This is a genomic window from Pseudokineococcus sp. 5B2Z-1 (genome assembly GCF_037482305.1).
Lineage (GTDB): Bacteria > Actinomycetota > Actinomycetes > Actinomycetales > Quadrisphaeraceae > Pseudokineococcus.
The window spans coordinates 290,276-346,274 of record NZ_JBBHZG010000004.1; the positions used below are offsets into that span (position 1 = coordinate 290,276).

A 55,999-nucleotide genomic window follows, 5' to 3' on the forward strand; every position below is an offset into this window, starting at 1 on the left:
GTTCATATTGAGTGGCGAGGCGTTGGTGCCGCTCTGGTGGGCCTTCCCGCTGTACGGGCTGGTCTTGGCTGTGTGCCTGACGCAGGCGCTTCGCGGGCGAGGTGCCTGGTGGCTGACGGCAGGGCTGGCGATCGCTACGACCGGAAGCTGGCTGGACTCCCAGGTATTCGATCTTGATCGAACAGCGGGGCCCGCTCTGATCCCACTCGTTCTGCTGGTGCTGCTGGTGGTGGGCGCAGTCAAGCGCCGGCGTCGTCGATTGGCCTAGCGCTCAGCGACACCACAAGTGTGACGCGCCCGTGGACAATCGGATGTGGGACGGCCGCGGGGGGAGCGGCGGCTGGTGCTCGAGCGGCCGTCGGGTCGCCGGCATGTGGTCGTCTAGTGAGACGCGGTGCGCGGGCCACACGCCCCGGGAGGGCACCAGCTCGTGCCGTAGGCCGGTCGAGTGCAGCAGTGCGCTTCTGCTTCCGTACTCGGCTCGGTGGGCGACGATGAGTGAAGGCCCCGCGGGACAGGCACCCATGGAGATTGGAGTGGTCATGCGAGTTCTGCTCGACGATAAGACGCGTGTGTCTTGTCGCCAGATGTACCTGGGGACTGGCGACGAGCTCAAGTACGTCTGGGAGGAGGCATTCGAGGGCCAGGCCAACGGCATTCTGGGCGCAGCCAGGCTCGGACAACTCACAGTCAGCAGCGGCGTCCACTCAGGTTTCGTCGGTGTACGCGTCACCCTCAGCGACTCGGCTCCGCCAATCGATCCTTCTTGGGAGGACGTCGTCGAGGTGTCCCTGACGGCTTCCAGTGAGTACTGGGGCATCGTCGAAGGCATTGTCGAGTCCGGGCACGGCTTCGAGGGCGCTGAGGGCGAGTACCGAGTCCGCATGTCCGTCAAGGGCATGGACGCTGGCGCAGCGGTGGATGTAGTGAGCGACGACGACCCGCTTGTCGAACATCACCTGTTCGAATTTTGGCCGGCCCCCTGGGCTGCGGACGAGATCGTCCGGCGAGGCAGCGACTACGCCGCCCGGAGGCACCAAGACGTGAGCTAGCGGCCGGAGCGCCCGCGAATGGCGGAGGCTCCCATCGCAGCCCGGGACACCTCGACCAATCGGCGCCTCATCACCTGCTGGACGTCGATCGTCAGCGGGACGCTGACCGGCCAGCGATGGTCAGTGGGCGTCTGACTACAGCCCCAGGCTGCGGTCGACGGCGTCCTTGTCCCAGACCTCGATGGGGGAGAGGTGCTCGCGGGTGAAGGCGGCCGAGTCGGCGTCGTAGCCGTAGATGACGTCGTCGGAGTCGGAGGTGCTTGGCTCCCCGGTGCTGCCGATGTCCCAGGCGATGCGGCATGGACCGTCGTGTTCTGGCGGGGCGCCGCAGAGCAGCTCGCCCAGGATGTCGTGCAGGCGGTCGACCTGGTCCTGGGTCGCCAGAACGTCCATGACGATGCGGAAGGGCTTGCGCTCGTCGTTCGGTGAGCGGCCCGATCGACCGAGGTCGCCGGCAGAGTCAGTAGGCACCTCCCCAGCATCCCGCTCCGGGTCAGGAAGGGCGGAAGAACACACCCGAGCCGCCCCAGTAGACGATCCGATCCGGTGATGGTCGTGGCGACCGCCGTGCAGGGCCGGGGAAGTCCTTACGGTCGCGACCATGGCTCCGACTCAGGACGCGAACGAGATTCTGCAAGGCCTCGTCGGAGCGTCGCTGGAACAGGTCTGCTTCGGTCAGGACGGCGTCCAGCTCCACCTCAGCGGGCAGGGCCACATCGGTCTCACTGACCCCGTGCGCGAGGGCGGACCCGAGGCGCCGGCGGTCCCGCTGCTCGTGATCGTCAGCCGACTGGCCCCCCTGACCCTGGACCAGGTGAGCATCTCGGCGGCCGACGTCGACCCGGCGGGCACCCTGACGCTGACCTTCGGTGCCCTCACGCTGACGTGCAGCAGTGACGATGCCTACGAGTCGTGGACAGCCACCAGCGACCGAGGCGGCCCGGTGATCTGTCTGCCGGGAGGGGAGCTCGCCGTTTTCGAGTAGCGACGCGACCAGCGACGGGCGGTCCCTGCTGCCACCCCGAGCCCCGGTGCTCCCGGTTGAGAATCGACAGCGGGACGCCGTCCGGCCAGCGATCGACAGCGGGACGCTGTCCGGCCAGCGATCGGTTGAGGAATGCTGGTCGCCGGGCTGCGCCTCGTCCTGCGCTCTACCGGGTGCTTCTTCCTCGTGCGCCCGCCGCGGCGATACGTCCCGGCCGAGAGTCCTCTCGAGCCGACCGTGCGAAGACGAAGGACCCGACGATGCAGCCGCCCTACCGCGACTACCTGTCTGGCGACGACAAGCCACCGCTGCCCGACGACTGGGACCAGCCACCGCGACCAGGTCACGGCGTCGTCCACGTCAGCTTCGACGAGAGCCTGGATGAGTGGTCAGCGGTCTGGTACGACCGCCGATACACCGAGGCCTCCGGCACCCTGGTCGAGGTGCTGGCGTGGGCTCGTGCCCAACCTGCTGCAGAGCACGTCGTCTACGTCCCGAGCATGGAGCGCGACGTCTCCTTGGACAGCCAGGAGGCGCGCTCGTACCTCGGCTAGGGGTGAGGGGAGTCGTGCGGTTCCTGATGCGCCGGCGGCTGCTCGACCGCATGTGCGCCGTCGGGAGGGGCCACGCATCAGCGACGTGTCCGGTCAACCATCCTTCGCGGCATGCTCAGGTGCGCCGGGAGGACGTCGCCTACTCCAGCAAGTTGAGTTCCTGCGGGTCGGGGAAGTCGTGGAAGGCCGACGCGTCTGGTGCGAGCTCGAGGTAGCTGAGTCGGTCCTCGTCGACGAAGAGGAGAAGCGTCGCGCCCGAGGCGCCGGCCTGAAGTACGACACGGCCATCGCCCGCGTCGGGTCTCCAACCGGCGGTGTCGGTCAGCTCGATGGACGGGCACGTCCCGCAGGTGCACCGTCGTCCGGCGCGCGTGGTCGGTACCTGCGCCAGCCAGCGGGCGCGGTCGTCGGTGGTCAGGACCACGCCGTCGTCACCGGCCCACGCGCCGCGGGTGATCAGCGCGACGAGGACGGCCTCCTCCCGATGTGTCAGCGGGCGTGGCGCGACCTCGGGCGGCCCTGTTCCCGGTTGCTCCTGCTGGGGGGTCATCGGAGCGAGGGGTCGACGGCAGCCAGGCCCTGCGGGGGGTGGCGGTAGTCCGCGGGCAGCGTCTGCCACGGGGTCCAACCGTCGTCGTCCAGTCGGCTGCGGAACCACGCGGCGGTCTCGGCGTGAAGCTGGTCGGGCAGCGCCTGCGGTGGCAGCCGGGTCGGGTCCCAGGACGCCTCGGTGCGTCGGCGGTGGAAGCCGGCGTCACGGATCCGCTCGGCGGCGTGCTGGGGAGAACGGGCCCACATCAGGTAGCGGCCGGTCCAGCTCGAGGCGCCGGCGTCCTCGGTGTCCACGCCATAGACGCCCTCGGCCGCGGGTTCCCCGCGGCGCGACCGCCGCTGAGCGCGGGTCAGCGGTGACTGCTTGCTCACGGCCGGATCATCGCTCCAGTCGGCGCTGCATGTGCCGGGGCGCCGGGGAGAGCACCCGTCCGGTGTCGCGGAGCTCGGCGACTGTCGGACAGTCGGCTCACCGCCTCCCCGGGGCCAACTTCTGCTCCGGATGAGGATCGGATGCGGGACGGCTAGACGTCGCCGGCGCCCGAGGTTCTCGAGCTGGCCGAAGCTCACCGCCAGGGGGTCGGTTGCTGGGACGGCTTCGACAGCGAGGCCCGGCCGTCGCCTCCTCATGCAGCGGACCCGTTGGTGCAGCCGTCCCGTCGACGAGTGCTCGCCGGGCCGTGAGCCCGCCAAGCAACGCCGATCGACGTCGCCCGAAAAAATCTTGAGGATCCTTGGGGGGTAGCGGCGGGGCGGGCACCTACGAAGGAGCGTCCGGTAGTTGGGGGGCGACGGCGCAGCCGGCGGCACCCTGGTAGCGAACACTCCATCGTGGAGGGAGAGCAGCTGGTGAGCAGCGCTGGGTCAGGTGGGCCGAGTGGCCCTGGGCTTGAGGCTGCGCACCTACAACCCGATCTGGGTGACGACTACGACTGGACCGATACCGCAGGCGAACGTCGACGCGCCGCCGCGATCGACCGGCTGGCCGGTGACCGCGATCTGGTCGGCGCCCTGCGCCGGCACGGGTTCGAGGGGCATGAGTACGTCAGCACGGCCCGTGAGCTCGCACGGTACGGAGTGGCTGTCCTGACCGCCTGGACCATGCGAGGGACGATCTTCGACAAGTGCGTCCGGGTCGGCCGAGGCGTGCAGCGCCCTCCTCCCGGTGTCGTAATCGACCACGACGAAGCGCAGTCTCTGGCGGGCGAGGTGGTAGCGGTGGCCCTGCGTCACTTCCGTGAAGAGGTGCTGCTGCCCGGACTCTGGGACCCGTCCCGAGGCGCGTCACTGACGACCTACTTCGTGGGCCAGTGCGTGCTCCGCTTCCCCAACCTCTACCGGCAGTGGCTGGCGCAGCAGCCTCCTGTGCCCGCGGTTGACGACACGGTGCTGAATGAGCGGTCGACCGGCGAGTCGGTCGAGGACGACGTCATCACCGAACGGATGACCGCGCAGGCGCTGCAGCTCGTCCGCAGCCCTGACGCCCGCCGCGCGCTGGTGATGACGAGCATGGGCTACCCCCAGTCCGACATCGCCAAGAAGCTGGCCACGACCGAGAAGGCGGTCGAGCGGATGATCGCCTACGCCCGGGGACAGGTACGGAAGGGAAGACGGTCGGCATGAGCAACATCGAGCGGGCAATCGAGCGGTCCTCGTTGGGCACCTCCCAGGCCAAGGCCCAACGTCGACGCGTCTCGGCGGACAGCGCCGCGCGGATCGTCGCAGCCTCGCAAGCGCCGACCAGCGCGCGGAAAGTCACTTGGGGGGTGACGGCCCGCCCGGCACCTACACGTAAGCGTGGAAGGTCAACAACGACCTGACGCCCGCTGGGGCCCGAATGGCCTCGGGCCCCAGCGGCAGACGACCTGTCAGGTCGGGCGGAACGTCCCGACCATAGTGTTCGAGCAGCCGCTCGGCGCGGGCAGGTCACGAACACCGTGGAGGTGCTCCATGGCCAAGACCGTCAACCGCTCTGCCTCGTCCGGTCGCTTCGTCAGCAAGGCGGCGACCGCCCGCTGGCCCGGCAAGACCACCACCGAGCGGGTCGGCCGCGGAACCGGCAACAGCCGGCCCGTCGTCCGCTCGGCGTCGACCGGGCGCTTCGTGCCCCCGGCGACGGGGCGCCGCGACCCCGGCGGGACCATCACCCAGCAGGTGTGATCCCCACCGGGGCGTGATGCTCCACAGCAGTGCCCGGAGCACTCGGTGGTCCGGGCACTGCTCGTAGGGAGACCCCTCGTCGATCCCCTGCAGACGCCGACGTGGACGCGCCGAGCCGCTCGAGGCGTCCGGCTCGGGAGAGTTCGCGCATCAAGATGAGGAGATGCATCAGCCCGAGGACCTGGACGCGGTGCGTGCCTCCTACGACCGGGTCGCGAACACCTACGCCCGGATGGTCCCTGCCTTACTGGGCAAGGACCCCTGGCAGCGAGCCGCGTTGAACGCCTTCGCCGAGGAGGTCGGCGGACTCGGGCCCGTCCTGGACGTCGGATGCGGCCCCGGCCACGTCAGCGCACACCTGGCCGCCCGTGGTCTGGAGGTCCGGGGCGTCGACCTGTCACCGCAGATGGTCGAGCACGCCCGCCGCGCCCACCCGCACCTGGACTTCCGAGTCGCCAGCGCCACCGCCCTCGACCTGACCCCGGCCTCCCTCGGCGGGGTGCTGGGGTGGTGGTCGCTGTTCAACCTGCCCCGCGACGTGCTGCCCGACGTCCTGGCCGGCTTCGCGCAGGCGCTGGTGCCCGGCGGCCGGGTGCTCATCGCCACGCACGTCGGCGAGGAGGACGTCCTGCGGCGCGAGGCCTACGGCGGGATCCCGGTGACCTGGACCACGCACCGATGGCTGCCCGACCAGCTGACCGACCTGCTCGAGGGGGCCGGGCTCGAGGTCACCGCCGAGGTGCGCTTCCCCGCCACGGACCAGCAAAGCCCAGCAGTCGTCCTGGCCGCTTGTCGCCCCGGCGGCACGACAGCGCGGCAGCAGTAGGGGACCGAGGCCGTCCCGGCCAGCGATCGTCACCGGACGCCTGTCGGGCGGTGACGGCGGCTGCCTCTGCCTCATGCTGAGGCATGACTCGCTACGAGCACGGCACCTTGCTGGTGACCATCACGGATGGCCGCCCCGGCAAGATCGACTTCCTGACCACCGGCGGCGACGAGGCCGTCAGCCCGGAGAGCGCCGGCCTCAGGCATCAGATGAACGCTCTGGACCTCTTGTCGGCGGCTGGCTGGGACCTGCTCGGACCGCCAGCCGTCACCTCCTCCCAGGGCGGCCTCATGAAGGAGTACCTGCTGCGGCGTCCGAAGAGCTAGGAGGCGAGGGCGCGCAATCTGCCGTGCCGCGTCGTCGTCCTCTAAGAGGATCAACTGCCGGGCGGCCCCGACTCACTCTGGTTGAGCAACCACCCAGTAGGGCCCGGCGGCGGGACAGGCGTCGGGGTATGCCCAGTCGCCGGCGAGGACTCCCGGGGCACCTCCACGGAGGTCGACAGCGGTGCCCTGCGTGATCTCACGCGCGGTGCTGTCGTTGGTGGCGAAGACCGGAACGTACGGCTCTTCGCCGTCGATGTCGTCGCCTTGGACGACGAGGCAGCCGCCGAGGTCTTCGACGACACCGGTGAGCAGGGCGCCGTCGCCCCCGGTGCCCGTGGGCTCGTAGTAGGCCACGGCGAGGCCGTCCTCTCGTGGCTCCGGCGTTGAGACCCCGCAGCTGCTCACGGCCGCCGCGACGACCACCAGGACGGAGAAGCCGGCCAGGTGCGCCGTGTACGCCGCTCCGGAGGAGGGGCCATGAGCACTCATGGCGCTAGGACGCCTGGCCCGCCATGGCGGTTCCCACCGGCAGACGGCAGACGGCAGGCCGAAAGGCACGGCAGGACGGCGCGCTGCTCCGGATGACGATCCCCAGTGACACAAGAACACGACCGGGAGCCCGGACCGCGCTTGGAGCCGCTTGGTGCTCCAGCCGACGGTCGGCTTCCGGGATGCCTGCGGCAGGCGTGGGGTCACCGGCGTCACTGGTTGACGACGCGCGCGCGTCAGGACGTCCTGACCCGGGCCGAGATCGACACCCTGGCGCGGGTCAGGACGTCGTGGCGGCCTGGTGCAGTCGGGCGGTGGTGCCGGCGGTGAGGCCGATCAGCTCTTCGGCCCTGTTCAGGTGTCCGAGCCTGATGAGGCCCTGGGCTCGGGGAGCTGGGCGGATGAAGATGGCCAGGTTGCCCCAGGGGGCGTAGTAGGCGATGTCGCCGACGTCCGGGGTGCTGGCGTCGGGCTCGCCGTCGGTGTCCAGGCGTCGGGGCAGGGCGCTGACCTTCTCGGTCTCGCCGAAGTCGCCCAAGGACAGGTCCATCGGCAGCAGCGAGGCCAGATCGAGGGCGCTGGGAGTGTCGTGCAACGTCCCACGCAGGGCCAGGTCGCCGGTCGTGAGGGTGATGTCCATCTGGTCCTCCCGGAGGGGGTGCTGCTGGCCTGCCTTCCGCGCCCGTGCGCTGTCGACCGGCCGGGTGCGGACGGCGCCCGTGCGGGGGCGCCGTCCGCATCGTGGTCAGGGCCGGACGGCGACCTTGAGGGCCTTGCGGTCGTCCATGGCCTTGTAGGCGGAGGGGATGTCGTCGAGGTCGACGGTCCGGTCGAAGACGCGCCCGGGCTCGAGGGCGCCGGACAGGACGTCGGGCAGGACGTCCTCGAGGTAGGCGCGCACGGGGGCGGGGCCGCCGTTGAGGGTGATGTTGCGGGCGAACAGGGACCCGAAGCCGACGGGCGCCTCCTCGTACTGGGGGACGCCGACGCGGGCGATCGTCCCGCCGACGCGCACGGCGCCGACGGCCATGTCGTAGGCCGGGCGATGGCCGACGGCCTCCAGGACGGCGTGGGCGCCCTGACCACCGGTGAGCTCGCGCAGCTGGGCCACGCCGTCGTCACCGCGGTCGGCGATGACGTCGGTGGCGCCCCACTCGCGGCCGAGGTCGGTGCGGGAGGTGTGGCGGCCCATGAGGATGATCCGCTCGGCGCCGAGCCGCTTGGAGGCCAGCACCGCGGACAGGCCGACGGCTCCGTCGCCGATGACGGCGACGGTGGTGCCGGGCCCGACGCGGCCCATCACGGCGGCGTGGTGGCCGGTGAGGAAGACGTCGGAGCAGGCCAGCAGGTGCGGCAGCAGCGGGGAGTCCTCGACGGTGCCGCCGAGGTCGGCCTTCACGAGGGTGCCGTCGGCGAAGGGGACCCGGACGGCCTCGGCCTGGGCGCCGCCGACGCCGGGCATGCCGGTGCCGAAGAAGGCGACGTGCTCGCAGGCGGTGTTCCAGCCCTCGCGGCACTGGGCGCACGTGCCGTCGGAGGCGGCGAAGGGGGAGACGACGACGTCACCCTTGCGCACCGACGTGACGTCCGAGCCGGTCTCCTCGACGATCCCGACGAACTCGTGGCCCATCGCGGTGCCCTGGTCGGAGGCGGGCATCGAGTGGTAGGGGTGCAGGTCGGACCCGCACACGCAGGCGAGGACGACGCGCACGACGGCGTCGGTCGGGTCCTGCAGGGCGGCGTCGGGGACGTCCTCGACGCGGACGTCGCCGGCGCCGTACATGAGTGCTGCTCGCATGGTGGTGTGGCTCCTTCCGGCTCGAGCAGGGCTCGAGCGAGGCTTTCGGGCTCTCGGTGCGGTGGGCTCAGGCGCGGGCGCGCTCGTCGGCGGCCGCGTAGTCGGTGTCGGAGACGGGGTCCAGCCAGGTGACGGGGCCGTCGTCGCCGGCTTCCTGGATGGCGACGTGGGCGGCGAAGGCGTCGGAGGCGGCGCCGTGCCAGTGCTCCTCGTCGGGGGAGCAGACGACGGTGTCGCCGGCGCGGGCCCGCACGACCTTCCCGTCGCGGGTGCCGACGAGGGCGACGCCCTCGGTGACGTGCAGCACCTGGCCGAGGGGGTGGGAGTGCCAGTAGGTGCGGGCGCCGGGGGTGAAGCGGACGAGGGCGGTGCCGAGCCGGGAGGGGCTCTCGCCGGCGGCGAGCATCGTCAGGTACACCGCGCCGGTGAAGGTCTCGGTCGGCGCTGCGGTGGAGGAGAGGGGGTTGAGCTGCATGGGTCTGCTCCTTGAGCACGAGGTGGGCCGCGGGCGCCCTGCGGGCCTGCAGCCCCGGCGGCGCTCCACGACGTGGCGCGAGACCATGGAAGTCCGGTGCCTCCACCCCGTCCAGGCAGGAGGGGTGCCCTGCTGAGGGGTGTACTCGCAGGGCGTCCCTCGTCGGGCGCCGGCGACCTACCGTCGTCTGTCGTGGACAACCGCGCCGAGGTCAGGGAGTTCCTCACCACCCGCCGGGCGAAGATCAGCCCCGCCCGGGCGGGGCTGCCGGCTGTCGGCGCCCGCCGCGTGCCGGGCCTGCGGCGGGCCGAGGTCGCCGTTCTCGCCGGCGTCAGCGCCGAGTACTACGCCAAGATCGAGCGCGGCGCCCTCGCCGGGGTCTCCCCCTCGGTGCTGGAGTCGTTGGCCCGGGCGCTGCAGCTGGACGACGCCGAGCGGGAGCACCTGGTCGCTCTGGCCCGAGCCGCCGACGGGCCACGCGTGCGCCCGACCCGGTCCCGGGGCGCAGCGCCGGTCCGCGGCTGGCGGCCGCCGGTCCACCTGCAGCGGGTCCTCGACGCCGTCACCGGTGGCCCGGCGATCGTCCGCAACGGTCGGATGGACCTCCTGGCCACCAACCTCCTCGGCCGGGCGATGCACGCACCACTGCACGACAGCGGCGTCGCGTGCACCGGCGGCCCGCCGAGCTTCCCGCGGTACACCTTCCTCGACGAGGCCTCCCGCGCCTTCTACCCCGACTGGGAGGCGGCCGCCCGCACCTGCGTGGCGATCCTGCGCACCGAAGCCGGCCGCGACCCCCACGACAAGGCCCTGCACGACCTCGTCGGGGAGCTGTCGACCCGCAGCGCCGACTTCGCCGCCCTGTGGTCGGCCCACGACGTCCGCCTGCACGGCACCGGCACGAAGACCTTCCACCACCCGGCCGTCGGAGACCTCGAGCTGACCTACGAGGGCATGGAGCTGCTGTCGGCGCCCGGGCTGACCTTCACCGTCTACACCGCCGAGCCGGCCTCGCCCACCGCCCAGGCCCTGTCCCTGCTCGCCGCCTGGGCCGCCACCGAACTCACCGGCGACGACGTCAAGGCCGCAACCTGACTCACAAGGGGCACATCGATGGGCGGTGCCCCGTGCCACATGACGATCGACAGCGGGACGCTGGCCGGCCAGCGATCGGCTGCGGGACGTCGGCCGACCGCGATGTCGACGGGCGCTGGGTTGAGGCCGTGCTCGCTACTGCTCCTCGGCGTCCTGAGGCAGTTCGTCGAGCAGCCGCACCAGCTGGTTGTCGACGATGTCCTTGATCATCGCGGGGTCGACGCGGAAGTACTCGTGCACGACGACGTTGCGGAGCCCTGCGATGGACGCCCACGGGACGCCCGGGTGCTGCTGCTTGAGGTCGGTGGGCAGTGCCTTCACCGCTTCTCCGATCACCGCGAGGTTCCTGAGGATGGCGTCGTAGGCCATCGAGGAGTGCTCGTCGGAGTCGAGGTGGTCGCGGTAGGCGAGGCAGCGTGTGACCGCTGAGCGGATGTCGTCCAGGCGCTCAGCGTCCGCCCGGCTCATACGGCCACCGCGTCAGCGATGACGGTGGCGGAGACCTCGGCCCGGAGCAGCGGGCGTGCCACCACGTCCACGCGCACTCCCAGCAGATCGCTGAGCTCTTCGGAGAGCCCCGAGAGCCGGAGGAGCTCGTTGCCCGCACCGGGGGCCAGATCGACGAGGAGGTCGAGGTCGCTGTCGTCGCCGGCATCGCCACGAGCTACCGAGCCGAAGAGGCGTGGGTTCTCCGCGCCGTATCTCTCGAGCAGGCCATCGACATCGCCGCGTCGGGACGCCAAGGCAGCACGGAGCCGACGCGAGGCGGGCGTCGGCTGCTGCACTCCGTCAGGCTAGCCACGGACCGGGTTGCGTGAAGCGCGGTGAGACCGCGGACGTGCCGTATGTCGATCGTGAAGCGGGACGGACTCGCCTAAGGACGCCGCCGGCGGTCCGCCACCACGACTACGCCCCCGACGGCCGCGAGCGCGACCGCCAGCGGCAGCAGCACGAGGCACGGCCCGGGCAGGATCAACAGCGCCAAGCTCACCAGAAGGAGCACCAAGCCACCCAGAAGAAGAAGCTGTGCCGTCCGGAGCATCTTCGAACCACCCTTCGTTTCGAAGACGATCGGCGGCGCCAGCCAGCTGTTGAGGGTCTCCGGGGTGCCTTGGGTCGATCGACGGGCCTTCCGTGAGGGCCACCATGCATCCCACAGAGGATCGTCACGCGGAGCGTGCCCGTAGCCGATGGCGGTCTCAGGGGGTCGTACCAGCACCCCGGGGACCGCTGATCGCTGACCGGACACCGCGCCGCGACCGCTGGCGGCGCACGAGCTCGCTCTTCCGGTCAGCCGGAGATGTGGACAGGCAGTGCGCTGGAGCCGGCCCGCAGGGTCGCCGGCCCGGGTCGTGCCCCGGGAGGGACGTGACCGGTCCAGCTGATGGCGTAGCGGTCTTCTCGGGAGGAGGCGTCCTGAGTGCCGAGGGTCCAGGACCTGTCGCCCTGCTCCAGCACGAGGTCCACGTCGCGCATCGGCGCCTCGGTGCTGGCGGGCGCGGAGCAGCCGGCGCCCTGGCCGGTGTCGTCGCAGCCGGTGCGGAACCAGACGCCCGAGACGGTGACGTCTGCTCCTGGAGCGGGCAGGACACCGCTGTCTGGGGCGCGGGCGTCGTCGACGGTCGCGCCGACGGCGAAGAGCGGCCCGGCGCAGCTGGCCCGAGCTGCAGGGACGGGCACCAGACCGAGCAGCGCGCAGCTGAGCCCCACGGTGACCAGCACGGTCATCCCTCGGCGCCTGCGCATGCCCTCACGCTGCCCTTCCGCGCTGGCCAGGGCAAGGCTCGCTCCTCAACCGCTGGACGTCCCGCTTCGCCCCTGCCGTCGCTCGACGACGTCCCTGACGCCCATCGCCGGCCGGCCAGCGTCCCGCTGTCCATCCCCTGCGGTGAAGGGGTGCAGCTCGGCGCTGGCCGCGGCGGTCGGGTCAGCCGGGAGACCGGGTGCCGTCCGGGTCGCAGCCCGTCGTCGTGCTGGCCTCTGTGGTCTCGCAGGCGCCGTCGACGAGCAGGCGTCCTCGAAGGGGGCTGCCCAGCTCGACCTCGTAGGGGACGGCGTCGTTGCTGGGACAGTCGGCAGCCTCGGGTGGGCCAGGAGTGACGGTGAAGGTGATGGTGACGACGTCGTCCGTCTCCTCGATGCGCGGGGGGTCGACCTCGCCGGTCACCCCGCTGTTGCACCCCAGGCGGGTGACGAGGGCGGTGAAGGAGGCCGCGTTGCCCTCGAGGGCCTGCCCGGGGGCGACGACCCAGGTCGCCACGGCCTCTCCGTCGTCAGCGCATCCTGACGAGGTCAGCAGGAGAGCGGCTGCGGCTGCACCAGCGCCGCGGCCGCTTCGTCGCCTCTCGTGCATGCCGGCACGGTGGCACGTCCGATGGCTCCTGGCCGTCGATCGCGAGCACTTCTGACGACCTCGCGGCGCGACCGGATGAGGTTCGTGCGCGCGACTAGCTCGCTGAAGTGGGCCGCCCGCAGGCGCTCGGACTCCTCGGGGTCCGTCCGGACCGCGCGCGGGGTTTCGTCGTCGTGGGCGGAGCAGCCCTCGTCATGGGCACGGAGCGCGTCCGTCGACGCGTCGTCCGGCACGGCGCCTGCCCCAGCGGCGCCGTCGCCCTCGTCCTGTCGGCCGCGGCCCCCTGAGGTCCCGGAGCAGCGGGCCGGCGGCTGCTGCCGACGTCGTCCGCCGACCGCCGCCGTGCCCCTGTCCTCCGCCGACAGCTGCCGGTGCTCAGGCCCAGCGCACGACGTCCTCGGCCGCGAGGCGCGGCATCCGCGGGCGGTAGGAGCCCTCGTCCGGGTGCCCCAGCGTGACGACGAGCACGGCGTGCCAGTGCTCCTCGTCCGGGCCGGTGAAGAAGTCGGCGTCGACGCCGTCGGCGTCGAAGCCGGCCATGGGCCCGGCCGCCAGCCCGACCGCGCGGGCGGCGAGGAGCACGTAGCCGGCCTGCATGGCGGCGGAGAAGCCGCCCATGCCCTCCCGCATCGCGGGGTCGGCCTCGAGGGCGTCCTGCAGCTGGGCCATGGGCGGCATGACCTCGGGGATCCGGGTGTGGAAGCGCCGGTCGACCGCCAGGACGGCGACGGCCGGCGCGCCCTCGACGCGCTCGCGGTTGCCGCCCGCCATGCGCTCGGCCAGGCGGGCGCGTCCCTCCTCGGTGCGGACGAAGAGCACGCGCAGCGGCTGGGTGTTGGCCGAGGTCGGCGCCCAGCGGGCCAGCTCCCACAGCTCGGCGAGCTCGGCGTCGGAGACGGGCTCGTCGGTGAAGCGGTTGGCGGTGCGCGCCTGCGTGAAGAGGCTCGCCCGGCCCGCGTCCTCGAGGGGGAGGAGCGGACGGCGCCCGCCCTGGCGCGGGACGCCGGGCTGGTCCGTCGTGGGGCGGCCGGGCTGGGTGTCGGTGCTCATGGGTCCTCACCTGTCGTCGGGGTGGTCGTCGGGAGGGCGAGGGCCCCGTCGTCCACGCCGGCGGCCGAGAGGTCGCCGGACGTGCAGACGCCGGCGGGGTCGTCGGCATTCCCGGTGGCGGTTCGTCCGTCGGGCGGCGGCGAGCCCCGCGATCTCCAGGTCGCCCCCGCACCGGCCGATCGGGGGGTGTGACGTCGCCGCCCGCCGACCCGGCCCCGGTCGCCGCGCCCTCCCGCCGAGGTGCGCGGGACGCCGCGGCGCTCGCCGGGTGGTGCGCGCTCGTGGCGTTCGCCGTCGCCGCCGGCCGCTCCACGCGGGTCGAGGGCACCGAGCTGTCGCTCGTGGGACCGGTGGCGGCCGTCACCTTCCTCGCGTGCCTGGCCGCCCGGCGCCGCGGGACGGCCGTGCTCGGCGGCGTCGTCCTCCTCGTGGGCGGGGTCTCCGCCGCCACGAACCTCGTCCTGGGGGCCGCCCCGGCGCTGGCCCTGGCCTTCGGCGCCGCCCACGCCGTCCACGGCCTCGTCGCCGCCCTCGTGCACGAGGCTCTGCGGCGCGGTCGGCACGGTGGCGCCCCTCCGCCGCTCGCGGACCGGCGGGCGCTCCACGAGCCGGCCGACCTCACCGCCCTCGTGGCCAGCGCCCTGGCCGGCTCGGCGGCCAGCGCCCTCGTCGGGCCGGTGTACCTGGCGGCGGCGGGCGGCGCCCCGCTCCTCGCGACGGCGGGCGAGTGGGTCCTGCGCAACGTGGCCAGCACGGTCGTCCTCGCGGGCGCCGTCCTGGCCCTCGGGGACCGCCGTCGCGCGCGGCGCGCGGGTCCGCGACGGGCGGCGGGCCGGGCCGGGGACCGGGGCGGGGGCCGTCCGGGAGCACCGCTGCCGCGGGCCGGACGCGCGGAGCTGGTGCTCCTCCAGGTCGGGGCCTGGTCGGTGTACGCCCTCGTCTACGTCGTCCTGGCCGAGGTGCCCGTCTCCTACGCGACGCTGCCCCTCTCGCTCCTGCTGGCGCTGCGCAGCTCACCGGCCCACGCGGCGGGCCACTCCGTCGTCGCGGGCGTCGTCGTCGTGCTCGGCACGCTCGCCGGCCACGGCCCCTTCGCGATGCTCGAGCCCGGGCTGCGCGTCGTCGTCGCCCAGGGCTTCGTCGTCGTGGCGGCGAGCGCCGCGATGGCGCTGGCCCTCTACCGGTGCCAGCGCGACGAGCTCCTCGAGGGGATCGCGCGGGCGCAGGCGGCCGCCGACGACCGCGCCGACCTGCTCCGCCGGGGTTTCGAGGACGCTCCCGCGGGCATGGCCCTCGTCGACCTGGCGCCTCCCTCCGCCCCCTCGACGCCCGGCGCGCCGGGCCCCACGCTCCGCGTCGCCAACGCGGCCTTCGGTGCCTTCCTCGGCGTCCCCCCGGGCGCCCTGGCGGGCACGCCCGTCGACCGCCTCCCCGCCGAGCACGAGGGGCCGGGCGCGTGCGCCCTGGACGCCGTCGCCGCGGACGCCGAGCGCGCCACCTGCGAGCACGTCACGGACCGCGGGCGCCGGGGCCGCCTCGACGTGACGCGCATCACCCCGCGCCACAGCCGCCCCTACCTCCTCGTCAGCGTCGAGGACGTCACGGCCCAGCGGCGCCTCGAGGCCGCCCTGCGCCACCGCGCCGACCACGACGAGCTCACCGGCCTGCCCGGGCGCGACGTCCTCACGGCGCGGCTGCGGCGCGCGCTCGAGCGCGGGGGGAGCGCGGACGTCGGCGTGCTCTTCGTCGACCTCGACGGCTTCAAGGCCGTCAACGACACGGCGGGCCACGCCGCCGGCGACGAGCTGCTGCGCGTCGTCGCCACGCGGCTGGCCGCCGCGGTGCGCCCGGACGACGTCGTCGCCCGGTTCGGCGGCGACGAGTTCGCCGTGCTGTGCCACGACGTCGGCTCCCCGGCGGCGCTCGTGGCCGTCGGCGCTCGCGTGGTCCGCGCCCTGGAGGAGCCCGTCGTCCTCGCCGACGGAGCCCACGCTGTCGGCGCGAGCGTCGGCGCCTGCGCCGCGTCGGGCGCCGTGCCGGGCCTCGGGGCGGAGGAGGTGCTGCGGCGGGCCGACGCGGCCATGTACGCGGCCAAGCGCGCGGGCCGGGGCCGGGTGCGCCTGGACGGGGCGGGCGACCTGCCGCCGCCCCGCCGGTCGGCCGAGGGCGCCGTGGCCCACCGGGCGTGAACGCGCGACGCCCCCGCCCCGGAGCGGGGCGGGGGCGTCGTCGGCCCTGGCCGTCGTGGGACGGCCGTCGGGGCTACCGGCCGTGCCGCCCGTGCGCCTGGACGCCCCGGTCGAGGTCGGCGGCGAAGGACGCCACCCACGACATCGGCGCGTTCCAGTTGATGGTGATCTCGTTGGTCGACCACGACCCGATGTCGTCGAGGTAGCACAGCTGGGCCGGGCAGGCCCCGAGCACCGGGGCGGCCACCGGGTCGCCGGAGGACGCCGCTGTCGAGTTCGGGCCCCCCGACAGCGTCCCCGCCGGCGGGTGCGGCAGCGACGGGTCCAGCTGGGCGGCGTACCACCGGCTGTGCTGGTTGCGGCTGTCCCGCTCGCCGTAGCCGGTGACGTAGCTGCGGTCGAGGGCGTTGCGGCCGAAGAGGTAGTCCAGGCCGCCGAGGAACGTGTCGGCGTAGCGCACGTCCCCGGTGAGGTCGTAGGCGGTGCCGACGACCTGCAGCGAGTTCGTGACGGCGCTGTTCGAGCCCCACGCGTACTCGCCGTCCTCGGGGGCGTAGGTCTGCCCGAAGGGCTGGCCCGCGGCGGCCTCGACGTAGCCGTCCGCTCCGGCCACCACGCTGGCGCGCACGCGCTCGCGGTCGGGCAGGTCGCTCGGCACGGTGGCGAGGTCGAGCCGGCCCAGCGCCGCCACGTCGCCCCAGGAGAAGGCCCCGTCGCCGAAGACGTCGCCGGTGTGGTGCGGCGAGGCGAGGACGTCGGCCTCGTAGGCGTCGTCGCCGGTGGTGAGGAACAGCTCGGCGGCGGCCCAGTAGAACTCGTCGCTGACGTCGTCGTCGTCGTACGGCCCGCTGCCCGGGTTCGGGTCGACGGCCGGGTCCGGCGCGGGGGCGTAGAGGTCGGGCTCGGCCTGCGCCGCGGCGTAGGCGGTGCGGGCCGCGGCCAGCAGCTCGTCGGCGAAGGCCGCGTCGTAGGGGCGCCACAGCCGGGCGCCCTGGGCCGCCGCCGCCGCGAGGTTCAGCGACGCCGCGGTGGACGGGCGGTAGAGGTGGCGCGGCTGCGGGTCGTCCGCGGGCAGGAGCGGCAGGCCGGTCCAGTCCGCGTCGGCGACCTTGTGGTACGCCATCCCAGCGTACTGCTCGCCGGCGGGCACCTGCATGCGGAGCATCCACTCGAGCTCCCAGCGGACCTCGTCGAGCAGGTCCGGGACCCCGTTGCCCGCCTCCGGGATGCGCAGGGCGCCGTCGCCGAGGACGCCGCGGTCCGCGGTGCGCGCGCTGCCGCGGCGCTCCTGCTCCTGGAGGAGCTGGGCGACGGCGATGCCGCCGTTGACGACGTACTTGCCGTGGTCGCCCGCGTCGTACCAGCCGCCGGTGACGTCGTGCGTCCCCGCGCAGGTCCAGGGCTCCTCGCCCTGGTCGACGTAGAGCTGCTGGGCGTCGTCCTCGAGCGGCAGGCACGGCACCGCGGCGTCGCCCTGGTTCGGCGCGACGCCGACGTGCCCGGCCTCGCGGCCGTACCCGGGCACGAGCTCGTCGGAGATGGCGATGCCGCTCCGGTTGGTGTGGAAGAAGGTCTTCGCGTCGGTGCGCAGCGGCTCGTAGAGGTCGGCGGCGATGGCGAAGGGCTGGCTCGTGGCGCCGTCGGCGACGAGCGTGAAGCCCTCGCCGGAGACGGGCACGCGGCTGAAGTCGATGGTGTGGACGTTCGCCCCCGCCGTCGGGTCGACGCCGCGCGGGGTGCTCTCGCCGCGCGACAGCCGCCGCCCGTCGGCGCGCCGCAGCTCCCAGCGCACCGGCTCGGTGGACTCCGTGACGAGCGTCGCCGCCTTCGGCCCGCGGGGCAGGTAGCCGAGGTGGTTGACCTTGAGGCGCGAGCCCGTGTCGGGCACGTACGCCTCGGGCTCCGCGCCGCCCGTGAGGCTGACGTCGTCGACGCACAGGCGGTAGGCCTCGGCGTTGCTGATGTCCTGCTGGATCGCCAGCTCCGCCGCGGCGTAGTCCTGCTCCGGCGTGAAGGTCGCCGAGAACGCCGTCGGCTCGGGGGTCAGCGCCAGCTTCCGCGCCGGGAGGAACGGCAGGTAGTTGAGGTCCGCCCCGGCCTGCACGACGACGCGGACGTTCGCCGCCGTGGCCGGCTCGGTGAGCGCCTCGAAGGTGAGGCGGTAGGTCTCCCCGGCCTCCATCGGCACCTGCTGGGTGATCGCGGCGCTGTAGGGCCCGCTGCCGGCCGGGACGTCGACGCAGCCGCGGCCGTCGACGACCGACGGCGAGGGGTAGGCCGTCCAGCCGACGAGGCCGTCGTCGAACGAGCCGTTGACGACCTGCTCGGCGCCCGGGGCGTCCGGGTCGTCGGCCGACGCCGGGACCGCCGCCCCGACGAGCCCCGTCGCGGCGAGGGCGGCGACGGCGAGGGTCGCGGTCGACCGCACCCTCGTCGGACGGGCGGAGCGGGGCTCGGGAGAGCGCGGCTCGGGGGAGCGGGGCTCGGGGGAGCGCCGGGACGGGAGGGGACGCGTCATCGGGACCTCTCGGGGTCGTCGGTGGTCGGCGGGTGACCGGGGAGCAGGAGCCGCGGGTGAGGGCGGGTGCCGGCCGCGGGGCTGCGCCGGGGCGGGACTCTCGCGCTGCCGATGGTCGACGTCGACCAACAGTGGGAGCGCTTCCACGTACGCCGTCACAGTGCGGCACACCGGGCGGAGGTGTCAAGGCAGCCGCATCGGACGGAGCGGGTCGGGAGGTGGCGGACCGTCCGGAAGCGGACGCACGGACGGCCCGGCGCGAGGCGCCGGGCCGTCCGTGGTGCGGGTGCGCCCTCGGTCGGGCGCGGGGGTCGAGGTGGCTGTCAGCCCTTGATGGCGCCGGCGGTGATGCCGCCGACGATCTGCCGGCCGAAGATCGCCGTGACGACGAGCAGGGGCACGGTCGCGAGCACGGTCCCGGCGAGGATCACCGAGATGTCGGGCGTGTAGCCGGCGCCGATCCCGGCCACGGCCACCTGGATGGTCGGGCTCTGCCGCACGACGATGAACGGCCACAGGAAGTCGTTCCACGCCGCCATGAAGGACAGGATCCCCAGCACGGCCATGCCCGGGCGGGCGAGCGGGAAGACGATCGAGAAGACCGTCCGGTTCAGCGAAGCGCCGTCGACGCGCGCCGCCTCGACCAGCTCGTCGGGCAGCGCCTGGGAGATGAACTGGCGCATGAAGAAGACGCCGAAGGCGGTGACGGCGCTCGGGAGGATGACCGACATGAGGTTGTTGACGAGGCCGAGCCGGGTCATCACCACGTAGAGCGGGATGATGCTCAGCGTCGGGGGGATCGTCAGGGTCGCCACCGTGATGCCGAAGAGGGCGTTGCGGCCGCGGAACCGGGCCTTCGCGAAGGCGAAGCCCGCCAGGGTGCAGAAGAACACGGTGGTGGCCGTGACCGCGAGGGAGACGACGAGCGAGCGGCCGAGCGCCGCGACGAGGTCGGCCTGCTCGAGCGCGAGCCGCATGTTGTCGAAGATCGCCGGCCCCGGGAGCAGGGGCGGGGTGCCGTCGTAGAGGTCGGACGGCGTGTGGGAGGCGGCGACGAGGGAGTAGTAGAAGGGGAAGAGGAAGAGCAGCGCCGTGATGGTGAGGATGACGTAGGCCAGCGGGCCGGCGCTGTCGTCCGCGCGGCGACGGCTGCGGCGGGGCTCCGCCGGACCCTCGACGGGTGCGGCGAGGCGGACGTCGGCGTCGGGGCTCGAGGTCATCGGGAGGCCTTCCGGGTCGAGGCGCTGCGACGGCGGATGAGGGGCTGGCCCTTGTCGCGGGTGCGCAGCTGGGCGAGGCCGGCGTTGAGCAGGACCAGCAGGATGACGATGATCAGCGTGACGCAGGCGATGGCGGCGGCCCGGCCGAGGCGGCCGATCTCGAAGCCGATGTTGTACATGTACAGCGTCAGCACCTGGTACTGGCCGAGCGCTCCGCCCTCCGCGCCGTTGCCGAAGAGGAACGGCTCGGTGAAGAGCTGGGTCGCGCCGATCGTGGAGAGCACGATGGTGAAGAGGATGGTGGGCCGCAGGCCGGGGATCGTCACGTGGAGGAACTGGCGGAAGCGGCCCGCGCCGTCGATGGCGGCCGCCTCGTAGAGGTCCTTGGGGATCGACTGCATGCCCGCCAGGTAGATGAGGGCGTTGTAGCCGGTCCAGTGCCAGGTGACGATGGTGGCGATGGCGATCTGGGCGGTCCAGTTGCCGTTCGTCCAGTTGATGGGGTCGATGCCGAGCATCCCGAGGACGACGTTCATCAGGCCGCCGGGGGTGTTCGCGAAGATCGACGCGAAGACGAGCGTGGCGGCCACCAGCGAGGTGGCGTAGGGCACGATCATGGAGACGCGGAAGAAGGCCCGCACCTTCATGTTGTAGTTCAGCAGGTGCGCCAGGCCGAGCGCCATGAGCAGCTGCGGCACGGTGGAGATGAGGCCGATCGTCAGCGTCTTCCACAGGCTGTTGTAGAAGGACGGGCTGCCGAAGAGCCAGCTGTAGTTCTCCCAGCCGACGAACTGCGGGTCGCCGCCGCCGAGGCGGTACTCCTGGAAGCTGATCCACACCGTGTAGACGAGGGGGAAGAGGCCGAAGGCGCCGAAGAGCAGGAAGAACGGCGCGATGTAGACGTAGGGCGCCCGGCGGTAGGCGCGACCCTCGCGGCGCGAGCGCCGGTCCGGGGTCGGTGTCCTCCTCGCCGGCGAGCTGCCCGTCCCCGCGTCCTGCGCGGTCGTCGTGGGTGCCGCCATGTCAGCTCTCCTCCTCGTCCGACGCGTCCGCGCCGGGGGTCACCGGGTGGGGGTCCCGCGGGGCGGGACGGCCGCGGCGGCGGGGGCCGCCGCGGCAGACGGGTGGCCCCCCGCTGGTGAGCGGGGGGCCACCCGTGCGCCCGGTCGTCAGCCGACCGTGTCGTTGATGGTGCGGACGGCCATCTGCCACGCCTCGTCGGGCGCCACGCCGTTGGCCTCGACGGCGGTCAGCGCGTCACCGATGGCCTGGTCGATGGCGCCGTCGTCGACGCCCAGCGGCTGGTTGGGGGCGGCCTGCGCCGACGTGGAGAAGATCTCGCCGATGGGCGCGCCGTTGAAGTACTCGTCGGTGACGTCTGTGGTCTGCTCCTGGGCGACCGTGTTGGACGGGTAGGCGAGCCCCTGGCGGAACTCGTCGGCCTCGGCCTCGGCGCTCGTCAGGTAGGCGGCGAGCTCCACGGCGGCCTCGCGGTTCGGGCTGTCCTCCGGGACGGCGAGGAACGAGCCGCCCCAGTTGCCGCCGAGCTCCTGGGGGAGGGGCAGGACGTTCCAGTTCCCGGCGTTCTGGTCGCCGGCCTGCTGCTTGATGTAGCCGAGCATCCACGCCGGGCAGGCGATGGTGGCGAAGTCACCGGTGTTCATGGCGGTGTTCCACGCGGGGTCGAACTGGGACAGCCCGGCCGTGAGGCCCTTCTCGGCCGCACCGGCCGCGCGGTCGAAGGCGGGCTTGACCGTGTCGTTGGTCTCCCAGGTCGGCTCGCCCTCCTCGTCGTAGTTGCGGACGGGCTCGACCGAGGTCAGCACGCGGTAGTAGCCGCCGACCGAGTCCATCCAGGCCTGGCCGCCGGTGGCCTCGGCGTACTGCTCGCCGACGGACTCGTAGGAGTCCCAGTCGGTGATCTGCTGCGCGAGCTCGGTGGGGTCGGAGGGGAGCCCCGCCTCCTCGAGCTTGTCGCTGCGGTAGCAGATGGCCATGGGGCCCGAGTCGGTCGGCAGGCCGAGCACGGCGCCGTCCTGCGTCGTCATGGCGCCGACGGCGGCGTCGGTCTCCTCCTCGAGCTGGTCGGCGACCGGGGTCTGGAGCATGTCGACCCAGACGTCCTGCTGCTGGCTCGCCACGAGAGCGGCGCGGCTGATCTCGAGGGGCTGGATGTCCGCCAGGCCCGAGCCGGAGTTGATCTTCGTCGCGAGCGCCGTCCAGTAGTCGCTCTCCTGCTGGACCTCGGAGTACTCGATGGTGACGTTGGGGTGGTCCTCCATGTACTGGTCGAGGAGGCCGGCCTTCTCGTAGTTGGCGAAGATGCCGCCGAAGGAGTCGACGGTGATCGTCACGTCCTGGTTCGGGTCCGCGGTGCCGACGGGCTCGCTGTCCGAGGAGGAGGAGCCCCCGCACGCGCTGAGGCCGAGCGAGGCGACGCCGAGCGCCGCCACGGCGAGCACGGCCTTCCGGGAGCGGGTTCGAGCAGAGAACACGGAGTACTCCTCACGGACCTCCCCTCGGGAGGTCGATCGTCGTTGACCGAGCGGGTGGAGCTGGTGGAGCGGGGTGCGGGGCTGGGTCCCCGCGCCCGGCGGACGGCCGACCCACGGCTCTGCGGGTCGTCGGCGCCGGAGCTTCGTCCGGGTGGGACTGCGGTGCAACCAGCCGTGGGAGCGCTTCCACGGCCGCTTGTGCAACGTTGTCGAAACTGTCGCACCGATGTCAACCCCTCGGTGGGGGAAGCGCTGGGAAGCAGGTACCGATCCGGTCTCGCTCACCCGGACGGGCACCCGCGGGCGTCCCGGGGGAGGCTCAGGAGGAGGCGCGCACGACGAGCCTCGGGCGCAGCACCGAGCCGCCCCGGCCCTCGTCGACGCCGCCGACCGCCAGCGCGACCGCGAGGGTGGCGCTCTCCCGGCCGAGCTCCTCGAGCGGCTGGCGGACCGTCGTCAGGGCGGGCTCGACGGCCGACGCGAGGGGGATGTCGTCGTAGCCGACGACGGCGACGTCGTCCGGCACGCCGATCCCCCGCTCGCGCAGCAGGCCGAGGGCCCCGACGGCCATGAGGTCGTTCTGCGCCACCACGGCGTCGAGCCCCGGGACGCGCTCGAGCAGCGCAGCCGCTCCCCGCCGGCCGCCCTCGGTCGTGTAGTCGCCCTCGACGACGGCCACCGACGGCTCGCCGACGGGGGCCGGCCCGCCCGGTGCTCCGACCGCGCCGCCCGCGGCGGCCACCGCGCGGCGCACGCCCTCGAGGCGGTCCTCGGCGCTCGGCATGTCGAGCGGTCCTGTGACGACGCCGAGCCGCCGGCGCCCCCGCGCCAGGACGTGCTCGGCGGCGGCGAGGCCGCCCGCGACGTTGTCGGTGTCGGCGCGCGGTACGTCGTCGGTGACGCCGGCGGGCGGGCGCCCGACGAGGACCACGGGCACGCCGCGCTCGCGCAGCTGCGCCGGAGCGGTCTCTCCCGCGTGCACCGACAGGAAGATGGCGGCGTCCACGTGACCGCCCGCGGCGAAGCGCACGAGCCGCTCCCGGTCGTCGTCGGACGCGACGACGGCGAAGACGAGCTGGCGCCGGCTGGCGGCGACGACCCGGTGGGCGCCCTTGAGGACGCTGGCGAAGAAGGGGTCGGAGAAGAAGCGCTCCTCGCGCTCGCACACGACGAAGGCGACGGCGTCGCTGCGGCGGGTGACGAGCGCGCGGGCCGCCGCGTTGGGGACGTAGGACAGGGACGCCGCCGCGGCGAGGACCCGCTCCCGCGCGTCGTCGCTGACCCGGGGCGAGCCGGTGAGGACCCGGCTGGCCGTGGCGCGCGAGACGCCCGCGGTCCGGGCGACCGAGTCCAGGGTCGCGGTCGTGCGGCCGTCCTCGACGCTCACGCGGCACCGTCCTCCGTCAGCGGCTGCACCGGGCGAGTATGGGGCCGGAGGGCGGGCCCGGGCGACGGGCCGGACGTCGTGGCCCGACCGGCTGACGGGGGCGACGACGGCCCGGTGCGTCGCACCGGGCCGTCGTCGGAGGGGGGCGCCGTCCGGAGGAGGGCGGAGAGGCCCCGCGGGCGTCTCAGCCCTGGTCGCGGACCTGCTGGGCGCGGTCCTGGGCCTGGCCCTTGACGTCCTGGGCGCGGTCCTGGGCCTGGCCCTTGACGTCCTGGGCGCGGTCCTGGGCCTGGCCCTTGACGTCCTGGGCGCGGTCCTGCGCCTCGCCCCTGACCTCCTGCGCACCGCCCTGGGCCGACTCCTTGACCGACTGCGCGGCCTCCTGCGCGGGCTCCTTGAGCTCCTGCGCCGCGTCCTGCGCCTGGCCCTTGAGGTCGTCGACGAGCGGCTGCGCCTTCTGCTTGGCGCGCTCGGCGGCGTCCTGCTCCGTGCGGCTCGTGGGGATGAGGCCCGCCACGAGGAGGCCGGCGCCGAAGGCCACGAGGCCGGCGGCGAAGGGGTTGCCCCGGGTGCGGTCGGCGGCCTGGTGCGGCGCCGAGCCCACCGCCTCCTTGGCGCTGCCCGCCGCCGACCCGGCGCCGTCACGGCCCGAGTGCGCCGCCGAGTGCGCCTGGTCGCGGGCGTCGTGGGCCTTCCCCATGACCCGCTCCTTGAGGTCGTTGGCGCGGCCCCTGGCCCGGTCCACCTGGCGGTGGGCCTGGGTCGAGGGGCTGGCCTCGTGGCCGAGCTCGTCGACGTCGGCGCTCAGCGACGCCCGCGTGCGCTCGATGTCGGCGCGGATCTCTTCCGGGCTCTGGCTCATCGGTTGGCCTCCTCGTGCCCCTTGACGGCGTTCGGGATCTTCTGGAGGGACTGCTGCGTCTGCGGCAGGCCCTTGGTCTTCTGGAGCTGGCCCCGACCGACGACGGCCAGCACCGCGGCGACCACGGCCCACACGGCCGCCACCACGAGCGCGGACCAGCCGTAGCCGGTGGCGTTCCCGAGGCCCCACCAGAGGGCGATCGAGAGGAACAGCAGCACGAAGTGCCCGGCGACGCCGGCGCCGCCGAGCATCCCGGCGCCCTTGCCCGCGTGGGCGGCGGACTCCTTGGCCTCCGCCTTCGCCAGGGCGATCTCCTGGCGGACGAGCGTGGACACGTCGGTCGTCACCGCGCTCATCAGCTCGCCCAGCGACCGGTGGTCCTCGGAGCCGGCGGCGCGGCGCTCGTCGAGGTGCTCGTCGACCGGGTGGGAGCCCTCCGCGCGGGCGCTCACAGCGCCGTCCCGCGGGGGCCGCCCGGCTCCTCGAGGGGCGCGCCGGCGGTGCCGGCGCCCTCGGCGGGCAGCCGGGTGCCGCGCGGCTCCACCGCGGCGGTGCCGTAGGTCGCGCCGGCGGTCGAGGGCCCACCGGTCGAGGCGGTGCCCGACGAGGAGCCCGCCCCGGAGTCGGACCCGGAGTCCTTCAGGCCCCGGCCCAGGCGGCCGGCGAGGACGCCGGCGCCCGCGGCGAGGGCGAGGAAGGTGCCCGGGCGGCGCGCGGCGAAGCGGCGGACGTCGTCGAGGAGCTGCGCGGGCTCGCGGTCCCCCAGCCAGCGGGCCGCGTCGTCGACCCGGTCGGCCGCCTGGCGCGCCAGGTCGGTGACCGGCCCCTGCTGGTCGCTGCCCTCGACCATGCCGCGCAGCTCGCCGGTGACGGCCGAGAGCCCCTGGGCGGCTCGGCGCTGCTGCTCGCCGGCGTGCTGGGTCAGCTGCTCGCGGCCCTCGGCGTAGAGGTGGCGGGCCTGCGTCCTCGCCTCGTCGGCCGTCTCGCCGGCCTTCTCCTTCGCCGTGCCGGCGACCTCCTGGCCGGCCTGCTTCGCGGAGCCGGCCACCTCCTGGCCGGCGCCCTTCGCGGAGCCGGCCACCTCCTGGCCGGCGCCCTTGGCGGAGCCGGCGACCTGCTGCCCGGCTCCGCGGGCCGCGTCGGCGCGGCTGGTGCTGCTGCCGTCGCCGGTCGTCGCCAGCGGCTCGGCGGTCGTGCGGTCGAACGGGTCGTCGGCGCGGTGCGCGGGCGACCCACCGGTGCTCTGGCTCATGGGAGCTCCTTCGGTGCGTCCGGCTCGCACGGCGCAGCCCGGGCGCACCCGCGCACCGCGCCGAGGGCGGCGGTGGGGGTCGAGGAGGGCTCACGCCGGACGGGTCCGGGGCGACCAGTGGTCGGCCGTGACGGAGCGCGCTGCTGCACCCCTCGGTGGCACGACCGTGCCGCACGTGGCCCCGGCGCGCACGTCGGACGAGCGGCGCTGCGCCCCGACGCCGGGGACGGCGCCCTCCACCGCGACCGGCCCCCGCACGAGCGCACCACCCGCGTCGACCTCGGGCGCCTCGTCCCCGGGGGCGCAGGGCCGGTGGAGCAGGTAGCCCTGGACGGCGTCGCACGAGGCCGCCCTCAGGGCGTCGAGCTGGGCCGGCGTCTCCACGCCCTCGGCCACCACCGCGAGGGAGAAGGTGCGGGCGGCCCCGACGACGAGGCGCACGAGCTCCGCCGAGGCCGGGTCGTCGGCGGCCGCGAGGCTCCGGTCGACCTTGAGGACGTCGGCCGGCAGCCGGCGGAGCTGGGCGATCGACGTGAAGCCCGTCCCGAAGTCGTCGATGGCGACGCGCACCCCGAGGGCCCGCAGCGCGGTGAGGCGCTCGTGCGCGAGGGCGTGGTCGACGAGCACCGTCTCGGTGATCTCGACGACCAGGCGGTGCGGCTCCAGTCCCGACCCGTCCAGGGCGTCCCGCACGTCCTGCAGGAGGTGGTGGCTGACGAGGTGCCGTCCCGAGACGTTGACGGCGACGGTGCGCCGCGCGGCGGCGCCGCCGCCCGCCGACCAGCGCGCCAGCTGCCGGGTCGCCTCGAGGAGCACGTACCGCCCGAGGTCGCACACGAGCGACGAGCGCTCGGCCGCGGGCACGAACTCCGACGGCGGGACGAGGCCGTGCCCGGGCCGCTGCCACCGCACGAGCGCCTCGTACCCCGTCACCCCGTCGGTGGTCCCGTCGGGGTCGAGCCCCACGACGGCCTGGTAGTGCAGCACGAGCTCCCGTCCGCGCAGTGCGCGCGCGAGCGCCTCCTCGAGGTCGCGGGCGCCCGTGAGCCGCCGCCGCAGCTCGTCGTCGTAGAAGCCGACGCGTCCCCGCCCGCCCGGTGCGGCGGACCCCCCGACGGCGCCGCGGCCCTCCTGCTTGGCCTGGTAGGCGGCGGCGTCGGCCTCGGCGAGCAGCTCCTCGCGCCCCGCCGTCCCACCGGCCGTGCGGGCCACGCCCACGCTGGCGCCCACGGCGACCTCGGCGCCGGCGAACCCCACCGGGGCGGACACGGCCCCGACGAGGGCCTCGGCCAGCCCCAGCAGCTGCGCGTCGCCCGCGTCCTCGACGACGACGAGGAACTCGTCACCGCCCAGGCGGCAGACGGTGCCGCCGGCGGGCACCCGCTCGCGCATGCGCACCGCCACCGCCCGCAGGACCGCGTCCCCGGCGGCGTGGCCCGCCGTGTCGTTGACCTGCTTGAAGCGGTCGAGGTCGACGAAGAGCAGGCCCACGACCCCGCCGTCGCACCGGCTGCGCGCGAGCGCGCGGTCGAGCAGCTCCATCGCCCGGGCCCGGTTGGGCAGCTCGGTGAGGGAGTCGTGGGTGGCCCGGTGGGTGAGGTCCTCGCGCAGCCGGTCGCGGTCGACCATGGCCTGCACGAGCTCGGTGACGGACGCGTGCACGACGGCGCCGAGGGGCCCGGGCAGCGGCGCGGCCAGCACGGGGCTCCCCAGCTCGCCCGCGACCACGGCCCGCGCCTGCTCCTGCAGCCGGCGCAGCGAGGCGACGGTGGCGGCGAGCCCCTCGGCGACCGTCCGCACCTCGCGCGGGCCGGTGACGTCCACGGCCAGCAGCTCCCCGCGACCGACCTGCTGCGCCGCCGCGGCGAGGGCCTGGAGGGGGCGGCCCAGCGCGACGCTCGTGCGCAGGACCGCCGCGCCGGTGAGGAGGCACAGCAGGAGGGCGCCGGCGCCCAGGGCCACCACGTCGCGGTGGGCGGAGGACGTCTCCGCGCGGGTGAGCTCCCCCGCGCGGGCGCTCGTCGTCGCCGCCAGCGCCGTGAGCCCCGCCGACCGGTCGTCCAGGCCCTCCACGAGGGCGCGCAGGCGGGAGGCGAGCCGCGGGCCCGGCGTCCCGCCGGCCGCCCGGGCGGCGGCGACGGCGTCGGCCCGCAGCCCCGTGGTCGCCGCGAGCAGTCCCGCGCTGCGGTCCCGGACCGCGCGGGAGGGTGACGCGCCGAGCGCCTCGAGCGGCGCGGCGGAGGCCCAGGCGCCGGGCCCGGCGCGACCCGTCGCGGCGCCGTCCGCGGTCACGAGGTCGTCGAGGACCGCGAGGGCCTCGCCCGACCCGAGCGCCACGGCCTCGGTGGCGGTGCGCAGCTCGAGCAGCGCACCCGCCACGTCGGCCCCGACCCCGCCCGCGAGGGCGTCGTCGACGGCGAGCCGCTCCGCCGTGGCGAGCTGGGACGTGAGCGAGTCGAAGCCGGGCGCCACCGCCGACCACGTCCCGGTGACGTCGACGGCGGTGCGCAGCGGCACGAGGTCGGCCGCGACGCCCGCGGCCGCGCGCCCCGCGGCCGAGGTGGCGTCCACGTCGGCCAGGGCGGTGTCCGTGCGCCGGCGGGCGCCGACCAGGTCCTCCTCCGGCAGGGCTGACGCGAGGGCGACGACGACGTCCGGGCCGAGGCGCTGCCGCTGCGCGGCGTCGTCGAGGCGGGTGCGCTCGGAGGTCAGGAACACCTCGCGGGCGAGGGCGCTGCGGGCGGCGGACACCTCGCCGGTCACGACGACGGCGCCGAGGGCCTGGCGGCTCGTCCGCTCCGTGCGCACCTCGGCGACGAGGAGCGCCGCGGTCGCCGCGACCACCCCGAGGAGGGGGACGAGCGCGAGCACGACGAGGAGCGTGCTCACCCGCGCGCCGTCGCGACCCCCGCCCACGCCCCTCGGATCGACCGGCCGGGCGGCCCGCGGCACCTCCCCGCCGTCGGGCCACCCGGACGGCCGAGCGGTGCGTACCGTCACCCGCGTGGACGACGACGAGCCGATGACGATGCCCTCGACCGCGGCGGGCGCCCTCGCCGAGGAGCTGGGCCGCTGCGGGCGCGACCTCGACAGCCTCGACCTCGCGACCGTCGCCGAGGCCCTCGGCCGGGTGCGCCGGGCGTCGGACGCCCTCCGCGAGGCCCTGCACGACCGGGGCTGGGGCACCGGCCTCGACGAGTGGGCGGCCTTCGACGAGCTGACGGGCGACGACGTCGCCGACGTCGACGACCTGCTCGAGGACGACGTGGAGGAGGACGACGAGCCGCTCGAGGGCGCCCGCTACAGCTGGCAGGCCCGCTACGACTTCGTCGTCACCGACCCCGAGGCGCTGCTGGCGCGGGCGCGCGCCCGCTCGCTCGAGGTGGACCCCGACGTGGACCCCGACGAGGCGCTGGCCGAGCACGGCGGCCCCCTCGGCCTGCTGCTCCTGCTCGACGGCCCCCAGTTCCGCGACTACGACGAGCACGGCGCCGTCATGGCCTACGGCACCGACACCTTCGCCGAGGTGGACCGCACGCTCGACGAGATCGCGCGCGACGCGGGCGAGCAGACCTACCCGCTCGCGTGAGCGGGCTCCACCGCCCGGGGGCGGCTACCGCGCGCGGGAGATGCCGGCGCTGTCGCGCCGGTCGCCGTCCCAGTCGCCGGTGAAGGGGTCGTCCGTGGCCCAGCCGTAGGCCGCGCTGGTGTCCGCGGGGCCGCCCGAGGTGCTGTCGCGGAGGTACCACGTGCCGCCGACGCGGACCCCGGGCGTGTCCCGGCCGTCGCCGTCCCAGTCGCCGGCGAGCTTGTCGCCGCGGGACGGGCCGTAGGCGAAGGTCCGGCTCGCGGCGCCGCCGCCGTGCCGGTCGGTGAGGTACCAGCGCTGGCCGGACACCACGCCCGGGGTGTCGACGCCGTCGCCGTCCCAGTCCCCGACGACCTTCGCCGACCCGGGGAAGCCGTAGGAGTAGGTGAGGTCCGCGGGGCCGCCCCCGAGGCGGTCGCGCAGGTACCACGCGCGGCCCGACACGATCCCGATGCTGTCGCGCCCGTCGCCGTCCCAGTCCCCGACCACCAGCTCGCTGTCCGCCCAGCCGTAGCGGAAGGTGACGACGTCCGTCCCCCGGGCGTCCCGGGCGATGTAGATGCGGTTCCCCTGGCGCTGGCCGGGGGTGTCGACGCCGTCGCCGTCCCAGTCCCCCGCGAAGTGCTCGTCGGCGCCCGTGCCGAAGGGGAAGGGGCTGTCGGTGCGCTGCTCCCGGTTGTCGTCGCTGAGGAAGCGCTGGGCCCGGTCCGGGGTCGCCCGCACCGCGGGGGTGGCGACCTCGGCCAGGAGCCGCTCGGCCGTCCCCTGCGCCTGGTCGTAGCGGCTGGGGTAGGCCGATCGCTGCACCCCCTGGGCCAGCTGGCCGGCCGTCGAGCCCGCGTACCGGGGCTCGACGCGCTGGGCCTCGCGGAAGAAGGCGCGCGCCGCGTAGGTGACGTCGAGGATCTGCTCCGGGGTGCCCCAGCCCTGCGAGGGACGCTGCTGGAAGACGCCGAGCGAGTCGCGGTCGCCGCACGCCAGGTCGTTCATGTGGGACTCGACCCACCCGGCCTCGAAGCCCGCGAGCATCACCTTGGCGGACACGCCCATCTCCGTGCCGACGCGGTGGACGGTGCGCGTGACCTGGAGGTCCCGCGTGGCGGGGACCGTGCAGGCCGCCGACAGCTCCGCGAGGGCCTGGTCGGGGCGCAGCGGGGGCGCCGAGGCCCCCGCCGCAGCCCGGGCGGCGGTCGGAGGGGCCGACGGGCTCGTGGCGGCCGTGGCCGGCGGGGCGGTCAGCACCGCCGTGGCGAGGACGCCGGCGGCGATGGCGGCACGTCTCACGGGGCTCCTCCGAGGTCCGGGGCCGGGCTGGGTCGGGTGCGGTGCGCGCGGATCGTCTCAGACGCGTCACGCGCGACGGCTGCCCGGTGACGACGTGGTCACGACGGGCGCCCCCGGCCCGCCCACGGGCTCCACGGCGCGGTGGGGGACGCCGGTGCGCCGTCCCCGGGCCGGCGTCAGCCGGCGCGGCGCAGGGCTCCTGCGACGAGGTCGACGGCGGCGCGGGCGGTCGGCTGCGTGGCCGGTCGCCGCCAGAAGCCGTGCACGACCCCGCCGAGGCGGGCGGACGTGACGGGCACCCCCGCGGCCGCCATCCGGGCGGCGTGCTCCTCCCCGCCGGCGCGCAGCGGGTCCAGCTCGGCGGTGAGGACCACGGCGGGCGGCAGGTCGGCGAAGGACGCGGCCGCCAGGGGCACGACCTCCTCGAGCCCGCGCTGCGACGGGTCAGGGACGTGGGCCGCCTGGTACCAGTCGCGCGCCTCGGGGCTCAGTCCCAGCCCGCGCTCGAGCTCCGGCGACGCGGGCGCCGGGCCGCTCCCCGGGTAGACGAGCACCTGCAGCGCGACGCGCGGCACGGGCCGGCCGGCCCGCTCGCGCCGCCGGGCGCGCAGGCAGGCGCCGGCGACGAGCGTGGCGCCGCCGCTGTCCCCGAGCAGCGCCAGCGGCGCTGCCGGGACCCCGACCCCGGCCCCGACCCCGACGCCGACCCTGTCCGCGCCGCCGACCCCGCCGGCGGCCACGGCCGCGAGCACGGCCTCGAGGTCCTCGAGCGCCGCCGGGAAGGGGTGCTCGGGCGCGAGGCGGTAGTCCACCGCCACCACGGCCCAGCCGGACGCGACGGCGACCTCCCGGCAGACGGCGTCGTGGCTCTCGAGGTCGCCCTCGACGAAGCCGCCGCCGTGCGCGTGGACGACGGTGCCCGCGGGGGCGCCCTCCCCACCGGGCAGGTAGACCCGGCACGGCACGCCCGCGACGGCGAGGTCGCGGGTCCGGCAGCGTGCGCCCGCGGCCGTCGGGGGCGGTGCGCCCGCCGTCACCTCGCGGCGGGAGCGGGCCAGGTCGAAGGCCGGGTCCCCGGGCAGGGGCGCCGCGCCGAGCTCGGCGAGCAGCTCCCGCGACTCCGGGTGCAGGCGCTCGTCGACCTCGCGCGGCAGCCCGCCGCCGGGAGCCGGGCTCACGCGAGCGCCCCGGCGAGGTCGAGCCGGGGGGTGTCGGCCATGAGCGTGCGGGTGTACTCGTGCTGCGGGTCGGTGAAGACCGTGTCCACCGGGCCGTGCTCGACGAGCCGGCCCCGGGACAGGACGGCGACGGACTGGGCGACGTCGCGCACCAGCGCCGTGTCGTGCGTGACGAAGAGCATGGTGAGGCCGAGGTCGCGCTGGAGGTGGGCCAGCAGGTCGGTGATGGCGGCCTGCACCGAGACGTCGAGCGCCGAGGTGATCTCGTCGCAGACGAGCACGTCGGGCTCGACGGCCAGCGCCCGGGCGATGGCGACGCGCTGGCGCTCGCCGCCGCTGAGCTGGCCGGGGAGCCGGTCGGCGTGCTCCGGCCGCAGCGAGACCCGCATGAGCACGTCGCGCACGCGCTCCGCCTCGTCGGGGCGGCGTCCCAGCAGTTGGCGCACGGGGGCCGTGACGATCTCGCGCACCGTCCGGCGGGGGTTGAGCGACTCGTACGGGTCCTGGAAGACGTACTGGACCCGTCGGCGCTGCTCGGACGTGCGCCGCCGGACACCCGCGGCCAGGGGCTCGCCGTCCAGCTCGACCGCCCCCCGCAGGCGCCGGTGGAGCCCGGCGACGCTGCGCGACAGGGTCGTCTTGCCGCTGCCGGACTCCCCGAGCAGGGCGAGGCACTCCCCGCGGCGGACCTCCAGGTCGACGCCCCGCAGCACGGGGGCGCTGCGGTCGTACCAGGCCACGAGGTCGCGCACGGCGACGACGGGGCGGGCGGCGTGGGCGACGCGCAGGCGCGCCCCGTCGTCGCGGCGCCGGGGCTCCAGGCGGTGCTCGCCGGGGCGCAGGCACCGCGACCACTGGCCGGGGCGGTTCTCCACCGCGGCGGGGGGCGCGTCGGAGCAGGCGTCCACGGCGACGGGGCAGCGCGGCGCGTACGCGCACCCCCGCGGCCGCTGCAGCGGCGAGGGGGCGACGCCGGGGACGGCGAGGGCGGCCCGCTCCCCGGCGGGGTCGGGCGCCGAGCCGAGCAGGCCGACGGTGTAGGGGTGCTGGGGCGCCGCCAGCAGCTCCGCCGTCGGCGCCACCTCGACGAGCCGGCCGGAGTACATGACCGCCACCCGGTCGGCGATGTCGGCGACCACGGCGATGTCGTGGCTGATGTAGACGGCGGCGACGCCGTGCTCGGCGCACAGGCCGCGGACCGTGGAGAGCACGTGCTTCTGCGTCGTCACGTCGAGGCCCGTGGTCGGCTCGTCGAGGACGATGAGGGACGGCCTGGCGGCGAAGGCCATGGCGAGCGCCACGCGCTGCTGCTGCCCGCCCGAGAGCTGGTGGGGGTAGCGGCGCCGGAAGGCCCCGTCGTCGGGCAGGGCCACCTCGCGCAGCACCTCCCGGACGCGCTCGGACGAGCCGCCCGGCAGGCACTCGCGCAGCTGGGTGCCGATCCGCAGGGCCGGGTTGAGGGACGCGGCGGGGGACTGGGGCACGTAGGCCACCGACCGGCCGCGGGCGCGGCGCAGCCCGGCGTCGTCCAGGGCGGTGAGGTCCTCCCCGCCCACGCTGACCGTGCCGGCGACGAGCTCGGTGCTGCGCTTGAGGTAGCGCAGCAGGGCGAGGGCCAGGGTGCTCTTGCCGGAGCCGGACTCGCCGACGACGCCGAGGACCTCGCCGCGGCGCATGCGCAGCTCGACCTCGTCGATGATCGCGGCGTGCGAGGGCGTGCCGTCCACGCGCAGGCCGGTGACCTCCACGGCCGCGGCCGCGGCCTCCGCCGCGGACGGCGTCGGGGGGGTGGGCGTCGGGCCGGTGGTCGTCGGGGGGACGGCGCTCATGACTGCACTCCCTGGTCGAGCCCGGCGGAGGCGCGGGCCAGCCCGTCGGTGATGAGGTTGGTGCCGATGGTCAGCACGGCGATGGCGGCGACCGGCAGGACGACCGACCACGGCTGCACGGTGAGGGCGATGCGGTTCTGGTTGATCATCAGGCCCCAGTCCGCCGCGGGCGGCTGCAGGCCCAGGCCCAGGAAGCTGAGGCCGGCGAGGATCCCGATGGAGTAGGTGAGGCGCAGGCCGAGCTCGACCATGAGCGTCCCCGTCACGTTGGGCAGGACCTCGCGGCGCAGGATCGTCCGCACCGGCGTCCCGGCGGACTCGGAGGCCTCGACGAAGTCGCGGCCCACGACGGACAGGGCGGCGCCCCGCACCACGCGGGCGACGCGCGGGGCGTGCCCGACGGCGACGAGCAGCACGAGGAGCCACTTCTGCGGCCCGAGCGCGGCGAGGAAGAGCAGGGCGATGACGACCTGCGGGAAGGCGAGCAGCACGTCGCTGCTGCGCATGAGGACCTCGTCGAGGACCCCTCGGCGGTAGCCGGCGAGCAGGCCGACCGCGGCGCCGACGCCGACGCCGAGCACGGTGGCGGCGGCGGCGAGGGCGAGGAGCCACCGGCCGCCGTGGAGGAAGCGGGTGAGGACGTCACGGCCCAGGTCGTCCGTGCCCAGCAGCGTCCCGGCGACGTCCGCCGTGTACGGGGCGCCGACGAACTCGGTCGGGGAGAAGGGCGCGAGGTAGGGGCCGACGAAGGCGACGAGCAGGACGAGGAGCACGAGGGCCCACCCGATCCGGCTGCGCCGCAGGGGCCAGGCGCGGCCCAGGAGGGAGCCCCGCAGCGCGGCCGGCGCGAGGGCGCGGCGCGGTGCGGGTCGGGCGTGGGGGGTGGCGGTCATGACGAGGCGGTCCTCACCTTCGGGTTGGTGACGATGCCGATGACGTCGGCCAGGATGTTGACGACGACGTAGAGCGCGGCGACGAGCAGCGCCAGGGCCTGGACGACGAGGACGTCGCGGTTGCCCACCGCGTCGACGAGCGCGAAGCCGACGCCCGGGAAGCGGAAGAGGAACTCCACGAGGACGACGCCGCCGGCGAGCCAGGCCAGCTGCAGCGCGACGACCTGGGCCACCGGGCCGACGGCGTTGGGGAACGCGTGCCGCCACAGGACGGTCCGCCGGGGCAGGCCCTTGAGCTGCGCCTGCTGGACGTAGTCGCTCTCGAGGACCTCGACCATCGTCGCCCGCATCATCCGGGTGATGTACGGGCTGACCGCGAGCACGAGCGTGAGCACCGGCAGGACGAGCTGCGCCGGGTCGACCCAGATGGGCCCGGGCTCCGTGGCCACGAAGACGGCCGGCAGCACGTGCAGCAGGCCGGTCGACAGCAGCAGGACGAGCAGCACCCCGACGACGAACTCGGGCATGGACGCCAGCACGAGCGTGCCCGTGGAGGTGACGTGGTCGACGGCGGAGTCGCGGCGCAGCGCGCTCCACGTGCCGAGCGCCACGGCCAGCGGGGTGGCGATGACCGCGGACGCGCCCATGAGGACGAGGGAGTTGGCGATCCGCGGCTGCAGGAGCTCGGCGATGGGCTGGCCCGTCGCGAAGGAGTCGCCGAGGTCGAAGGTGAGGACCCCGCCCAGCCACTCGAGGTACTGGGTGAGCGCGGGCTGGCCGAGGCCGAGCTGCTCGCGCACGGCGGCCAGCCGCTCGGGCGTGGCCTGCCGGCCGAGCACGGCCTGGGCCGCGTCCCCGGGCAGGGCCTTGGTCGCGAGGAAGACGATCACCGAGACCGCCCAGAGGATGAGCAGCCCCACGAGGAGCCGTCGCAGGAGGAGCCGCGCCATCAGGCACCACCCCCCGCGCCGTCCTGCTCGTCGTCCTGCTGGCCGACCCCGCCCGCGTCCCCGAAGGACACGGCGCGGAAGCGGTAGCCCGACAGCGGGATGCCGCTGAGGTCCTCCTCGAGGCCGGACAGGCGCACGTTGTAGGCGTCGACCTGGTCGTTGAAGCCCCAGACGATGTACCCGCCGCGCTCGTGCTCGACCTCCTGCGCCGCGCGGACGAGCTCGGCGCGCTCGGCGTCCTCCGTCGTCGCGCGCGCCCGGCGGACGAGCTCGACGAACTCCGGGTCCGCCCAGTGGGTCTCGTTGTACGGCGCGTCCGGCAGGCTCCCCGCGCTGGCCTGCGGGAGGAAGTTGCGCGTGAACCAGAAGTCCTGCGCGAAGGGCCACTGCAGGTACTGCTCGCCGTAGAAGACGCCGGTGTCGACCTGCCGCACGTCGACCGTGATGCCGGCGTCGGCGGCCTGGGCGGCGAAGACCTGCGCGGCCTCGACGAGGCCGGCGGCGACGGGGGAGGTGACGAGCTCGACCCGCAGGTCCTCCTGGCCGGCCTCGGCCAGCAGCGCCCGGGCCCGCTCGACGTCGCGCTCGCGCTGGGGGATCCCCGAGGCGTAGGCGGGGTCGAAGGGCGCGTACAGGTCGTTGGCGACGCGTCCGTTCCCGGAGAGCACCTGGTCGACCATCTGCTGGCGGTCGACCACGAGGCGCAGCGCCTGGCGCACGCGGACGTCGTCGAAGGGCGCGACGTCCACGCGCATGGTGAAGGGCAGCCAGGCGCCGGTGCGGCTCTGGAGCACCGCGAGGGCCGGGTCGGCCCCGACGACCTCGGTGAGGGGGGACGGGAGCTGGTCGATGGCGTCCACCTGATCGCCCAGCAGGGCGTTGACCCGGGCGGTGTCGTCGGGGAAGTCGATGACCTCGAGCTCGCCGAGGTACGGCTGGCCCTCGCGCCAGTAGCCGGGGTGCCGCTCGAAGACGCTGCGCTGGCCCGCCTGGAAGGAGACGAGGCGGAAGGGGCCCGAGCCGACGGGCGCCTCGGGGTCGTAGTCCGCCGGCACGACGCCGTTCCCGTACTGCGCGAGCTGGTCGCGCAGCGAGGCGTCGGGGGTGGCGAGGTCGAGCCGCACGGTGCGGGCGTCGAGGACGCGCATGCCGCCCCCGGCGAGGGCCGACAGGCCGCTGGCGCCGCCCTTGGGGTCGTCCGGGTCGGTGATGCGCGCGAGCGTCGCGACGACGTCGTCGGCCGTGATGGGGCGGCCGTCGTGGAAGGTGGTGCCCTCGCGGAGGCGGACGGTCCAGCGCGTGGCGTCCTCCGAGGGCTCCACGGACTCGGCGAGCGCGGGCTGGATCCGGTAGTCGCTGTCGAAGGCCAGCAGCGTGTCGTAGAGGTTGATGACGCGGGCCTGGTCGGGGTGCGTCACCGGGGAGTGCGCGTCCAGCGTGTCGTTGAGCGAGCCGCCGACGACGCCGACGCGCAGGCGGCCGCCGCGGGCGGCGCCGCTGCTCCCCCCGTCTCGGCGCCGGGGATGGCGGCGGAGCCGCAGCCCGTCAGGACTGCGGCGCCCACGCCGGCGAGGCCGAGGCCGAGGACGCTGCGGCGGTCGAGGGGGCGGGCGGCGAGCCGCCGGGTCGGGGTGCTCCCGTGCGGGGAGCCGGGGGGCCGGGTGCTCCGGCCGGGGCGGGCTGGTGGTCCGTCCAGGGTGTGCCTCCTTCGCAGGGACCTCGCGCCCCCGAGGCCTCGGGGGCCTCCGGGCGCTCGGTCGGGGGGTGCGCCGGTCGGTGGGGAGCTCGGCGGGCGGGGTGCGCCGGTCGGCCGCGCGGTCACGCCACCGGGGCGCCGACCTCGCGGATCGCCCGGTGCGCGTGCGCGGGCGCCGGCGCCAGGTGCCGGCCGAGCGCGGCGCGCCGCTCGGCCGGGAGGGGGGCGGCCCGGCCCGCGGCGCCGTCCACGTGCAGGGCCAGCACCTCCTCGGTGGCCACAGGCCCGTCGCCCCCGGGGCGCCCCGCGACGGCGGCGTGCATCTCGTGGACGAGGTGCACGCGCTTGTCGTCGAGGCCGACCACGCGGGTGCGCACGGTGAGCCGGGCGTCGCCGCGGACCTCGTGCAGGTACCGCACGTGCGCCTCGACGGTGTACAGGGAGCAGCCCGTGGCGGCGCGGTAGTCGGCGTCGAGCCCGGTGGCGTCCATGAGGGCGTCCGTGGCGTGGCCCATGACGAGGACGTAGTACGCCTCGCTGAGGTGGCCGTTGTAGTCCAGCCACTCCGGGCGGACGTCCTCGGCGTGGACGAGGGGGGTCTCCGGCGGGTGCCGGGGGCCGCTCACCGGGCGGCGCCCTCGGCCGCGCGCACGGACTCCACCGCGCGCAGGACGGCGATGAGGCCGCGGTCGCGCTCGGCGACGAGCTCGGCGGCCGTGCGGCCGCGGGCCTCGCCCTCGGCCCCCGCGACCATGCGGTCCCGCAGGTCGTCCGTCAGCGGCGGCGCCGCCAGCCGCGTCCACGGCTCCTCGAGCGAGGGGCCGAAGTGGTCGAGCATGTGCGCCATGCCGCCGTCGCCCCCGGCGAGGTGGAACGTGAGGACGGGCCCCATGAGGGCCCAGCGCAGGCCGGGGCCGTCGACCACGGCCGCGTCGATCTGCTCGGCGGTCGCCTCGCCCTCGGCGACCATGTGCAGCGCCTCGCGCCAGACGGCCTCCTGCAGGCGGTTGGCCACGAAGCCCGGCAGCTCGGCGTCCAGCGTGATGACCCTCTTGCCGGCCCGCGCGTAGAAGTCGGCGGCCCACCGCACCACCGCCGGGTCGGTGCGCTCACCGCCCACGACCTCGACGAGCGGCACGAGGTACGGCGGGTTGAACGGGTGCCCGACGACGAAGCGCTCCGGGCGGGCGCACCGCACCTGCATCTCGGTCATGCCGTAGCCCGACGTCGAGGACGCGACGACGACGTCCGGGGGCACGACCTCGTCGAGGTCGGCCAGCAGGGCCTGCTTGAGCTCGAGCCGCTCGGGGGCGCTCTCCTGGACGACGTCCGCATCGCGGACGGCGTCGGCGAGGTCCGTGGTGACCCGCAGGCGGTCCCGGGAGGCGCCGCTCGCGAGCCCGAGCTCGGTGAGCGCCGGCCACGCGGCGTCGACCTGGCGGCGCAGCCGCTCGGCGCCCTCGGGGGCCGGGTCCCAGGCCGTGACGTCGTAGCCGCGGGCGAGGTAGTGGGCCACCCAGCCGCCGCCGATGACGCCGGTGCCGACGCACGCGACGGTCCGGACCTCCTGCGGGGGCCGCAGCGCCAGCGGCTCAGCCACGGGGTGCCAGCCCGAGCTTCTCGCGGCCCTCGGCGGGGCTGAGGACGCGGGCGCCCATCGACTCGATGATCGTGCGGGCCCGGTCGACGAGCTGGGCGTTGGTCGCGGGCACGCCCCTCGACAGGTAGAGGTTGTCCTCCAGCCCCACCCGGACGTTGCCGCCGAGCAGCACCATCTGCGCGACCATCGGCATCTGCATCCGGCCGATGCCGAAGCCGGCCCAGTTGGCGTCCGCGGGGACCATGTCGGCCATGGCCTGCGCGACGCGCGGCTCGGCCGGGGCGCCGTAGGGGATGCCCAGGCACAGCTGGTACAGCGCGGGGGCGTCCATGAGGCCCTCGGCGACGAGCTGGTTGCCGGCCCGGACGTGGCCGGTGTCGAAGCACTCCATCTCGGCCTTGACGCCGAGCTCCTGGATGCGGGCGGCGCCCGCGCGGAGCATCTCGGGGGTGCTCACGTAGGTCATGTCGCCGTCGCCGAAGTTCAGCGTGCCGCAGTCGAGGGTGCAGATCTCGGGGCGGATCTCCTCGACGTGCGCGAGGCGCTCGCGGGCGCTGACGAGGTCGGTCCCCGGGCCCGAGCCCAGCGGGTCGGCGTCGGGGACCTGCAGGTCCCCGCCCATGCCGGCGGTGAGGTTGACGACGACGTCGACGCCGCTGGCCTCGATGCGCTCGACGACCTCGGCGTAGGCGGCCACGTCGCGCGAGCCCTGGCGGGTCTCCGGGTCGCGCACGTGGACGTGGACGACGGCGGCGCCCGCCCTCGCCGCCTCGACGCCGGACTCGGCGATCTGCTGCGGCGTGACGGGGACGTGCGGGTTCTTGGCGGTGGTGTCACCGGCGCCGGTCAGGGCGCAGGTGAGGATGACGTCGCGGTTCATCCGGTCGACCTCCACGGGACGTGGGCGGGCCGCCCGCGGCGGGCGCGGCGGCATGTCGTCGGTGCCCACGAACGTAGGTGCGGGCCGGGGCGCCCCCCGAACGCGCGATGCGAGGATCGCAACGGCGGGCGCCTACCGTCGGGACGTGGAGAGCGGTGGCGAGGACGTGCGGCGGCGGGTCCGCGAGCTCGTCCGCGACGCCGAGGGCACGCAGCGGGAGTACGCCGCCGCGGTCGGCATGGACCCGGTCAAGCTGTCGAAGTCGCTGACGGGGGTGCGGCGCTTCCGGCCGGAGGAGCTGGCGGCCGTCGCCGAGCGGTCCGGGGTCGGCCTCGGCTGGCTCGTCCGCGGCCGGGGGAGCGGGCCGCGGCCCCGACCCCGCCGGACCGCTGCGCCGCGCGACGCCCGCCGTCGCGAGGAGATCCTCGAGGCGACCTGGCGGCTGGTCGCGCGCCGCGGCTACTCCCGCCTCCGCCTCGCCGACGTCGCGGAGCGCTGCGGCACCAGCCCGGCGGCCGTCCACCACCACTTCCCGAGCAAGCGCGTCCTCGTCCTCGAGGCCCTCATGCGCTGCGTCGAGCGGGCGTTCGAGCGCCAGCGGCGGGACGTCGAGCGGCTCGAGGACCCGTGGGAGCGGGTGCTGCGCGTCCTCGAGCTGCAGGTGCCGTCGAGCCGCCAGGTCCGCGACGAGTGGTCCGTGTGGCTCCAGGTCTCGGGCGAGGCCGCGGTGCACCCCGAGCTGCGGGAGGTGCAGGGCGAGTTCCACCTGCACTGGCGCCGTCTCGTCTCCGAGGCCGTCCGCCACGGCGTGGAGCAGGGCCGCTTCGCCGACGTGGACCCCGAGCGGGTGGCGGTGGCGCTGATGGCGCTGGCGGACGGCCTGGCCGTGCAGCTGCTCACCGGCACGCCGGGCTGCACGCCGCGGACCATGCACGAGCACCTGCGGCGCCTCGCCGAGCGGGAGCTCCTCCCGGCCGGCTGAGGCGCCGCAGGTGCGCCGGTGGTCGTGCGGGAGGTCAGGCGCCGCTCGTCACCGCGGCGGGCCGCGGGTCGCCGCCCTGCGCGTCGGCGGGGCGCTCGCCGTCGGTGCGCGGGTGCTCGCGCTCGAGGGCCGAGCCCTCGACGTCCACGTGGGGCAGCACGCGGTCGAGCCACCGGGGCAGCCACCACGCCCCGCGGCCGACGAGGTGCATGACGGCGGGCACGAGCACGAGCCGGACGACGAAGGCGTCGAAGAGCACGCCCGTGGCCAGGCCGAAGCCGATGGGCTTCACCGCCGCGAGGTGGGAGAACACGAACCCGCCGAAGACCGAGACCATGATGATCGCGGCCGCGACGACCACGGGGCGCCCGCTGCGGAGGCCCACCATGACGGCGCGCCGCGCCGGCTCGCCGTGGACGTGGGCCTCGCGCATGCCCGAGACGACGAAGAGCTGGTAGTCCATCGCGAGCCCGAAGAGGATCCCGACGAGCAGGAGCGGCGCGAAGTTCAGCACCGGGCCCGGCGTCGTGACGCCGAAGACGTCGGCCAGCCAGCCCCACTGGTACACGGCCGTCACGGCGCCGAGGGCGGCGAAGAGCGAGAGCGCGAAGCCGGCCGTCGCGAGCACCGGCACGAGCAGCGACCGGAAGACGACGACGAGGATCACGAGCGACAGGCCGATGACGACCGCCAGGTAGAGCGGCAGCACCTCGGCCAGCCGGTCGGAGATGTCGATGTTGCCGCTGGCGGCGCCCGCGACGCCGACCTGGACCTCGCCGTCCGCGCCCGCGGGCAGGGTGTCGACGGTCGGCTGGAGGGAGCGCAGGTCCTGCACCAGCTGCTCGGTGGAGGCGCTGGAGGGGCCGTCCTCCGGCACCACCTGGAAGGCGAAGAAGGAGCGGTCCGCCGAGACGCCGGCGGGGGCGACGGCCACGACGTCGTCGAGGGCGGCCACCTGCTGGGCCACCTCCACCTGGGTGGCCAGCTCGTCGTCCTCGGCCACCGGCTCCGGCAGGTCCGCCGTCACGACGAGCGGGCCGTTCTGCCCGGGCCCGAAGGCCTCGGCGGCCGCGGTGTACGCCTGGTAGGCGGTGGTGTCCTCGGCCTCCTGCGCACCGCTCGGCAGCCCGAGGCGGATGGACAGCGCCGGCACGGCCACGACGAGCAGGGCGACGACGGGCAGGACCACGCCGAGGACGGCCTTCGTCGTGCTCATCGGGCGGGCGGGGTCGACGTGGGCGGCCTCGTGGCGGCGCCCGCCGCGACCGAGGACCCGGTGCCCGAGGAGCCCGAGGACCGCGGGCGTGAAGGTCACCGCCATGAGGACGGCGACGAGGACGCAGACGGCGCCGACGGTGCCCATCGTGCCGAGGAAGCCGATGCCGGTGACGTTGAGGCCCAGGAGGGCGAGCAGCACGGTGGAGCCGGCGAAGACGACGGCGCTGCCGGCCGTGCCGTTGGCGAGGCCGATGGACTCGCGCACGCCCACGCCGTCGCGCAGCTGCCGGCGGTGCCGGCTGATGATGAAGAGCGAGTAGTCGATGCCGACGGCGAGGCCGAGCATGACGCCGAGGGCGGGCGTCACCGAGGCCATCTGCACGACGTCGGAGAAGGCCAGCGAGGCGGTGACGCCGATGCCGACGCCCGTCAGCGAGGTGACGATCGGCAGCGCGGCGGGCAGCAGCCCGCGGAGCATGACGAGCAGGACGACGCCCGCGACGACGACGCCGATGACCTCGCCCGGCCCGAGGATGCCGTCCGTCGAGTTGGCGATCTCGGAGGAGACGTCGACCTGCACGCCCGGCAGGTCGGCCTGCTCGAGGTGGTCGACGACGCCCGTCCGGACCTCCTCCGGCAGCGAGAACTGGTCCTGCGTGAACTGCACGACCGCCAGCGCCGTGGCGCCGTCCTGCGAGACGGTGCGGATGCCCGAGGACAGGTCGGCCAGCTCCTGGCCCAGCTCGAGCTGGCGCCCCTGCGCCTCGAGCTCGGCGCGGCCCTCGTCGAGCTGCTCCTGCTGCGCGTCCAGCTGCGCGCGCTGGGCGTCGAGCTGGTCCTGCTGGGCCTGGAGGTCGGGGGCGGCGCTGAGCGGCAGGCCCGCCTCCTCGAGCTGCTGCGCCGCCGCGTCGAGCTGGTCCTGCCCCGCCTCGAGCTGCTCGCGCCCGGCGTCGAGCTGCTCCTGCCCGGACTCCAGCTCGGCGCGCCCCGCCTCGAGCTGGTCGGCGCCGTCGGCCAGCTGCTGGCGCTGCTGCTCGATCTGGTCCTGCGAGGCGAAGGGGTCGACGGTGCTGGCGACGCCCTCGAGGCCGGCGACGTCGTCGAGGGCCGTGGCGACGGCCGCCTCCTGCTCGCCCGTGAAGGGCTGCCCGTCCTCGGTGCGGAGCACCACGGTGCCCGTGGCCCCGCTGGCGCCCGGCACCTCCTCCGCGAGCTGCGCGGCGACGCGGTCGGTCTCGGTGCCGGGGATGGAGAAGGTCGAGACGAGGGTGCCGCCGAAGGCGAGGAAGGCGCCGACGCCCAGCGCCAGCACGGCGACCCAGGCGACGACGACGCGCCAGCCCAGGCGTGCTGCCGAGGTGCCGAGCCGGTGGAGCAGATGGGCCACGGTGGTGCCTTCCGAGCGCAGGGGCGGTGGCGCTCGCCGTCGAGCGGTACGACGGTAAACGACACCTGTCGGGTAGACAACACGTGTCGTGCGGGAGGTCGCCCGGGTGCGACACTCCGGGCATGGACCCGCGCGTCGCCCGCACCCGGCAGGGCCTGCAGGAGGCCCTGCTGGCCCTCGCCCGTGAGCGGCCGCTGGACGAGATCACCGTCGCCGACGTCGCCGAGCGGGCCGGCGTCAACCGCAGCACCTACTACCAGCACTACGGCGACAAGGACACGCTGCTCGCCGACGCCCTCGACGCCGCCACGGCCGCCGCCGGCGAGCAGATCGGGACCCGGTCGGGCGCCGAGGCGGACGAGCCGGTGGTCTGGACGTCGCCGGGCGACCTCGCCCGCGCCCGCGGGGCGCTGCTCGCCTACCTCACCCACGTCGAGGAGAACGCCGACCTCTACCGCCGGGTCCTCGGGGAGCACGGCTCGGCCCTGGCGGCGGGCCGGGTGCGCCGCCGCGTCGAGGCCATCGTCGGTGACGCGCTGGTCGGCGGCGCCGAGGAGGTCCCCGGGGTCCCGCTGACCGTGACCGCCGGGGCCATCTCCGGCCTGGCCCTCGGCGTCGTCACGGCCTGGGTCGAGCGGGCGCCGGACGCGCCCGCGGGCGAGGTCGCCGAGTGGCTCTGGCGGGTCCTCGACCACCAGGGGCTGCTGGGCGCCGGGCCGCCCGCCTGAACTCGCCTCCGGCTCCTCGCGACGCGCGCGTCAGCGGACCTCGACCCTCGCGTTCGGCGAGATCCCCTGGGCGACGGCGGTGGTGGCGGGCCGGACGACGCGCACGTACCAGCGGCCGCGCGAGGGCAGCACCACGCGGGCGCTGACCTTCCCGGCCGACGGCGCGACGACGGCGGCGTCGCGCCAGGCGCTCGAGCCGTGCTGGACGACCTGCACGCGGACCTTCGGCTCCGCGTCGCCAGGACCGACGGTCCCCTGCACCGTGACGGCGCGGCCCGCGGTGGCCGTCGGCGGGACGGAGGGGAGGGATACCGCCGCGCGGACGACCGAGGCGTCCTCCCGGCTGACGACGAGAGGGTCCCGGGCGTCGCCGCCGCTGCGCGTCAGGGCGCGCCAGGCGCCGCTCCGGCCGGGGCGCACGGTGAGGGAGGCGCGCCCGTCCGCGCCGGCGACCGCCGTACCGGCGTCGAGCCAGCGCGTCGTGCCCGCCCACCGCACCTGGAAGCGCACCTCCGCGTGGGCGAGCGGGACGGGCTGCCGGCCGGGGCCGCGGCTCTCCTGCACGAGCGCGACGGCGCCGACCCGCTGTCCGTGCACCAGGTCGGGGACCGTCGTGGAGATGCGGACCGGGCTGCCGACGGTGGTCGTCGTGCTCGCCGTGCGGCCGAGGCCGCCCGAGAGCGTGTAGTAGAGGGTCACCGAGTGCAGGCCCTGCGAGGTCGGCGTGAAGGAGAAGCTCGGCGTGGCGACCGCGCCGCCGCGCGACCCGCCGCACAGCTCCCCGCTCGACCAGCCGCTGGTGCGGTCCGGCGAGGTCACCTCGACCAGGCAGCCGGTGACGGTCCGCCCGGGCGGGGCGGTGACCGTGGCCCGCACCGGCACCGCGAGGCCGGTGAGCGCCTGCTCGCCCGTCGGCGCCTGCCAGCGGACGTCGGCGTCACCGGTCACGCGCATGGTGGCGGTCGACGCCTCGGACATCGGGCGGCCGCGGGTGTCGAGCAGCTGCCAGGTCGTCGCGTAGGTGCCGGGTGCGGGGGCGTAGCCGTCGACCTGGACGTCGTACCTGTCGGCGTCGCCGACCGGCACGGGCCACCGGAGGTCGGCGAAGGGGAGGTCCCGCTGGAGCGCGGGGCCGGCGCCGGCGCTCGTCGGGCGCACGACGACGCGCACGACGCCCGGCACCACGCCGTCCGTGCGGAGCCGCTGCACGGTCAGCGTGCGGCCGGGCGGCTGGCCGCGGTCGAGCTCGAGCGACCCGCTCCACGCGGCGTCGGGCGCGCGGCGCACCAGCACCTGCGTCCGCCAGCCGGGGCCGTAGGCGCCGCCGGGCGACGTCGCCCGGACCACGAGGTCGTACCAGCCCTCGGCCAGGTCGGCGACGGGCACCGACAGGTCCCCGCGCAGACCGGGGAAGACGGTGTCGCCGTAGGGCACGGGGTCGACGACCACCCTCCGGACGGCGGTCGCACCCGACGGCGCCCTCGGTGAGAGCCGGGCCTCGACGACGCCCACCTCGGCCCGGCCGCCCGTCGACAGCGCCGCCGTCACGTCCACGCTGGTGCCGGTCACGACGACCTCCGCGGGCTGCGCGCCGCGGACGCCCCAGTCGCCGGTGCGCAGGACGGTGAGGATCGACGGGGGGTGCACGACCTGGCTGACCGTGACGGCGTCGTCGCCCGTGGACCCCGCGGTGTCGGTGACCGAGACCTCCATGCGGTCCGGGTAGAAGGCGAGCGGGTCCCGGTCCCCGACGAAGGGCTGCCAGGAGTCCAGGTCGACGGGCAGGACCACGCGGCAGCCCTCGGCGCACTCGGGCCCGAGGTCGCGGTGGACCTCGTGCTTCCACCACAGGCGCAGGTCGACGGCCGACGGCGGGGCGTCACCGGGGGTGACGTCGAGGACGACGTCGAAGGTGCCGGAGACGGGCCCGGACCGGGGGGTGACGATGCTCACCGACGGCGGCACCGCGGTGGCGGTCGTCGCCGAGGCGGGCAGGCCGACGAGGGCGGTGGTCGCGCAGGCGAGGGCGGCGACCGCGCCTGTGAGAAGGCGGGCTGGGTGGGAGGGCACGCCGGATGATCGGTCGTGCAGCGCCACGGGCGCAGGCGATCGCGTGAGCAGGGGGATCGGTCAGCCGTCCGGGTGAGACGGGCCGGCGGCCGCTCCGGTCGACGGTCAGGCCGAGCTGTCGCCTCGCCGCCGCGCCGGCAGCCGCAGCGGCAGGTGCCCGGCCGTCCGGTGCTCGACGGCACCGACGCCCACCCCCTGCATCGAGGCGCCGTAGCGGGCGCTGAGCGGGGCCGCGCTCAGCCCGTGCAGGAAGATCGACAGCAGGATCGCCGTCGCGGCGACGACGAAGACGTCGTCGCCGCCCGGGACGCCGGCGTCCGCGACGATCACCGCGTAGACGATCGAGGCCAGCCCCCGCGGGCCCGCCCAGGCGACGAAGCCGACGGTCCGGGGTCGCAGGCCGCTGCCGAGGAGTGAGAGCACGACGGCGACCGGCCGCACGAGCACGAGGCTGAGGACGGCGTAGACGAGGACGCGCCAGTCCAGCGCGCCGAGGACGTCGGCGACGACGACCGCCCCGAAGAGCAGGAAGGTCACCTGCGTGAGCAGCTGGCCCTCGGCCTCGGCGAACTCGGTGGTGCGGGGGAGCAGCGAGCGGGCGCTGGTGCCGACGACGAGGCCCGCGGCGAAGGCGGCGACGAAGCCGTTGCCGCCGAGCAGCTCGGCGCCGCCGTAGGCCAGCGCGGCGAGGGCGATGGTGGCCAGGCGCTGCGTCGTCTCGGTCGCCCAGTCGCGCCCGGCGCTCCACTCCAGCAGGCGCCCGCCGAGCCAGCCGACGAGCGCGCCGACCCCCACGCCCAGGCCGACCAGCTGCAGGAGCAGGACGACGTACCCGCCGACCGAGCCGGCGTCGCGGGCGGCGAGGTCGAGCGCCACGGTGAGGAAGGGCACCGCCAGGCCGTCGTTGAGGCCGCTCTCGACGTTGAGGGTCTGCCGCACGCGCGCCGGGACGACGTCGCTGACGAAGGACTGGCCGAGGGCGGCGTCCGTGGGGGCGAGGGCCACGGCCAGCAGCGCCACCGCGGCCACGGGCAGGTCGGGCAGCAGCAGGACGCCCACGCCGACGCCCGCGGCGATGGCGAGCGGCAGCCCCAGGCCGAGCAGCCGCAGCGCCGGGCCGTGGTGGCGCAGCACCGTGCGCAGGTCCATGCGCGAGGCGTCGGTGAACAGGACGACGACGAGCGTCACCTCGGCCAGCACGCTGACGAGCTCGTCGTCGACCTGCAGGTCGAGGACGCCGAGGACGCCGGGCCCCAGCAGCAGCCCGAGGGCCGTGAAGACCATGGGCATCGTCACGACGGACCCGCTGAGACGGCCCGCCAGCAGCGAGAAGGCCAGCACCGCCAGCGCGATGACGACGACGTCGGACTCCACGGGCAGCTCCTCCGCTCACCTCGACCGGGCTCCCGGGCCGACCGCCCGGGGCGGCGTCGACGGTGGCAGGGGTGCGTCCGCGGGGCACGTCGGGACCCGCCCCGCCCCGGGGCGCGGGGCGACGCGACCCCGCGGCGCGGTCGCCCGGTACCAGCCGTGCGCGACGAGGACGGCGAGCGCGAGGTCGACGACGTCGCCGCCGTGGGCCATGAGCCGGGCGCCGACCTCGGCGTCGCGGACGTCGACGCCCGGCGGCGGGGCGGCGTAGAGGTGCTTCGCCAGGAGCGTGTGCGCAGCGACGTAGACGACGAGGACGCCCGCGCGCACGGCCACCGGCGCGCGGTGCGGGTCGGGGTCGACGCCGACGAGGGACGCCGCGAGCAGGTACCCGGAGGCCAGCACGTGGGCGTGCACGGCGACGTGCACCCACGGTGAGGCGTGCATCGCCGGGTAGAGGTCGGTCCTGTACAGCGCCCAGGCGCCGCCCCCGGCCAGCAGGGCCGCGACGGCGGGGTGCGCGAGGACCCGCACCGGCGGGGTGCGCAGCAGGCGCGCCAGCGCCCGGGCCCGGCGCACCGGCAGGGCGCGCAGCGCCAGGGTCACCGGCGCCCCGAGGGCGAGCAGCAGCGGGCCGAGCATCCCCAGCAGCAGGTGCGCGCCCATGTGCGCGGTGAAGCTCGTGTGCGCCGCCCGCGCCAGGGGGCCCACGAGGGCGGCCGCGACGCAGAGGAGCCCGCCGGCGAAGATCGCCGTCCGGTGCGCGGGCCACGGGCCTCGGCCCCGGCCATGGCCCTGCAGCGCCCGCCGTCCCGCGCTGTGCAGCGCCCACGCGAGGAGGACGACGGCCAGGGCGCCGAGCTCGACGGCGGCCCAGCCCGCGCCCGCGACGTCGAGCGCGCCGGCTCCGGTGCCGTGGTGGTCGCCCACCCTCAGCGGCCCCCGCGCGGCGCCCGGGGTGATGCCCCGGCCGGGCGGGCGCGCCGCAGCACGAGCAGCCCGGCGACGAGGACGAGCACGGCCGAGCCGATCCACGCGGCGTCGTAGACCCACAGCGCCGCGACGTCGTAGCGCACCTGGTGGATCCGCAGCAGCTTGTGGTCGACGACGCCGTCGAAGAGCTGGAAGCCGCCGACGCCCGCGAGCACCGCCCCGGTCCAGCGCCGCCAGGGCACCGGGCCGCGACGGCGGACGTCGAGCAGGAGGAACACCCCACACGGACGCCGTCCACGCGGCGGCGTGGAAGAACGCGTCGGAGGTGATCGACACGGTCGGCGTCGACCGGTCGTAGAAGTGGTGCCACTGCAGGGCCAGGTGGAAGACGAAGAGGTCGACGAGCGACGCCGCGGCGCCGGCCCCGAGCAGGGCGCCGGCGAGGACGGTGCGGCGGCCCGGGTCGGCGGGGCCGTCGCGGCGAGATCGGCGGGCGGGCGGGGCGCCCGCGTCGTCAGCGGTGGCCATGGAGCCTCCCCGGTCGGGGGCGGGGCGCCGCGGTCTCGGGCGCCGTGACGGCATCCGACCACGGCGGGCGGACGAGCGGCGCCGGACGTCGACGCCAGGCTCGAGACCGACGGACGACGTCGTCCGTCGGCGCGGCAGCCCCCGTCCGTCGGTCTCGTCGGGCTCGTCCCGCCGTCCGTCGGTCTCGTGCCCCCGGCGCCGGTGGCGCGGCAGCCCCGCGCGCGACACTCGGGCGGTGGACCCCGCCCGCCCGGCGTTCGTGCTGCACGACCACCGGCGCCCGACGCACCACCTCGACCTGCGGCTCGAGGAGCGCGGCGCCCTGCGCTCGTGGGCGCTGCCGCGCGGGCTGCCGCAGCGGGCGGGGGAGCGGCGCCTCGCCGTGGCCGTGCCCGACCACGACCTCGACCACCTCGGCTACGAGGACGACGAGAAGTCCGTCGCCGACACCGGCTGGTGGGAGGAGCACAGCCGCGACGAGCGCCGCCTCGTGCTCACCCTCCACGGCCGGTCCGCGCCCCGCCGGTACGCGCTCGTGCGGACGCCGCGCGACTGGCTCCTCCTGCTGACGACGGAGCAGCCCGGCTCGCCGTCCCCGGGCGGCTGAGCGCGCGCGGTCCGGCTCGCCGACGGTCCTGCGGCCCGGCACGATCAGGCGGCTCGTCCCGCCCGCCTGACGCCCCACCCCCGTCCCCGAGGAGCCCCGTGGCCGCCCGCACGACCGATCGCACGGCAGGCCGGGGGACCGGCCGCGTCACCGTCCTCGCCCCCTCGCCCGAGCTGCGCGTCCTCGTCGAGCCCGCGCCGGACGGCACCACGGAGATCCACCTGCACACCGGCGGCCAGGGCGCGTGGGTCGGCCGGATGGCGCGCACCCTCGGCGCCGAGGTCGAGCTGTGCCTGCCCCTCGGCGGGGAGTCCGGCGTCGCGCTGCGGGCGCTGCTCGAGGCGGAGGGGCTCGGCCTGTCCGTCGTCGGCATCGGCGCGGACACCACGACGGTCGTCCTCGACCACCGCGGCGAGCGCGACGCGACGGACGCCGAGTCGGGCGACCGCGTCGCCGACGCCCCGAGCGCCCTCACCCGTCACGAGGTCGACGACCTCGTGACGGCGGTGCTCACCTCGGCGCTCGCGAGCGACGTCGTCGTGCTGGCCGGCAGCCAGCCCGCCGACCTCCTGCCGGCGGACGTCTACGAGCGGCTGGCGCGCGACCTGCGGGCGCAGGGGCTGGTCGTCGTCGCCGACCTCTCCGGCGCCCAGCTCGACGCCGCGCTCGCCGGCGGGGTCGACGTGCTCAAGGTCGCCCACGACGAGCTGCCCGCCGAGGAGGTGGCGCCGGACGACGTCGACGCGCTGCGCGCGGCGGCGCGCGAGCTGCAGGAGCGCGGGGCGCGGGCCGTCGTCGTCACGTGCTCCAGCGAGCCGGGCCTGCTCCTCACCGGGGACGGCGCCGCTCACCGGCTGCGCGCGCCGGACGTGACGCCGGCGCAGACGCGGGGCTCCGGCGACGCCCTGTGCGGCGCCGTCGCCGCCCGGCTGGCGCAGGGCGCCGACCTGCTCGACGCCGTCCGCACCGCGACGGCCGCGGGCGTCGTGAGCGTCGCCCGGCAGGGCCACGGCACGGGGGACCGGGCCGCCGTCGAGGCCTTCGCCGAGCGGGTCGAGGTCGAGGCCCTGGCCTGACCCGCCGCGGCCGGGCGCGCCGCCGGCGCGGACGGGCTCAGGTCGGCCGACCGGCCGTGGACCGCTCCTCGGCCGGGTGGACGACGACGCCCCCGCGCCCCCGCTTGGCCACGTACATCGCGGCGTCGGCCCGCCGCAGCAGCTCGTCGCCCCCGGGCCCGTGGTCCGGGCTCGCGCTGACGCCGGCGCTCGCGCCCACCACCACCTCGCCGCGCGCGAGGGCGAAGGGCGGGGTGAGGACGGCCACCGCGCCGCGGGCCCGGGCGGCGCCGTCGTCCGCGCCCGCACCGGGCAGGAGCAGCGCGAACTCGTCGCCGCCCAGGCGCACGAGGTGCTCGCCCGGCCCGGCGGAGGCCCGCAACCGCTCGGCGACGAGGCGCAGCAGGTCGTCACCCGCGTCGTGGCCGAGGTCGTCGTTGACCGCCTTGAAGCCGTCGAGGTCGAGGAGGACCGCGGCCGTGGGCTCCGTCGTCGAGCGGTCGAGCAGCTCGCGCAGCGCCCGGCGGTTGCCGAGGCCGGTGAGGTCGTCCGTGTCGGCCTCCCGGCGGGCCCGCTGGTAGGCGGTGAGGGTGCCGAGGAGCACGACGACCTTCCCCAGGACCACGACGACCGCGAGGGCCGCCGCGACGGCCGCCGGCAGCAGCACCGGGCGGGTCTGGCCGGCGAGCAGGACGGCGAGGCAGACGACGGTGAGGACGACGGGGCCGATGACGGCGGCCCGCTGGTCCTCCGGCCGGCGCTGCACGGACCGGGGCCGGGGCAGCGCGGCGGCGAGGGCCAGCAGGACGGTCACCAGGACCGCGCACGTCGCCAGGCCGGCGCGGATCGCGTCCTCCTCGACGCTGGCGGCGACCGCGGCGGCCGCCCCCCAGGTCCCCACGAGGAGGACGGTCGAGGCCGCGACGACCGCTCGCACCCGCCCGTCGGCCCACCCGCCCGACAGGGTCGTGCTCGTCACGACGAAGGCGCACGAGAGCAGGGAGACGACGGCGGGCAGCAGCACGAGGCAGGACTGCCAGGTCGACAGGCCGGTCGTGGCGTGGACCGACCCGGCGAGGAGGGCCCACGTGAGGGCCGCGCTGGTGAGGAAGCCGGCCACGACGTCGAAGAGCCCGTAGAGCCCGGCCGCCCGCAGGCGGACGCGGACCAGGTGCACCTGGGCGGCGACGAGCAGCAGCGACCCGAGGGAGACCCCGAGGACGGCCAGCTCGGACATGAGCGGGAAGGTCGTCACGGAAACCGGCGGTGCGCTCGCCACGCCGAGGAGGAGGCCGGCGGCCAGGACGAGGCGCCAGGTCGCCCGCTCGCTGCCGCCCCGGGCCCGGACGACGAGGACGCCCAGGGCCGCGAGGTGCACCCCCGCCAGCGCGCAGGCGGCGACGACGGACGGTGACGGCGAGGTCGCGACGGCCGCCGCCCCCGCGAGCGCACCGACCGCCCCGAGCCCGGCGGCGCCCACGAGGAGGCGCCGCGGCCCGGGCTCCGGCCCCCACCGGTCGGGCCGGGGCAGGAGCCGGACCCGCTCGCGGGGTCGCGCGCCGGCGGACGTGCTCACGGGGGGATCCTGCCCCGCCGGACGTCGCCGAGGGGCGCGGTTCGCCCGTCCGGCGCCCGGTCGGAGCACCGGCCGCGGACGGGCTCGCGCCCGCCGCCGGTGCCCCGCGCGCGTCAGCCCCGGCGCGAGCCCTTCCAGAGGTCGATGCCCGCCTCGACCGCGTGCTGGTCGATGCGCTCGAGCTCGTCGTCGGAGAAGGACGGGTTCTCGAGCGCCGCGACGTTCTGCTCGAGCTGCTCGACGCTGCTGGCTCCGATGACGAGCGACGTCATGCGCTCGTCGCGCAGCGCCCACGCCAGCGCCATCTGCGCCAGCGTCTGCCCGCGCTCCTGCGCCATCCCGTCGAGGGCGCGCACGTGCCGCAGCGCCTCGTCGGTGAGGAGGTCGGGCGACAGGGACTTGCCCTGGGAGGCCCGGGAGCCGGCGGGGACGCCGTCGAGGTACTTGCTCGTCAGCATGCCCTGGGCCAGCGGCGAGAAGGCGATGCACCCGGCGCCCACGTCGGCGAGCGCGTCGAGCAGGCCCTCGGTCTCGACCCAGCGGTTGAGCATCGAGTACGAGGGCTGGTGGATGAGCAGCGGCGTGCCGAGGTCGGCGAGGATCGCGGCCGCCCGGCGGGTGTCCTCGGGGCTGTAGGAGGAGATGCCGGCGTAGAGCGCCCGGCCGGAGCGCACCGCGGTGTCGAGCGCCCCCATCGTCTCCTCGAGCGGGGTCGTGGGGTCGAAGCGGTGGCTGTAGAAGATGTCGACGTGGTCCAGGCCCATGCGCTCGAGGGACTGGTCGAGGCTGGCGAGGACGTACTTGCGGCCGCCCCCGCCCTGGCCGTACGGGCCGGGCCACATGTCGTAGCCGGCCTTGCTCGAGATGACGAGCTCGTCGCGGTAGGGGGCGAGGTCCTCGGCGAAGATCCGCCCGAAGTTGGCCTCGGCGCTGCCGTAGGGCGGGCCGTAGTTGTTGGCGAGGTCGAAGTGCGTGACGCCCAGGTCGAAGGCCCGGCGGATGACGGCGCGCTGGCGCTCCAGCGGGACGTCGTCGCCGAAGTTGTGCCACAGGCCGAGGGACAGCAGCGGCAGGTCGAGGCCGCTGCGCCCCGTCCGCCGGTAGGTCATCGCGTCGTAGCGGTCGTCGGCGGCGCGGTGGTGGTGGGCGGGGTCGGTCAGGCGGGGCACGTCGTCGTCCTCTCGGCGGGAGCAGCGGTCGCCCGACCCTAGGGCGGGCCGCCGACGACGCGCGGTGACGAGGGCCGCGCCGCCAGCGGTGGACGCAGGACGCCGTCACGCGCGTCGTGCGTCCACCGCTGCAGCCGTGGACCCGCCCTCAGCCGTCGGTGCGCTCGTCGCGCCCCGCGAGGCGCAGCACCGACTCGAGGACGACGCCGTAGACGACGTGCGAGCCTGGCTCCCAGAGCAGCGCGGCGCGGGGCAGCTCGCGCAGCGGCGCCTGCAGGCCGGCGGCGGGCAGCGTCGTCGCGTGCGTGGCGCCGTAGAGCACGAGCCCGAAGACCGCCCCGAGCCCGGCCCGGGCCGCCGGGTACCGCTGCGAGAGGGCGGTGTAGAGCAGGCCGGCGCCGAGGCCCATGCCCCAGTGGAGCGCCTGCGACCCCTGGGTCCGCTCCTGCTCGCCCGCGCCCTGGCCGACCGTGCGGCGCAGGGCGGCGTCGACGAGCTCGGCGGGCGGCATCCGCTCGGGGTGGTCGGCGGGGTCGGCTCCCGAGCGGCGCTCGGCCGCGGGTGCCGGGGGCAGCGCCCGTTCCGCGAGCGGCTGCAGCGCCCCCTCGGCGCGGGTCTTGGCGTAGGTGGCGGCGCCGCCGGCGACGACGCCGAGGGCGAGGGTGCGCAGCAGGTCGGCCATGCGCCCGAGCCTCGCCCGGCCCGGCGCGGCCCGCCACCGTGGGCGACCGCGCCCCGGCACCTCGGGGGGTGCCGGGGCTCGGCCGCCCGTCCTGCCGACGTCAGGCGGGGGCGTCTCCCGCGGGCGCGGCCGGCGCGGCCACGGTCGTGAAGTCGGGGTTGCCGACCGTGTCGAACCACGTCCGCACCTGCTCGACGTCACCGGGCGCGAAGGTCAGCCCGAGGAGGAGGAGCAGCCGCGCCTTCTGCGGCAGGAGGTCGCCGCCGGCGATGACCCCGTCGCCACCGCCGTAGACGGAGCCGGAACCCGTGCGCGTCGTCGTGACGAAGACGGTGCCGGCCTCGAGGGCTGCGGCGCGAGCGGTGCGCTGGTCGGGCGAGATGCCGCCCGCGCCCGTCCCCGCCGTGACGATGCCCTGCACGCCGGCCTCGGCGAAGGCGGTGATCGCCTCGCCGCCGGCGTCCTGGTAGGACGGCACGACCTCGGCGCGCGCCAGGTCCTCCGCGGCCACGGTGGACATGTCGAAGGGCGTCGCCCACTCCTCCGGCGCGTCGCAGGACTGCACCCGCGGCGTCGCGCGGCCCATCGTGATCTCCGGCCCGTCGATCCAGCCGAGCACGCCGTACTCGCGCGCCTGGAAGGTGTCGGTGCGGTAGCTGCTCGTCTTGGTGACGTCGCGGCCGGCGAAGACCTCGTCGTTCATCATGAGCACGGTGCCGTAGCAGTACGTGGCCTGGCTCCCGGCCAGCTTGATGGCGTTGAAGAGGTTGGCCGGCCCGTCGGCGCCGAAGACGACGTCGCCGTCGGGGGTCGACGACGGCCGCATCGCGCCGGTCGTCACCACGGGCTCCGGGCTCTGCACCGTGAGGTCCAGCCAGTACGCGAACTCCTCCTGGGTGTCCGTGCCCGTCGTGACGACGACGCCGTCGGAGGTCTCGAGGGCCTCCTCGACGACGAGGGTGAGCTCCCGGTACTGCTCGATGCTGTAGCCGCTGGAGCCGGCGTTGCCGAACTGGACGACGTCGACGTCGGCCACCCCGGCGAGCTCGGGCTGCAGGTAGTCGACCATCTGCTCACCCGTGATGCTGCCCGACCGGTAGTTCGTGAAGGTCTCGCGGCCCTGCGCGAAGCCGGAGATCGTGCCGCCCGTCGCCACGAGCGTGACCTTGGGAGTCGTCGCGGCGGCGGCGGAGACCGCCTGGGCGTAGGCGACGCTCTGGACGCCGGCCGTCAGCTGCACCGTGTCGGCGCGGGCGACGTCGACGGGCGCCGCGGGCAGCACCGCGGCGGTCACGAGCGCGGCGGCCGTGGCGGCCGCGGTGGAGGAGAGGGCGAGGGGCAGGGCGCGGCGGGCGCGTCCCGGGCGGTCGGCAGAGGGGCGGTCGGCGGAGGGGCGGTCGGCGGGGGTGCGAGGGGCGGGCATGGTCGGTCACCTCGGGGTCGGGGAAGGGAGACGACGTCACCCCATCGGGTGAGGTGGCGCGCCGTGTTGCCCCGCTGTGTCCGCTGTGTGACGCGTGCCGGGAGGTGCTCGGCGCGTCGGACGGGTGCAGAGCTCGACATATGCGCACGTGCGCACGTATGTTGGTCCTCGTGGTCGGGGACGAGGTCTACGAGCGGACGGCCGAGCTGTTCGCGACGCTGGCCTCCCCCCGGCGCCTGGCGCTCGTGCAGCGCCTGGCGCAGGCACCGGCGTCGGTCGGCGACCTCGCCGAGGACCTCGGCGCGCCGCAGCCGCTGGTGTCCCAGCACCTGCGGGTGCTGCGGCAGGCGCGGCTGGTCCGCGGCCGTCGCGACGGGCGCACCGTCGTCTACGAGGTCGTCGACGAGCACGTGGCGCACGTGGTCACCGACGCCCTCGAGCACGAGCGCGAGGCGGACGCCGGCTGAGGCCGGGAGCGCCCGACCGCTCAGGACCCGGACCACCCAGGGACCAGAGCACCCCAGCAGCGACCCAGGAGGACCCATGAGCACCGCGACGCACGAGACCCACGTCGACCACGACCACGTCCACGCGCCCGACTGCGGCCACGCCGTCGTCCCGCACGAGGACCACGTCGACTACCTGCACGACGGCCACGCCCACAGCGGGCACGACGGCCACTACGACGAGCACCCGGTCGAGGCGCACGTCGTCGACGGCGCCCACGACCACG

55 protein-coding genes and 1 pseudogene (2 of these 56 cut by a window edge) are annotated in these 55,999 nt (G+C 75.7%); 17 read left to right on the forward strand and 39 right to left on the reverse strand.

Features of this window, described 5'->3' with window-relative positions; all coding sequences use genetic code 11:
- On the forward strand, positions 1–268 hold the 3' portion of the coding sequence (locus WDV85_RS12110) for a hypothetical protein (RefSeq protein ID WP_339570855.1). Its footprint begins 56 nt before the window's first position; only the last 268 of its 324 coding nucleotides appear in the window; the start codon falls outside the window, past its left edge; the stop codon is at positions 266–268.
- Positions 269–542: 274 nt separating this feature from the next.
- Positions 543–1,052 carry a hypothetical protein gene (locus WDV85_RS12115; RefSeq protein WP_339570856.1) on the forward strand — a complete coding sequence of 170 codons (510 nt, stop codon included), beginning with the start codon at positions 543–545 and terminating at the stop codon, positions 1,050–1,052.
- A 135-nt stretch (positions 1,053–1,187) separates the two neighbouring features.
- Here WDV85_RS12115 and WDV85_RS12120 read toward each other — a convergent pair whose 3' ends face one another.
- Complete coding sequence (locus WDV85_RS12120; RefSeq protein ID WP_339570857.1) at positions 1,188–1,523, reverse strand: hypothetical protein; 336 nt, start codon at positions 1,521–1,523, stop codon at positions 1,188–1,190.
- Positions 1,524–1,653: 130 nt separating this feature from the next.
- On the opposite strand from WDV85_RS12120, the gene WDV85_RS12125 reads away from it, so the two are divergent.
- Together WDV85_RS12125 and WDV85_RS12130 are read left to right on the forward strand one after the other, a co-directional pair.
- Positions 1,654–2,037 (forward strand): DUF6188 family protein, encoded by a 384-nt coding sequence (locus WDV85_RS12125; RefSeq protein WP_339570858.1) that lies wholly within the window; start codon positions 1,654–1,656, stop codon positions 2,035–2,037.
- Positions 2,038–2,297: 260 nt separating this feature from the next.
- On the forward strand, positions 2,298–2,591 hold the full coding sequence (locus WDV85_RS12130; protein WP_339570859.1) for a hypothetical protein: 294 nt from the start codon (positions 2,298–2,300) through the stop codon (positions 2,589–2,591).
- 139 nt (positions 2,592–2,730) lie between these two features.
- On the opposite strand, the gene WDV85_RS12135 is transcribed toward WDV85_RS12130, so the two are convergent.
- Both WDV85_RS12135 and WDV85_RS12140 read right to left on the reverse strand, forming a co-directional pair.
- A complete protein-coding gene (locus WDV85_RS12135) occupies positions 2,731–3,141 on the reverse strand; it encodes a hypothetical protein (RefSeq protein ID WP_339570860.1) in 411 nt (136 codons plus the stop codon).
- The gene (locus WDV85_RS12140) at positions 3,138–3,515 is read right to left on the reverse strand and encodes a hypothetical protein (protein ID WP_339570861.1); all 378 of its coding nucleotides are present in this window, start codon (positions 3,513–3,515) and stop codon (positions 3,138–3,140) included. Before WDV85_RS12140 ends, WDV85_RS12135 begins: the two co-directional genes overlap by 4 nt.
- Positions 3,516–3,992: 477 nt before the next feature.
- Between WDV85_RS12140 and WDV85_RS12145 the strand changes: the two genes are divergently transcribed.
- From WDV85_RS12145 to WDV85_RS12160, 4 genes are all read left to right on the forward strand, one after another.
- Positions 3,993–4,766, forward strand: coding sequence for a hypothetical protein (locus WDV85_RS12145; protein WP_339570862.1), 774 nt, complete (start codon positions 3,993–3,995; stop codon positions 4,764–4,766).
- A 327-nt stretch (positions 4,767–5,093) separates the two neighbouring features.
- On the forward strand, positions 5,094–5,303 hold the full coding sequence (locus WDV85_RS12150; protein ID WP_339570863.1) for a hypothetical protein: 210 nt from the start codon (positions 5,094–5,096) through the stop codon (positions 5,301–5,303).
- Positions 5,304–5,466: 163 nt separating this feature from the next.
- Entirely contained in the window at positions 5,467–6,129 is a 663-nt protein-coding gene (locus WDV85_RS12155) for a class I SAM-dependent DNA methyltransferase (RefSeq protein WP_339570864.1), read from the forward strand.
- 83 nt (positions 6,130–6,212) lie between these two features.
- Positions 6,213–6,455 (forward strand): hypothetical protein, encoded by a 243-nt coding sequence (locus WDV85_RS12160; protein WP_339570865.1) that lies wholly within the window; start codon positions 6,213–6,215, stop codon positions 6,453–6,455.
- 72 nt (positions 6,456–6,527) lie between these two features.
- Here the strand turns inward: WDV85_RS12160 and WDV85_RS12165 are convergent, their stop codons facing one another.
- From WDV85_RS12165 to WDV85_RS12180, 4 genes are all read right to left on the reverse strand, one after another.
- Complete coding sequence (locus WDV85_RS12165) at positions 6,528–6,944, reverse strand: hypothetical protein (RefSeq protein ID WP_339570866.1); 417 nt, start codon at positions 6,942–6,944, stop codon at positions 6,528–6,530.
- A 280-nt stretch (positions 6,945–7,224) separates the two neighbouring features.
- Positions 7,225–7,584 carry a cyclophilin-like fold protein gene (locus WDV85_RS12170; protein WP_339570867.1) on the reverse strand — a complete coding sequence of 120 codons (360 nt, stop codon included), beginning with the start codon at positions 7,582–7,584 and terminating at the stop codon, positions 7,225–7,227.
- A 105-nt stretch (positions 7,585–7,689) separates the two neighbouring features.
- Positions 7,690–8,742 carry a zinc-binding dehydrogenase gene (locus tag WDV85_RS12175; RefSeq protein WP_339570868.1) on the reverse strand — a complete coding sequence of 351 codons (1,053 nt, stop codon included), beginning with the start codon at positions 8,740–8,742 and terminating at the stop codon, positions 7,690–7,692.
- A gap of 67 nt (positions 8,743–8,809) precedes the next feature.
- Positions 8,810–9,217: a (R)-mandelonitrile lyase gene (locus tag WDV85_RS12180; protein ID WP_339570869.1), complete on the reverse strand. Its 408-nt coding sequence runs from the start codon at positions 9,215–9,217 to the stop codon at positions 8,810–8,812.
- Positions 9,218–9,409: 192 nt separating this feature from the next.
- Here WDV85_RS12180 and WDV85_RS12185 point away from each other — a divergent pair, with 192 nt between their 5' ends.
- Positions 9,410–10,312: a helix-turn-helix transcriptional regulator gene (locus WDV85_RS12185; RefSeq protein WP_339570870.1), complete on the forward strand. Its 903-nt coding sequence runs from the start codon at positions 9,410–9,412 to the stop codon at positions 10,310–10,312.
- Positions 10,313–10,447: 135 nt separating this feature from the next.
- On the opposite strand, the gene WDV85_RS12190 is transcribed toward WDV85_RS12185, so the two are convergent.
- From WDV85_RS12190 to WDV85_RS12210, 5 genes are all read right to left on the reverse strand, one after another.
- Complete coding sequence (locus WDV85_RS12190) at positions 10,448–10,780, reverse strand: HepT-like ribonuclease domain-containing protein (protein ID WP_339570871.1); 333 nt, start codon at positions 10,778–10,780, stop codon at positions 10,448–10,450.
- Positions 10,777–11,097 (reverse strand): nucleotidyltransferase domain-containing protein, encoded by a 321-nt coding sequence (locus WDV85_RS12195; protein WP_339570872.1) that lies wholly within the window; start codon positions 11,095–11,097, stop codon positions 10,777–10,779. Before WDV85_RS12195 ends, WDV85_RS12190 begins: the two co-directional genes overlap by 4 nt.
- Positions 11,098–11,602: 505 nt before the next feature.
- A complete protein-coding gene (locus WDV85_RS12200) occupies positions 11,603–12,058 on the reverse strand; it encodes a hypothetical protein (protein WP_339570873.1) in 456 nt (151 codons plus the stop codon).
- Between the two features lie 181 nt (positions 12,059–12,239).
- Positions 12,240–12,572, reverse strand: coding sequence for a hypothetical protein (locus WDV85_RS12205; RefSeq protein ID WP_339570874.1), 333 nt, complete (start codon positions 12,570–12,572; stop codon positions 12,240–12,242).
- Between the two features lie 468 nt (positions 12,573–13,040).
- Complete coding sequence (locus WDV85_RS12210) at positions 13,041–13,715, reverse strand: malonic semialdehyde reductase (protein WP_339570875.1); 675 nt, start codon at positions 13,713–13,715, stop codon at positions 13,041–13,043.
- A 281-nt stretch (positions 13,716–13,996) separates the two neighbouring features.
- Here WDV85_RS12210 and WDV85_RS12215 point away from each other — a divergent pair, with 281 nt between their 5' ends.
- Positions 13,997–15,904, forward strand: coding sequence for a diguanylate cyclase domain-containing protein (locus tag WDV85_RS12215; RefSeq protein ID WP_339570876.1), 1,908 nt, complete (start codon positions 13,997–13,999; stop codon positions 15,902–15,904).
- A 73-nt stretch (positions 15,905–15,977) separates the two neighbouring features.
- Here WDV85_RS12215 and WDV85_RS12220 read toward each other — a convergent pair whose 3' ends face one another.
- From WDV85_RS12220 to WDV85_RS12260, 9 genes are all read right to left on the reverse strand, one after another.
- Complete coding sequence (locus WDV85_RS12220) at positions 15,978–18,332, reverse strand: glycoside hydrolase family 9 protein (protein WP_339570877.1); 2,355 nt, start codon at positions 18,330–18,332, stop codon at positions 15,978–15,980.
- 413 nt (positions 18,333–18,745) lie between these two features.
- A complete protein-coding gene (locus WDV85_RS12225; RefSeq protein ID WP_339570878.1) occupies positions 18,746–19,642 on the reverse strand; it encodes a carbohydrate ABC transporter permease in 897 nt (298 codons plus the stop codon).
- The gene (locus tag WDV85_RS12230) at positions 19,639–20,664 is read right to left on the reverse strand and encodes a carbohydrate ABC transporter permease (RefSeq protein WP_339570879.1); all 1,026 of its coding nucleotides are present in this window, start codon (positions 20,662–20,664) and stop codon (positions 19,639–19,641) included. Before WDV85_RS12230 ends, WDV85_RS12225 begins: the two co-directional genes overlap by 4 nt.
- A gap of 147 nt (positions 20,665–20,811) precedes the next feature.
- Complete coding sequence (locus tag WDV85_RS12235) at positions 20,812–22,137, reverse strand: ABC transporter substrate-binding protein (RefSeq protein WP_339570880.1); 1,326 nt, start codon at positions 22,135–22,137, stop codon at positions 20,812–20,814.
- 319 nt (positions 22,138–22,456) lie between these two features.
- A complete protein-coding gene (locus tag WDV85_RS12240; protein ID WP_339570881.1) occupies positions 22,457–23,524 on the reverse strand; it encodes a LacI family DNA-binding transcriptional regulator in 1,068 nt (355 codons plus the stop codon).
- Between the two features lie 184 nt (positions 23,525–23,708).
- Positions 23,709–24,386 (reverse strand): DUF3618 domain-containing protein, encoded by a 678-nt coding sequence (locus WDV85_RS12245; RefSeq protein WP_339570882.1) that lies wholly within the window; start codon positions 24,384–24,386, stop codon positions 23,709–23,711.
- On the reverse strand, positions 24,383–24,838 hold the full coding sequence (locus WDV85_RS12250) for a phage holin family protein (RefSeq protein WP_339570883.1): 456 nt from the start codon (positions 24,836–24,838) through the stop codon (positions 24,383–24,385). The genes WDV85_RS12245 and WDV85_RS12250 overlap by 4 nt, the downstream gene beginning before the upstream one ends.
- Positions 24,835–25,638 (reverse strand): hypothetical protein, encoded by an 804-nt coding sequence (locus tag WDV85_RS12255; protein ID WP_339570884.1) that lies wholly within the window; start codon positions 25,636–25,638, stop codon positions 24,835–24,837. Before WDV85_RS12255 ends, WDV85_RS12250 begins: the two co-directional genes overlap by 4 nt.
- 90 nt (positions 25,639–25,728) lie before the next feature.
- Positions 25,729–28,527: a putative bifunctional diguanylate cyclase/phosphodiesterase gene (locus WDV85_RS12260; RefSeq protein WP_339570885.1), complete on the reverse strand. Its 2,799-nt coding sequence runs from the start codon at positions 28,525–28,527 to the stop codon at positions 25,729–25,731.
- A gap of 115 nt (positions 28,528–28,642) precedes the next feature.
- Between WDV85_RS12260 and WDV85_RS12265 the strand changes: the two genes are divergently transcribed.
- Positions 28,643–29,227 carry a hypothetical protein gene (locus WDV85_RS12265; protein ID WP_339570886.1) on the forward strand — a complete coding sequence of 195 codons (585 nt, stop codon included), beginning with the start codon at positions 28,643–28,645 and terminating at the stop codon, positions 29,225–29,227.
- Between the two features lie 24 nt (positions 29,228–29,251).
- Here WDV85_RS12265 and WDV85_RS12270 read toward each other — a convergent pair whose 3' ends face one another.
- The 9 genes from WDV85_RS12270 to WDV85_RS12310 all read right to left on the reverse strand — a co-directional run bounded on the left by WDV85_RS12270 (position 29,252) and on the right by WDV85_RS12310 (position 39,537).
- Positions 29,252–30,469: a hypothetical protein gene (locus WDV85_RS12270; RefSeq protein WP_445263312.1), complete on the reverse strand. Its 1,218-nt coding sequence runs from the start codon at positions 30,467–30,469 to the stop codon at positions 29,252–29,254.
- A 218-nt stretch (positions 30,470–30,687) separates the two neighbouring features.
- The gene (locus tag WDV85_RS12275; protein WP_339570888.1) at positions 30,688–31,689 is read right to left on the reverse strand and encodes an alpha/beta hydrolase; all 1,002 of its coding nucleotides are present in this window, start codon (positions 31,687–31,689) and stop codon (positions 30,688–30,690) included.
- Positions 31,686–33,518, reverse strand: coding sequence for an ABC transporter ATP-binding protein (locus tag WDV85_RS12280; RefSeq protein ID WP_339570889.1), 1,833 nt, complete (start codon positions 33,516–33,518; stop codon positions 31,686–31,688). Before WDV85_RS12280 ends, WDV85_RS12275 begins: the two co-directional genes overlap by 4 nt.
- Complete coding sequence (locus WDV85_RS12285) at positions 33,515–34,411, reverse strand: ABC transporter permease (RefSeq protein ID WP_339570890.1); 897 nt, start codon at positions 34,409–34,411, stop codon at positions 33,515–33,517. Before WDV85_RS12285 ends, WDV85_RS12280 begins: the two co-directional genes overlap by 4 nt.
- Complete coding sequence (locus WDV85_RS12290; protein ID WP_339570891.1) at positions 34,408–35,361, reverse strand: ABC transporter permease; 954 nt, start codon at positions 35,359–35,361, stop codon at positions 34,408–34,410. Before WDV85_RS12290 ends, WDV85_RS12285 begins: the two co-directional genes overlap by 4 nt.
- Positions 35,361–36,779 (reverse strand): ABC transporter substrate-binding protein, encoded by a 1,419-nt coding sequence (locus WDV85_RS12295; protein WP_339570892.1) that lies wholly within the window; start codon positions 36,777–36,779, stop codon positions 35,361–35,363. The genes WDV85_RS12290 and WDV85_RS12295 overlap by 1 nt, the downstream gene beginning before the upstream one ends.
- A gap of 400 nt (positions 36,780–37,179) precedes the next feature.
- The gene (locus WDV85_RS12300) at positions 37,180–37,683 is read right to left on the reverse strand and encodes a thioesterase family protein (protein ID WP_339570893.1); all 504 of its coding nucleotides are present in this window, start codon (positions 37,681–37,683) and stop codon (positions 37,180–37,182) included.
- Positions 37,680–38,657, reverse strand: a complete 978-nt coding sequence (locus WDV85_RS12305; protein ID WP_339570894.1) for a 3-hydroxyacyl-CoA dehydrogenase NAD-binding domain-containing protein — start codon at positions 38,655–38,657, stop codon at positions 37,680–37,682. The genes WDV85_RS12300 and WDV85_RS12305 overlap by 4 nt, the downstream gene beginning before the upstream one ends.
- Positions 38,650–39,537 (reverse strand): 3-keto-5-aminohexanoate cleavage protein, encoded by an 888-nt coding sequence (locus WDV85_RS12310; protein WP_339570895.1) that lies wholly within the window; start codon positions 39,535–39,537, stop codon positions 38,650–38,652. Before WDV85_RS12310 ends, WDV85_RS12305 begins: the two co-directional genes overlap by 8 nt.
- A gap of 145 nt (positions 39,538–39,682) precedes the next feature.
- Between WDV85_RS12310 and WDV85_RS12315 the strand changes: the two genes are divergently transcribed.
- Entirely contained in the window at positions 39,683–40,519 is an 837-nt protein-coding gene (locus tag WDV85_RS12315; protein WP_339570896.1) for a TetR/AcrR family transcriptional regulator, read from the forward strand.
- Positions 40,520–40,553: 34 nt separating this feature from the next.
- Here WDV85_RS12315 and WDV85_RS12320 read toward each other — a convergent pair whose 3' ends face one another.
- Positions 40,554–43,124, reverse strand: coding sequence for an MMPL family transporter (locus tag WDV85_RS12320; RefSeq protein WP_339570897.1), 2,571 nt, complete (start codon positions 43,122–43,124; stop codon positions 40,554–40,556).
- A gap of 122 nt (positions 43,125–43,246) precedes the next feature.
- On the opposite strand from WDV85_RS12320, the gene WDV85_RS12325 reads away from it, so the two are divergent.
- Positions 43,247–43,852 carry a TetR/AcrR family transcriptional regulator gene (locus WDV85_RS12325; RefSeq protein ID WP_339570898.1) on the forward strand — a complete coding sequence of 202 codons (606 nt, stop codon included), beginning with the start codon at positions 43,247–43,249 and terminating at the stop codon, positions 43,850–43,852.
- Between the two features lie 30 nt (positions 43,853–43,882).
- Here the strand turns inward: WDV85_RS12325 and WDV85_RS12330 are convergent, their stop codons facing one another.
- From WDV85_RS12330 to WDV85_RS17165, 4 genes and pseudogenes are all read right to left on the reverse strand, one after another.
- Positions 43,883–45,922: a hypothetical protein gene (locus tag WDV85_RS12330; RefSeq protein ID WP_339570899.1), complete on the reverse strand. Its 2,040-nt coding sequence runs from the start codon at positions 45,920–45,922 to the stop codon at positions 43,883–43,885.
- 105 nt (positions 45,923–46,027) lie between these two features.
- On the reverse strand, positions 46,028–47,296 hold the full coding sequence (locus tag WDV85_RS12335; protein WP_339570900.1) for a cation:proton antiporter domain-containing protein: 1,269 nt from the start codon (positions 47,294–47,296) through the stop codon (positions 46,028–46,030).
- A 15-nt stretch (positions 47,297–47,311) separates the two neighbouring features.
- Complete coding sequence (locus WDV85_RS12340; RefSeq protein WP_339570901.1) at positions 47,312–48,223, reverse strand: cytochrome c oxidase assembly protein; 912 nt, start codon at positions 48,221–48,223, stop codon at positions 47,312–47,314.
- Between the two features lie 2 nt (positions 48,224–48,225).
- Positions 48,226–48,808 (reverse strand): annotated as a pseudogene (locus tag WDV85_RS17165) (DUF2243 domain-containing protein).
- 181 nt (positions 48,809–48,989) lie between these two features.
- Between WDV85_RS17165 and WDV85_RS12350 the strand changes: the two are divergent.
- Entirely contained in the window at positions 48,990–49,361 is a 372-nt protein-coding gene (locus WDV85_RS12350; protein WP_339570903.1) for a DNA polymerase ligase N-terminal domain-containing protein, read from the forward strand.
- Between the two features lie 98 nt (positions 49,362–49,459).
- Positions 49,460–50,437, forward strand: a complete 978-nt coding sequence (locus WDV85_RS12355) for a 1-phosphofructokinase family hexose kinase (RefSeq protein ID WP_339570904.1) — start codon at positions 49,460–49,462, stop codon at positions 50,435–50,437.
- Between the two features lie 37 nt (positions 50,438–50,474).
- On the opposite strand, the gene WDV85_RS12360 is transcribed toward WDV85_RS12355, so the two are convergent.
- From WDV85_RS12360 to WDV85_RS12375, 4 genes are all read right to left on the reverse strand, one after another.
- The gene (locus WDV85_RS12360) at positions 50,475–51,992 is read right to left on the reverse strand and encodes a GGDEF domain-containing protein (protein WP_339570905.1); all 1,518 of its coding nucleotides are present in this window, start codon (positions 51,990–51,992) and stop codon (positions 50,475–50,477) included.
- 113 nt (positions 51,993–52,105) lie between these two features.
- Complete coding sequence (gene mgrA / locus WDV85_RS12365) at positions 52,106–53,161, reverse strand: L-glyceraldehyde 3-phosphate reductase (protein WP_339570906.1); 1,056 nt, start codon at positions 53,159–53,161, stop codon at positions 52,106–52,108.
- A gap of 148 nt (positions 53,162–53,309) precedes the next feature.
- Entirely contained in the window at positions 53,310–53,843 is a 534-nt protein-coding gene (locus tag WDV85_RS12370) for a DUF1440 domain-containing protein (protein WP_339570907.1), read from the reverse strand.
- A gap of 100 nt (positions 53,844–53,943) precedes the next feature.
- Positions 53,944–55,266: an asparaginase gene (locus tag WDV85_RS12375; protein ID WP_339570908.1), complete on the reverse strand. Its 1,323-nt coding sequence runs from the start codon at positions 55,264–55,266 to the stop codon at positions 53,944–53,946.
- Between the two features lie 170 nt (positions 55,267–55,436).
- Between WDV85_RS12375 and WDV85_RS12380 the strand changes: the two genes are divergently transcribed.
- A complete protein-coding gene (locus WDV85_RS12380; protein WP_339570909.1) occupies positions 55,437–55,733 on the forward strand; it encodes an ArsR/SmtB family transcription factor in 297 nt (98 codons plus the stop codon).
- Between the two features lie 76 nt (positions 55,734–55,809).
- On the forward strand, positions 55,810–55,999 hold the 5' portion of the coding sequence (locus WDV85_RS12385) for a hypothetical protein (RefSeq protein ID WP_339570910.1). 110 nt of this gene lie beyond the right edge of the window; only the first 190 of its 300 coding nucleotides appear in the window; it begins with the start codon at positions 55,810–55,812; its stop codon lies off the right edge, out of view.

What these genes read in the sequence shown, in the direction of transcription:
- WDV85_RS12310 (WP_339570895.1), bottom strand. Translation starts at nt 39,537, where the DNA reads ATGAACCGCGACGTCATCCTCACCTGCGCCCTGACCGGCGCCGGTGAC.
- WDV85_RS12325 (WP_339570898.1), top strand. Translation starts at nt 43,247, where the DNA reads ATGGACCCGCGCGTCGCCCGCACCCGGCAGGGCCTGCAGGAGGCCCTG.
- WDV85_RS12230 (WP_339570879.1), bottom strand. Translation starts at nt 20,664, where the DNA reads ATGGCGGCACCCACGACGACCGCGCAGGACGCGGGGACGGGCAGCTCG.
- WDV85_RS12160 (WP_339570865.1), top strand. Translation starts at nt 6,213, where the DNA reads ATGACTCGCTACGAGCACGGCACCTTGCTGGTGACCATCACGGATGGC.
- WDV85_RS12165 (WP_339570866.1), bottom strand. Translation starts at nt 6,944, where the DNA reads ATGAGTGCTCATGGCCCCTCCTCCGGAGCGGCGTACACGGCGCACCTG.
- WDV85_RS12125 (WP_339570858.1), top strand. Translation starts at nt 1,654, where the DNA reads ATGGCTCCGACTCAGGACGCGAACGAGATTCTGCAAGGCCTCGTCGGA.
- WDV85_RS12170 (WP_339570867.1), bottom strand. Translation starts at nt 7,584, where the DNA reads ATGGACATCACCCTCACGACCGGCGACCTGGCCCTGCGTGGGACGTTG.
- WDV85_RS12280 (WP_339570889.1), bottom strand. Translation starts at nt 33,518, where the DNA reads ATGAGCGCCGTCCCCCCGACGACCACCGGCCCGACGCCCACCCCCCCG.
- WDV85_RS12135 (WP_339570860.1), bottom strand. Translation starts at nt 3,141, where the DNA reads ATGACCCCCCAGCAGGAGCAACCGGGAACAGGGCCGCCCGAGGTCGCG.
- WDV85_RS12290 (WP_339570891.1), bottom strand. Translation starts at nt 35,361, where the DNA reads ATGGCGCGGCTCCTCCTGCGACGGCTCCTCGTGGGGCTGCTCATCCTC.
- WDV85_RS12130 (WP_339570859.1), top strand. Translation starts at nt 2,298, where the DNA reads ATGCAGCCGCCCTACCGCGACTACCTGTCTGGCGACGACAAGCCACCG.
- WDV85_RS12200 (WP_339570873.1), bottom strand. Translation starts at nt 12,058, where the DNA reads ATGCGCAGGCGCCGAGGGATGACCGTGCTGGTCACCGTGGGGCTCAGC.
- WDV85_RS12175 (WP_339570868.1), bottom strand. Translation starts at nt 8,742, where the DNA reads ATGCGAGCAGCACTCATGTACGGCGCCGGCGACGTCCGCGTCGAGGAC.
- WDV85_RS12190 (WP_339570871.1), bottom strand. Translation starts at nt 10,780, where the DNA reads ATGAGCCGGGCGGACGCTGAGCGCCTGGACGACATCCGCTCAGCGGTC.
- WDV85_RS12375 (WP_339570908.1), bottom strand. Translation starts at nt 55,266, where the DNA reads ATGCCCGCCCCTCGCACCCCCGCCGACCGCCCCTCCGCCGACCGCCCC.
- WDV85_RS12150 (WP_339570863.1), top strand. Translation starts at nt 5,094, where the DNA reads ATGGCCAAGACCGTCAACCGCTCTGCCTCGTCCGGTCGCTTCGTCAGC.
- WDV85_RS12115 (WP_339570856.1), top strand. Translation starts at nt 543, where the DNA reads ATGCGAGTTCTGCTCGACGATAAGACGCGTGTGTCTTGTCGCCAGATG.
- WDV85_RS12180 (WP_339570869.1), bottom strand. Translation starts at nt 9,217, where the DNA reads ATGCAGCTCAACCCCCTCTCCTCCACCGCAGCGCCGACCGAGACCTTC.
- WDV85_RS12370 (WP_339570907.1), bottom strand. Translation starts at nt 53,843, where the DNA reads ATGGCCGACCTGCTGCGCACCCTCGCCCTCGGCGTCGTCGCCGGCGGC.
- WDV85_RS12285 (WP_339570890.1), bottom strand. Translation starts at nt 34,411, where the DNA reads ATGACCGCCACCCCCCACGCCCGACCCGCACCGCGCCGCGCCCTCGCG.
- WDV85_RS12245 (WP_339570882.1), bottom strand. Translation starts at nt 24,386, where the DNA reads ATGAGCCAGAGCCCGGAAGAGATCCGCGCCGACATCGAGCGCACGCGG.
- WDV85_RS12255 (WP_339570884.1), bottom strand. Translation starts at nt 25,638, where the DNA reads ATGAGCCAGAGCACCGGTGGGTCGCCCGCGCACCGCGCCGACGACCCG.
- WDV85_RS12210 (WP_339570875.1), bottom strand. Translation starts at nt 13,715, where the DNA reads ATGAGCACCGACACCCAGCCCGGCCGCCCCACGACGGACCAGCCCGGC.
- WDV85_RS12155 (WP_339570864.1), top strand. Translation starts at nt 5,467, where the DNA reads ATGCATCAGCCCGAGGACCTGGACGCGGTGCGTGCCTCCTACGACCGG.
- WDV85_RS12225 (WP_339570878.1), bottom strand. Translation starts at nt 19,642, where the DNA reads ATGACCTCGAGCCCCGACGCCGACGTCCGCCTCGCCGCACCCGTCGAG.